This window comes from Aeribacillus sp. FSL M8-0254 (assembly GCF_038008845.1).
GTDB classification, from domain to species: Bacteria; Bacillota; Bacilli; order Bacillales; family Aeribacillaceae; genus Aeribacillus; species Aeribacillus composti.
The window spans coordinates 3,423,529-3,481,199 of record NZ_JBBOZY010000001.1 but is presented as its reverse complement, the minus strand read 5'-3'; the positions used below and the strand labels follow the sequence as shown (position 1 = coordinate 3,481,199).

At 40.1% G+C, this 57,671-nt stretch carries 50 protein-coding genes, 2 pseudogenes and 3 riboswitches (2 of these 55 only partly in view); of the genes and pseudogenes, 42 read left to right on the top strand and 10 right to left on the bottom strand.

Annotation, left to right across the window (positions count from 1 at the left end; genetic code table 11):
• The 5 genes from NSQ44_RS16830 to NSQ44_RS16810 form a co-directional block, all read left to right on the top strand.
• Positions 1 to 1,078, top strand: partial view of a hypothetical protein gene (locus NSQ44_RS16830; RefSeq protein ID WP_340857746.1) — the 3' portion only. Its footprint begins 176 nt before the window's first position; only the last 1,078 of its 1,254 coding nucleotides appear in the window; its start codon lies off the left edge, out of view; it ends in the stop codon at positions 1,076 to 1,078.
• Positions 1,079 to 1,089: 11 nt separating this feature from the next.
• Complete coding sequence (locus NSQ44_RS16825) at positions 1,090 to 2,223, top strand: hypothetical protein (protein ID WP_340857745.1); 1,134 nt, start codon at positions 1,090 to 1,092, stop codon at positions 2,221 to 2,223.
• Between the two features lie 871 nt (positions 2,224 to 3,094).
• Complete coding sequence (locus NSQ44_RS16820; RefSeq protein ID WP_340857744.1) at positions 3,095 to 4,003, top strand: Rpn family recombination-promoting nuclease/putative transposase; 909 nt, start codon at positions 3,095 to 3,097, stop codon at positions 4,001 to 4,003.
• A 117-nt stretch (positions 4,004 to 4,120) separates the two neighbouring features.
• The gene (locus NSQ44_RS16815; RefSeq protein ID WP_340857743.1) at positions 4,121 to 4,429 is read left to right on the top strand and encodes a hypothetical protein; all 309 of its coding nucleotides are present in this window, start codon (positions 4,121 to 4,123) and stop codon (positions 4,427 to 4,429) included.
• A gap of 116 nt (positions 4,430 to 4,545) precedes the next feature.
• Entirely contained in the window at positions 4,546 to 4,860 is a 315-nt protein-coding gene (locus NSQ44_RS16810; protein ID WP_340857742.1) for a hypothetical protein, read from the top strand.
• 389 nt (positions 4,861 to 5,249) lie between these two features.
• On the opposite strand, the gene NSQ44_RS16805 is transcribed toward NSQ44_RS16810, so the two are convergent.
• From NSQ44_RS16805 to NSQ44_RS16780, 6 genes are read right to left on the bottom strand one after another with little or no spacing between them, the layout of a single operon-like run.
• Positions 5,250 to 5,816 carry a PepSY-associated TM helix domain-containing protein gene (locus tag NSQ44_RS16805; protein ID WP_340857741.1) on the bottom strand — a complete coding sequence of 189 codons (567 nt, stop codon included), beginning with the start codon at positions 5,814 to 5,816 and terminating at the stop codon, positions 5,250 to 5,252.
• A gap of 7 nt (positions 5,817 to 5,823) precedes the next feature.
• On the bottom strand, positions 5,824 to 6,615 hold the full coding sequence (locus NSQ44_RS16800; RefSeq protein ID WP_340857740.1) for a PepSY-associated TM helix domain-containing protein: 792 nt from the start codon (positions 6,613 to 6,615) through the stop codon (positions 5,824 to 5,826).
• Between the two features lie 35 nt (positions 6,616 to 6,650).
• Entirely contained in the window at positions 6,651 to 7,352 is a 702-nt protein-coding gene (locus tag NSQ44_RS16795) for an ABC transporter ATP-binding protein (protein ID WP_339197808.1), read from the bottom strand.
• Positions 7,349 to 8,161 carry an ABC transporter permease gene (locus tag NSQ44_RS16790; RefSeq protein ID WP_340857739.1) on the bottom strand — a complete coding sequence of 271 codons (813 nt, stop codon included), beginning with the start codon at positions 8,159 to 8,161 and terminating at the stop codon, positions 7,349 to 7,351. Before NSQ44_RS16790 ends, NSQ44_RS16795 begins: the two co-directional genes overlap by 4 nt.
• Positions 8,162 to 8,204: 43 nt before the next feature.
• Positions 8,205 to 8,750 carry a nitrous oxide reductase accessory protein NosL gene (locus NSQ44_RS16785; protein WP_327848122.1) on the bottom strand — a complete coding sequence of 182 codons (546 nt, stop codon included), beginning with the start codon at positions 8,748 to 8,750 and terminating at the stop codon, positions 8,205 to 8,207.
• Entirely contained in the window at positions 8,743 to 10,020 is a 1,278-nt protein-coding gene (locus NSQ44_RS16780; RefSeq protein WP_340857738.1) for a right-handed parallel beta-helix repeat-containing protein, read from the bottom strand. The genes NSQ44_RS16785 and NSQ44_RS16780 overlap by 8 nt, the downstream gene beginning before the upstream one ends.
• A gap of 334 nt (positions 10,021 to 10,354) precedes the next feature.
• On the opposite strand from NSQ44_RS16780, the gene NSQ44_RS16775 reads away from it, so the two are divergent.
• The 5 genes from NSQ44_RS16775 to NSQ44_RS16755 all read left to right on the top strand — a co-directional run bounded on the left by NSQ44_RS16775 (position 10,355) and on the right by NSQ44_RS16755 (position 15,878).
• Complete coding sequence (locus NSQ44_RS16775) at positions 10,355 to 11,038, top strand: response regulator transcription factor (RefSeq protein ID WP_340857737.1); 684 nt, start codon at positions 10,355 to 10,357, stop codon at positions 11,036 to 11,038.
• Positions 11,035 to 12,438: a sensor histidine kinase gene (locus NSQ44_RS16770; protein WP_340857736.1), complete on the top strand. Its 1,404-nt coding sequence runs from the start codon at positions 11,035 to 11,037 to the stop codon at positions 12,436 to 12,438. Before NSQ44_RS16775 ends, NSQ44_RS16770 begins: the two co-directional genes overlap by 4 nt.
• 248 nt (positions 12,439 to 12,686) lie before the next feature.
• Positions 12,687 to 13,238 (top strand): glutathione peroxidase, encoded by a 552-nt coding sequence (locus tag NSQ44_RS16765; RefSeq protein ID WP_340857735.1) that lies wholly within the window; start codon positions 12,687 to 12,689, stop codon positions 13,236 to 13,238.
• Positions 13,239 to 13,815: 577 nt separating this feature from the next.
• Complete coding sequence (locus tag NSQ44_RS16760) at positions 13,816 to 14,787, top strand: MBL fold metallo-hydrolase (RefSeq protein WP_340857734.1); 972 nt, start codon at positions 13,816 to 13,818, stop codon at positions 14,785 to 14,787.
• Positions 14,788 to 14,903: 116 nt separating this feature from the next.
• Positions 14,904 to 15,878, top strand: a complete 975-nt coding sequence (locus tag NSQ44_RS16755) for an endonuclease I family protein (protein WP_340857733.1) — start codon at positions 14,904 to 14,906, stop codon at positions 15,876 to 15,878.
• A 364-nt stretch (positions 15,879 to 16,242) separates the two neighbouring features.
• Here the strand turns inward: NSQ44_RS16755 and NSQ44_RS16750 are convergent, their stop codons facing one another.
• Entirely contained in the window at positions 16,243 to 16,410 is a 168-nt protein-coding gene (locus NSQ44_RS16750) for a hypothetical protein (RefSeq protein ID WP_157727840.1), read from the bottom strand.
• A 2-nt stretch (positions 16,411 to 16,412) separates the two neighbouring features.
• Positions 16,413 to 17,549 (bottom strand): annotated as a pseudogene (locus tag NSQ44_RS16745) (carbon-nitrogen hydrolase family protein).
• A 715-nt stretch (positions 17,550 to 18,264) separates the two neighbouring features.
• Between NSQ44_RS16745 and NSQ44_RS16740 the strand changes: the two are divergent.
• The 9 genes from NSQ44_RS16740 (at position 18,265) to NSQ44_RS16700 (ending at position 28,234) form a co-directional block, all read left to right on the top strand.
• Positions 18,265 to 20,316 (top strand): BglG family transcription antiterminator, encoded by a 2,052-nt coding sequence (locus tag NSQ44_RS16740; protein ID WP_340857732.1) that lies wholly within the window; start codon positions 18,265 to 18,267, stop codon positions 20,314 to 20,316.
• Between the two features lie 34 nt (positions 20,317 to 20,350).
• Positions 20,351 to 20,830, top strand: coding sequence for a PTS sugar transporter subunit IIA (locus NSQ44_RS16735; RefSeq protein ID WP_082829602.1), 480 nt, complete (start codon positions 20,351 to 20,353; stop codon positions 20,828 to 20,830).
• A gap of 1 nt (position 20,831) precedes the next feature.
• Positions 20,832 to 21,116: a PTS sugar transporter subunit IIB gene (locus tag NSQ44_RS16730; RefSeq protein WP_063388867.1), complete on the top strand. Its 285-nt coding sequence runs from the start codon at positions 20,832 to 20,834 to the stop codon at positions 21,114 to 21,116.
• A 45-nt stretch (positions 21,117 to 21,161) separates the two neighbouring features.
• Entirely contained in the window at positions 21,162 to 22,424 is a 1,263-nt protein-coding gene (locus NSQ44_RS16725; RefSeq protein ID WP_340857731.1) for a PTS galactitol transporter subunit IIC, read from the top strand.
• Between the two features lie 38 nt (positions 22,425 to 22,462).
• Positions 22,463 to 23,497 (top strand): zinc-binding dehydrogenase, encoded by a 1,035-nt coding sequence (locus NSQ44_RS16720; RefSeq protein WP_063388865.1) that lies wholly within the window; start codon positions 22,463 to 22,465, stop codon positions 23,495 to 23,497.
• Between the two features lie 107 nt (positions 23,498 to 23,604).
• The gene (locus NSQ44_RS16715) at positions 23,605 to 23,787 is read left to right on the top strand and encodes a hypothetical protein (RefSeq protein ID WP_066251194.1); all 183 of its coding nucleotides are present in this window, start codon (positions 23,605 to 23,607) and stop codon (positions 23,785 to 23,787) included.
• Between the two features lie 24 nt (positions 23,788 to 23,811).
• Positions 23,812 to 24,867, top strand: coding sequence for a galactitol-1-phosphate 5-dehydrogenase (locus NSQ44_RS16710; RefSeq protein ID WP_340857730.1), 1,056 nt, complete (start codon positions 23,812 to 23,814; stop codon positions 24,865 to 24,867).
• A gap of 1,110 nt (positions 24,868 to 25,977) precedes the next feature.
• Complete coding sequence (locus tag NSQ44_RS16705) at positions 25,978 to 27,051, top strand: BtaManbiosPhlase (RefSeq protein ID WP_340857729.1); 1,074 nt, start codon at positions 25,978 to 25,980, stop codon at positions 27,049 to 27,051.
• Positions 27,052 to 27,292: 241 nt separating this feature from the next.
• Complete coding sequence (locus tag NSQ44_RS16700; RefSeq protein ID WP_063388861.1) at positions 27,293 to 28,234, top strand: MTP-1 family protein; 942 nt, start codon at positions 27,293 to 27,295, stop codon at positions 28,232 to 28,234.
• 403 nt (positions 28,235 to 28,637) lie between these two features.
• Here the strand turns inward: NSQ44_RS16700 and NSQ44_RS16695 are convergent, their stop codons facing one another.
• Positions 28,638 to 29,930, bottom strand: coding sequence for an MFS transporter (locus tag NSQ44_RS16695; protein ID WP_340857728.1), 1,293 nt, complete (start codon positions 29,928 to 29,930; stop codon positions 28,638 to 28,640).
• Positions 29,931 to 30,539: 609 nt separating this feature from the next.
• Positions 30,540 to 30,902 (bottom strand): annotated as a pseudogene (locus tag NSQ44_RS16690) (NAD(P)-dependent oxidoreductase); the annotation flags it as partial.
• A gap of 89 nt (positions 30,903 to 30,991) precedes the next feature.
• Between NSQ44_RS16690 and NSQ44_RS16685 the strand changes: the two are divergent.
• From NSQ44_RS16685 to purD, 23 genes are all read left to right on the top strand, one after another.
• Positions 30,992 to 31,540, top strand: a complete 549-nt coding sequence (locus NSQ44_RS16685) for a V4R domain-containing protein (protein ID WP_340857727.1) — start codon at positions 30,992 to 30,994, stop codon at positions 31,538 to 31,540.
• 146 nt (positions 31,541 to 31,686) lie between these two features.
• Positions 31,687 to 31,923: a hypothetical protein gene (locus NSQ44_RS16680; protein ID WP_340857726.1), complete on the top strand. Its 237-nt coding sequence runs from the start codon at positions 31,687 to 31,689 to the stop codon at positions 31,921 to 31,923.
• A gap of 26 nt (positions 31,924 to 31,949) precedes the next feature.
• Positions 31,950 to 32,840 carry a PucR family transcriptional regulator gene (locus tag NSQ44_RS16675; RefSeq protein ID WP_340857725.1) on the top strand — a complete coding sequence of 297 codons (891 nt, stop codon included), beginning with the start codon at positions 31,950 to 31,952 and terminating at the stop codon, positions 32,838 to 32,840.
• Between the two features lie 339 nt (positions 32,841 to 33,179).
• A complete protein-coding gene (locus tag NSQ44_RS16670) occupies positions 33,180 to 34,511 on the top strand; it encodes an IS4 family transposase (protein WP_044899035.1) in 1,332 nt (443 codons plus the stop codon).
• Positions 34,512 to 34,776: 265 nt separating this feature from the next.
• Positions 34,777 to 34,944: an aspartyl-phosphate phosphatase Spo0E family protein gene (locus NSQ44_RS16665; protein WP_340857722.1), complete on the top strand. Its 168-nt coding sequence runs from the start codon at positions 34,777 to 34,779 to the stop codon at positions 34,942 to 34,944.
• Between the two features lie 278 nt (positions 34,945 to 35,222).
• Positions 35,223 to 35,939 (top strand): 5-formyltetrahydrofolate cyclo-ligase, encoded by a 717-nt coding sequence (locus NSQ44_RS16660; protein WP_340857721.1) that lies wholly within the window; start codon positions 35,223 to 35,225, stop codon positions 35,937 to 35,939.
• A 229-nt stretch (positions 35,940 to 36,168) separates the two neighbouring features.
• Positions 36,169 to 37,122, top strand: coding sequence for an AAA family ATPase (locus NSQ44_RS16655; protein WP_340857720.1), 954 nt, complete (start codon positions 36,169 to 36,171; stop codon positions 37,120 to 37,122).
• 5 nt (positions 37,123 to 37,127) lie between these two features.
• Positions 37,128 to 38,330, top strand: a complete 1,203-nt coding sequence (locus NSQ44_RS16650) for a DUF58 domain-containing protein (RefSeq protein ID WP_340858291.1) — start codon at positions 37,128 to 37,130, stop codon at positions 38,328 to 38,330.
• Positions 38,330 to 40,495 (top strand): DUF4129 domain-containing transglutaminase family protein, encoded by a 2,166-nt coding sequence (locus NSQ44_RS16645; protein WP_340857718.1) that lies wholly within the window; start codon positions 38,330 to 38,332, stop codon positions 40,493 to 40,495. The genes NSQ44_RS16650 and NSQ44_RS16645 overlap by 1 nt, the downstream gene beginning before the upstream one ends.
• A 33-nt stretch (positions 40,496 to 40,528) precedes the next feature.
• Positions 40,529 to 40,630, top strand: a riboswitch (purine riboswitch).
• A gap of 115 nt (positions 40,631 to 40,745) precedes the next feature.
• The gene (gene guaA / locus NSQ44_RS16640; protein WP_340858290.1) at positions 40,746 to 42,266 is read left to right on the top strand and encodes a glutamine-hydrolyzing GMP synthase; all 1,521 of its coding nucleotides are present in this window, start codon (positions 40,746 to 40,748) and stop codon (positions 42,264 to 42,266) included.
• Between the two features lie 38 nt (positions 42,267 to 42,304).
• Positions 42,305 to 42,406, top strand: a riboswitch (purine riboswitch).
• 137 nt (positions 42,407 to 42,543) lie between these two features.
• Positions 42,544 to 43,869 carry an NCS2 family permease gene (locus NSQ44_RS16635; RefSeq protein WP_340857717.1) on the top strand — a complete coding sequence of 442 codons (1,326 nt, stop codon included), beginning with the start codon at positions 42,544 to 42,546 and terminating at the stop codon, positions 43,867 to 43,869.
• A gap of 826 nt (positions 43,870 to 44,695) precedes the next feature.
• Positions 44,696 to 44,797, top strand: a riboswitch (purine riboswitch).
• Positions 44,798 to 44,961: 164 nt separating this feature from the next.
• Positions 44,962 to 45,450, top strand: a complete 489-nt coding sequence (purE, locus tag NSQ44_RS16630; RefSeq protein WP_340857714.1) for a 5-(carboxyamino)imidazole ribonucleotide mutase — start codon at positions 44,962 to 44,964, stop codon at positions 45,448 to 45,450.
• Positions 45,443 to 46,564 (top strand): 5-(carboxyamino)imidazole ribonucleotide synthase, encoded by a 1,122-nt coding sequence (gene purK / locus NSQ44_RS16625; protein WP_186439341.1) that lies wholly within the window; start codon positions 45,443 to 45,445, stop codon positions 46,562 to 46,564. Before purE ends, purK begins: the two co-directional genes overlap by 8 nt.
• A gap of 47 nt (positions 46,565 to 46,611) precedes the next feature.
• Positions 46,612 to 47,910: an adenylosuccinate lyase gene (purB, locus tag NSQ44_RS16620; RefSeq protein ID WP_063388828.1), complete on the top strand. Its 1,299-nt coding sequence runs from the start codon at positions 46,612 to 46,614 to the stop codon at positions 47,908 to 47,910.
• A 90-nt stretch (positions 47,911 to 48,000) separates the two neighbouring features.
• Positions 48,001 to 48,732 (top strand): phosphoribosylaminoimidazolesuccinocarboxamide synthase, encoded by a 732-nt coding sequence (purC, locus tag NSQ44_RS16615; RefSeq protein WP_094244364.1) that lies wholly within the window; start codon positions 48,001 to 48,003, stop codon positions 48,730 to 48,732.
• On the top strand, positions 48,720 to 48,974 hold the full coding sequence (purS, locus tag NSQ44_RS16610; protein ID WP_063388826.1) for a phosphoribosylformylglycinamidine synthase subunit PurS: 255 nt from the start codon (positions 48,720 to 48,722) through the stop codon (positions 48,972 to 48,974). Before purC ends, purS begins: the two co-directional genes overlap by 13 nt.
• Positions 48,971 to 49,654, top strand: a complete 684-nt coding sequence (purQ, locus tag NSQ44_RS16605; protein WP_063388825.1) for a phosphoribosylformylglycinamidine synthase subunit PurQ — start codon at positions 48,971 to 48,973, stop codon at positions 49,652 to 49,654. The genes purS and purQ overlap by 4 nt, the downstream gene beginning before the upstream one ends.
• Entirely contained in the window at positions 49,638 to 51,854 is a 2,217-nt protein-coding gene (purL, locus tag NSQ44_RS16600; protein WP_339193457.1) for a phosphoribosylformylglycinamidine synthase subunit PurL, read from the top strand. The genes purQ and purL overlap by 17 nt, the downstream gene beginning before the upstream one ends.
• Positions 51,839 to 53,248, top strand: a complete 1,410-nt coding sequence (gene purF / locus NSQ44_RS16595; RefSeq protein WP_063388823.1) for an amidophosphoribosyltransferase — start codon at positions 51,839 to 51,841, stop codon at positions 53,246 to 53,248. Before purL ends, purF begins: the two co-directional genes overlap by 16 nt.
• A 26-nt stretch (positions 53,249 to 53,274) precedes the next feature.
• Entirely contained in the window at positions 53,275 to 54,315 is a 1,041-nt protein-coding gene (gene purM / locus NSQ44_RS16590; RefSeq protein ID WP_340857713.1) for a phosphoribosylformylglycinamidine cyclo-ligase, read from the top strand.
• Entirely contained in the window at positions 54,312 to 54,893 is a 582-nt protein-coding gene (gene purN / locus NSQ44_RS16585) for a phosphoribosylglycinamide formyltransferase (protein WP_066252087.1), read from the top strand. The genes purM and purN overlap by 4 nt, the downstream gene beginning before the upstream one ends.
• Complete coding sequence (gene purH, locus NSQ44_RS16580) at positions 54,890 to 56,428, top strand: bifunctional phosphoribosylaminoimidazolecarboxamide formyltransferase/IMP cyclohydrolase (protein WP_117017203.1); 1,539 nt, start codon at positions 54,890 to 54,892, stop codon at positions 56,426 to 56,428. The genes purN and purH overlap by 4 nt, the downstream gene beginning before the upstream one ends.
• Positions 56,429 to 56,446: 18 nt before the next feature.
• Positions 56,447 to 57,671: the 5' portion of a phosphoribosylamine--glycine ligase gene (gene purD / locus NSQ44_RS16575; protein WP_340858289.1), read on the top strand. 26 nt of this gene lie beyond the right edge of the window; the window shows 1,225 of its 1,251 coding nt (coding positions 1-1,225); the start codon lies at positions 56,447 to 56,449; the stop codon falls past the right edge of the window.

Below are 57,671 nucleotides of genomic sequence, written 5' to 3'. Positions count from 1 at the left end.
GGCAGGTATGAAAAAAGAAATCGATCATGAAATGGTATGGGTGAATGAGCTGAATCCAAAAAGCGAGAAGCAGTATCAGTTTCCATATGAGTTTATAAAAGGCCATGAAGCGTTTCTGTACCAACATCTTACGGATCGTGAATTAAACAGGCTATTCAATCTCAACTTGTTCACTCAATATTATGAAACCGCTAAAAGCGTCGATGATATTTACAGCGAGTTGGATGCGACAGAGTTTGCCCGGCAACAAATCAAGAAATACGGATTAAGCGGGGAGGCAGAAGAAACGGTGCTGAACCAAGCCAATCTTTTAGAAAAGCGGCTGCAGCAGCTAGTGAAAAACGGTGAACATCGCCATTTCTTTTATTTAGGATCAGTCTATGAAATGCACTCCTTGCTATTTAAAAAGCTTGGCCGGGCGATCGCTTTTGAAGGAATGATCCTCGTCGTTTTAATCACAGCATTGCTAACTAATTATGAATTTGAACACCGTACATTCTTTGTTGCATTTACGAGTAAACGCGGGAGAAATTTGCTATGGGACAAGCTTGCTGCAAGTGTAATCGCTAATGTGTGTGCTGTTATGTTGTTAATCGCAGCGACATTGATCATTTACTTTTCTGTCTATGATTATTCTAATCTTCTGTTTGTGCCGATTAGCAGCTATTTTAATAGCGAAACGCCTTTTCCTTACATATCGTGGTGGAATCTATCATTCTTGCAGTATGTTTGTTTATTTGTCGGCTGTTTACTATTAAGCCAGCTGCTGTACATGCTGCTCACCTTCAGCTTATCTATATGGCTGAAAAACAGCTATCTTGTTTTCTTTACATTTGCTCTGTTTGCTGGTGTTAGTTTATGGCTTCCAAGCGTTGTTTCACTGAATAGTAACTTTATCTTGATCATGCATGTGAATCCTTTTTATTTAATTATGAATCCGCATGTATGGTTTATGGGAAACAACATTTTTACGATGTTTCCATATTTTGAAGCTGTAACGATAGCAGCGTGGGCGGTCATATTTATTCTATTAGGATTCTTCAGCATGTACAAATTTAAACGGCAACCATTAAATTAGGGGGAAGAATATTGAGAGTTTTTTTATACGAATTAAGAAAATTGTTCAATTGGAAAGTGCTGCTGCTTATTTTGTTCATCAGTTTTCTGTTTTACAAGCTGTTTTTAAGCTTTTATTTTGAAAATTTCCCTAATGGACGGCCTGCAAAAGATGAGTTTATGATTACGAAAGAAATGATCAATAAATATGGGCATGAAATGGACGAAAAAGAGTTTCAACATTTTAAAAACTGGTATAAGCAAAAAAAAGACGAGGCCAATGCCTATTTAAAATCACAACAAGATGCGGAAAAACTAGGCATTACAACATATGAACAGTTTCGACAATTGGATTTAACAAATAAACAGTATGCAGATTTTCATGAAAAAGTCGTGTTTGTTGATCAAGCAGATGTTTTTTGGGAGCTGCAAGCATTCGAAAATATCATTGAACAATATGAATCGAAAGGGAGGGATATTGAATCTTATACCGATGAAGATCAGCAAGAACGTGTAAAACAAATCATGGCAAACAATGATGTCAATTCTGTTTTTCCATATCTTGTCTATGAAAATTACAATGAGCTCACCCGCTTTTGGACGGTTTTGATTATTATAAGCGTTGTCATGGTAACATGCCGCGTTCATATTACAGACAGACTAAACAATGCGATCAGTCTGCAATACACGACGAAAACCGGTCGGAATTTGTTTTCTTTAAAACTTCTTGCTGCTTTAGCAGCCACAGCATTGATCACAACTGCGCAGATCGTCATTTTTTGGTTTTTCTATCTTGGGAATGGTACGCAAGCTTTTTTTCCGCTTTCCATCAATTCGTTCTATAATTTTTACTATTTTTGGTTTGACTTTACATTTGAAGGCTATATCATCACAACGGTGATTGCTACTTATATTGTTGCCATTGTTGCGGCGCTCTTTTCAGTATTTTTCTCACGGATCGCACAAAACTACATCACATTGATCGGCTCGCTTGTCCCGATCGTTGTGCTGCTAAGCTATTGTACTTTAAAATACCTTGTTGGTGAACTGTTTGCGATTCTTCATCCGCTTATGCTTACAATCGGCACCTTTCTTGTATTGATCGCGATCAGTACGATATTCATCATTTACAGAATGAAGCAGGAAAAGCTTGTTGATCTTATATAAGCCAAGCAATAGCGGACAAAGCACGATCTTGCTGATAGCGGGCTGGAGATCGATGAAGCAGGAATTCACGGGGTTGCTTCCTTCTTCTGATTTTCCTTCCTCCAGCCTTGATAAAATAACAGACAGTCTGATACGATTTACATTCATTTTTTAGAGCTTCGGCAAGCAATCAGAAACATCATGCTGCTATACCTTCTGATTTTTATCTGCCTATTTTTTGGCTGATTTCTATAAATCCCTACCATTTTGAAATTTGATTGATCGAGAGGGGCTCGAAACTCTAAGACAATCAATCTTATTAGAACAATTTTAGTATCGGCTATTCAATTTATGGGATTCGAAAACTTTAAGACGATGAATCTTAGACTTTGCCAGCATTTTTTTCTACCTACGCTATATGGTTTAAGGTGGACATTTCAGGAGGCTGGCAAGGTCTTTTTTATTGAAGTGCATTACTTTTGGACACCTGTATCAAGCGAGACGATGAAGGTTTCCGTCATTTCTGTTTTTTTCTTCATCTAAATGTTTTTCCTCTTTTATATTCATTATGTTATATGATGAAGTGAGGCTTTAACGGCATTACTTGAGCGTTTGTAGTAAAACTAGAAAAAAGTTCCTGTCTCTGCTGTTTGGAATTGTAGCGGGCTGGAAACGTTCAAAAATCTAGTAAAAAACTTCATTATTTAAATCCCTATTAATAAGTTTGAAATTTTAGATTGACATTTCTTATAGTTAGTTTTATATTAGAAACAGAACGTATGTTCTTTTGATAGAGATATTAAAATCTGTCCCTAGTTATTACGATTTTTAATCTTTCCCCTTCCTATGTTTTCTCTCATTTTTATTCTCCCTCGAAAGGACGATCTTCACTATGAAAGAATACCTCGATTTGAAGATGGATTTCATGTTTAAGCAGCTGTTCGGCAACCCGAACCGCAAGTCGCTTACCATTGCTTTTTTGAATGCGATTTTACATCGGAGCGAAGCAGATCGCATTGTCGATGTTCAGTTTGAAAGCACGGAACTGACGAAAGAGACAGAAGAAGGAAAAATGAACCGGCTTGATGTACTGGTGCTGACGGATCGAGGCGAGCGCATCAATGTGGAAATTCAAATCGTTAATCAGCATGATTTACCGGAACGAATTTTGTATTACTGGGCGAGGGTTTTCTCCCGGTCATTAGCAAAAGGACAGCCGTACAGCATGCTTCCCCCTACCTTTATGATTACCATCCTTAATTACCGGCTTTTTCCCCATGAAACGGAGCGATTTCATACGGTTTTCCATATACGAGAAGATGAAGAACATTTTCTTTGGGGTCCGCACCTTGAATTTCACGTCATTGATTTACAGCAGTTTATGGTAAAATGGAAGAAATATAACAGAGAAATAAAGCGATTGCCAGAGTATCCGTGGCTGATGATGCTGTCAGCAGTAGACGCCAAAAAGGGGAAAATCGATGAGTTTATGCTCAGTGAACTGGAGGTGTTTGCGATGAATGAGCAGGAAATTCGTGAAGCGTTGGAAGAATGGGAAAGCTTAAGCGTCAACCCGGCAAACCGTTATGAATATGAAATGCGTTTGAAATGGCTGCGGGACCAATTGTCAAACCTTCAAGGCGAACGGCGGGCAGGATGGGAGGAAGGGTTGAAGCAGGGAGTTCGACAGGTAGCCATAGAAATGCTTCGTTCCGGATTAGAACAGGAAGTTATTATGTCGGTTACAAAATTAACTGAAGAAGAGCTCGATGAGCTGAAGAAGAAACTATTGGATGAATGACTTTTTTGACCATGAGTAGAATAGTTCATTTTACGTGAAAAGAGGTATGAACTAAAATTTTTTTCATGTCTCCAGTGGATGGCGAAAAGTGAAAAATCGAAACTGGAGGTGTTTGCGATGAATGAGCAGGAAATTCGTGAAGCGTTGGAAGAATGGGAAAGCTTAAGCGTCAACCCGGCAAACCGTTATGAATATGAAATGCGTTTGAAATGGCTGCGGGACCAATTGTCAAACCTTCAAGGCGAACGGCGGGCAGGATGGGAGGAAGGGTTGAAAAAAGGGTTGAAGCAGGGCCGGGAAGAAGGAGTTCGACAGGTAGCCATAGAAATGCTTCGTTCCGGATTAGAACAGGAAGTTATTATGTCGGTTACAAAAATAACTGAAGAAGAGCTCGATGAGCTGAAAAAGAAACTATTGGATGAATGACTTTTTTGACCATGAGTAGAATAGTTCATTTTATGTGAAAAGAGGTATGAACTAAATTTTTTTCATGTCTCCAGTGGATGGCGAAAAGTGAAAAATCGAAACTGGAGGTGTTTGCGATGAATGAGCAGGAAATTCGTGAAGCGTTGGAAGAATGGGAAAGCTTAAGCGTCAACCCGGTAAACCGTTATGAATATGAAATGCGTTTGAAATGGCTGCGGGACCAATTGTCAAACCTTCAAGGCGAACGGCGGGCAGGATGGGAGGAAGGGTTGAAAAAAGGGTTGAAGCAGGGCCGGGAAGAAGGAGTTCGACAGGTAGCCATAGAAATGCTTCGTTCAGGGCTAGAAGAGGAAGTTATTATGTCAGTTACAAAAATAACTGAAGAAGAGCTAGATGAACTGAAAAAGAAACTATCGCCTCACTCCTTTTAAGCGGGAAGGAACGAGACTCCCATTACATGATCAATTATTGCCTGCTGTTCAAGTCAATTCTGTTAAAAAGGAAGTCACCTGAATTTCGTGAAAGATAGAAGAGCTATACTTGTTATTCCAGTAAAAATGGGAGTGCTGCAAAGCGTGCTGCCGACATAGAAGACGCCTGCCAGCGCGCACGTACTTGAAAACTTTCCTCCCTTGACGGGGATTCACGGAATCAGACGTATGCAATCGATGAGCTGACAGGCGAAATGATTTATTGGCTCTGGTGCCAGTAAATGGTTGATAACAATTTATTCATTATTCGTGTGATACTCCCATTTAGCTTTCTACCCGATCTACTGTTTCGCAATGGGAATTCTTTTAATGACGAAATAATCCAAAACTCACACTATCAATAGTGACGCGCCTACTAATGGGAAGAAAAGACCTAGAACAATGACAATGACGGCTACTCCCTTTAACATCTTAAAGTTTTCTGGCAAAGCCGGAGCACCCAATTTGCCTTTCGGTTTTCGCTTCCACCACATTATAACGCTACTTACAACTATCATTATAATGCCAATAGTTAATGCAAGCATGAACAGCTGGCTAATGAATCCAAATTCTCCTTGATGAAATGCAATGCCTAGTGAAATTAATTTTCCCAATGCACCATAGTCGTTCCATCCGAATTTAGCTAAAACTTTTCCGCTGTATTGATCTATATGCAGCGTTTGTTGCGCCCAAGGCAGTGGGCGGTTAGGATAGACGTCAGCAGGATCTAGAAAGATCGTATATACACCGGTTTCTCCATCAGGAAATGCAATTCTATATCCCGGTTGGACGTTGTTTTTTTCTGCAATTTGCATAACTTTATCAACAGAAATTGTTTTCATTCCTTTGGGACTTGATTCGGGAACAGGTAAGTTTTCAGCTGCCCAAGGAACATCTGCTATTTCTTTTGTTGGCATTGTTGATTTAGGAAATGCATATTTTTCCTATGGTTGATCTCCTTCCGGGTTTCCGGAAATGGGATCGACGATACGATGTGCCATGCTTCCCCAAACACCGGACCATATGAGTCCAGAAAACAATTGTACTTACGATAAAAAGAGAAAGCCAGATTGCTGTAACGGCATGCATATCGCGCCAAAACGTGCGGTTTCTTTTACTCAGGTTTATTCGCGGAATCAATGTCCCAAAAAGAGATTTTCTATTTCGTGGCCACCATAAGTAAACACTAGTAATAATTAGGATAATGAACCAGCAAGCGGAGAGCTCTACTAACCAGTTTCCAATGGTGCCGCCCCATAATTCACCGTTATGCAAATCTTTCACCCATGCCATGAAGCGTGCATTCTCATTTAACTTTCCAATAATGTCGCCGTTGTATGGATTGACAAACACAGATATACTTTCTCCGTTCACCATTATTTCAACCTCAGATGATCTGTCCGGCGCAAAGGAAGGTGTAAAACCTGTAATTTTTGCATGTGGATAATTCTTTTTCACTTCATGAATCTGTTCTGTAGATGAAATTTTTTGCTGACCTTGTTGGACGTAATAAAGATCATGGTACATGTAATTTTCAATTTGCGGTTTAAACAGGTAAATTCCTCCGGTAATAGACAAAAAAATAATCAGCGGTGCGAAAAAAATCCCTGCGTAAAAATGCCATCTCCAGACTGTTTTATATAAAGAAGCTTTCGGTTGTTTATCAGCGAATGCTTTTGAATCCTTTGCTACTGCATCTATTCTTTCAAATTCCATTTTTTTCACCCTTTTTTTAAGCAATGACAAAACTTTTATAGATCATGTCGATATAACCTCAACAATTGCAATGCGGTTTTTTCCTTATGAATTGTATTTTTCATATGGTCAATAATAGAGCCTTCCTTTATAAACAGAATTTGATCGCCTGCTTCTGCGGCAACATCCATCATATGAGTGGAAAAAATGATGATCGTGCCTTTCATCTTTTGTTCTTTTATCAAATTGACAAACTGATCAATCCAAAATGGGTCTAAACCATTTGTTGGTTCATCTAACAAGAGCAGTTTTGGATTTCCTAACAATGCTTGTCCTAATAATAGTCTTTGCCTCATTCCTTTTGATACATTTTTCACTAGTTCTCTTTTAAATTCTTCCAAACCTATTTTTTTTAAAATGTCTTTTACAGATGATTGATCTTTTTTCCGCAGTTTGGCATAAAATGATAAAAATTCTTGAAGGGTCATGAATTGCTGAGCATGAAAATCATCGGGCATGTAGCCTATCTGCTCGATATAGTTTTTTCTGTTTTTAATTAGACTGATATTGTTTAAAACAATGTCCCCGGAGGACGGTTTTGAAATACCCGCCAAAATGCGAAGAAGCGTGCTTTTTCCGGCTCCGTTTCCGCCGCATAATACGATGCATTCCCCTTTTTTTGCTTCCAGTGACATGGAAGAAAGCACAACTTTTGTTTTATATTTTTTTGAAACGTCGGAGACTTGTAATGTTGTCATTGTCTTTTCTTCCTTTCAAGCTTCCAGACGGAAAATGCAAGCATGACGCTTGAAAAGATGAACATATAACCGACGAGCAGCACCCATAACGCTTTTGTTTGCATAAAAGAAATGAGCTCGTCGTATGATTGTCCAAAAACAGCTCCGCCGTCAAGCTGAACAACAAATACTATACGGAGCAATTCCGCCGGATTACAGAATAAAGATACCTTTAAAAGCGGAGCTATCATCGGATAAGGGACAAAGCTCAAAACGGAAATGACTGCAGTCGGCCATATCATGATAAGAAAGAACCACACGCCGACCGAAAGTATGAGAGCTTGCCATCTCGTTTCTGAAAACGAGCCAATGGTCAAGCCGATGACGAGAAAAAAACATACTAGCGAGATAGAAAAAATATATAAAATGAGCACCCATTTCAAAGATAATGAACTTCCCAATAAAGTGCCGACCAAAAGGCTCAAACTGAAGCTTAAGCTGAAGATGGCAGATTGTGCGGTCAATTGCCCGCAAAGCTTCCCAACCCAATAGGCAATAGTCGGCAACGGATACGTGCATAAAAGACTCCACTGGCCATTTTCCATTTCATTCGCGATGGAAAACGATCCAGCCACCAGCATAAACAGAGGTACGATGTACAGCACAATGTTGGCGATTGTGCCTGTCATGTTTGTATAGCCTGTGAGAGCAGGGTTATTCCGCTCTAACAAAAATAGTAATGATAAAACGAAAATCCATAGAAACACAAACGTGTAAGAAGAACGCTGCCTGATTGTCAAACGCCATTCGGCTTTCCATATGTTCCGCATAACTCCTCCCGCTGTAAAAAAAGGGCACTTATAAATTTGCCCTTCATTCATGTGAATGATCATTGCCCTCATCCATGTGGCTGTGGTCGCCATTCATATCCGTATGACCATCCTGCATATTCTTTTCCATCATTTCTTTATTCATTTTCCATTTATGATCTTGCAATTGATCGAAGTTTAATATTTTTCCGCTATTTTTTGAAATGAAGGCTTCAGCATCTTTTTTATCTTGGAAAGAAATGACGTTGTAGGCCATTGGCGTCCGTATCGATTGATCATACACGTAGGTTGCTTTATCAGATTCAACCCATTCTTTCGAATGATAATCTCTGACGAATTCCGCTTCGATGTTTTCATTTTTATTTTCGCTTTTCCATTTATACATACATCCGATATCATCAAAAACTAATGTTTTGCCATTTTTTAAAATAAGCTGTGTTGCAAACTGATTATCCATTACAGCCATGTTACATTGAGCGCATTTATCGTTTTTTTCATCAATGGCTCTTGGCGACACTTCCTTTTTTCCGCACGCAGCAGTGATAATCAGTAGAGCGCATAACATGAAAATGAAATACATTTTACGCATCCTCTTTTTTCCTCCCTATCCTCCATAAAGTAATGCTTCCTAAAAACAAGAGAAGACTGAAAACAATGATCACTCCAGAAGATGACTTTGATTCATCTTGTATTTGAGCTGTCATAAGCGGCGAGTCATCCGTCATCGCTTCATTGTCTGGACTTTTCCATAATTTTTGCAATACAACCATGCCTGGTGAATGGAAAAACAGCTGGTATTCTGGAATATCCTGCGTCAAACTTAAAAAGAACGGATTCGTTTTATAAGGTATGTCGCTATAACCGGATCCATCGGCATCAAGCTTTAGAGAGGCGTCCCAATAATTCCTTTTCACTTCATTGTCCGAACTGCTCAAAGCTTGAGCTTCATTTACATTGCTAATAAACGTATTGTTTGAAACGATGTTTCCGTTCGCCTCTTTGAATTGAATGCCAATCAAATTCCCACGCATTTCATTGGATAAAATAAGGTTATTGGAGGCGCTTTCGGCAAAAATACCAACTCGATTATAAGAAATATTATTGCGAACCACCTTTGTCTCTGTCGCATCAAATAAAAGAATCCCCTGAGCATGAACATTGCGGTTGTTAAAAATGAATTCATTATTTTCGATTTTTCCACCCTTTGTTTCCATGACCATCGCTCCTGCCACGTTATTTTTGGAAATGTTTTTTTGAATTGTTATGTGGTCAGAATACATAATGTGTATGCCGTAATTTGATTGCTGGATGAGGTTTTGGACGGCCGTTGTATAATCGCTTTGCTCCATATAAATCCCATCTCTCACTTTTTCGATTCTGACTTTTTCGATGACATTTTGTTCTGACTTCCATAAATCAATCCCGTTATGTTGTTTTTCACCTTTTATCGAGCTTTGTGTGATGACGGTGTGATAGGCGTGTTCAAGCTTTAACCCGATCCCCTTTGTACGAATATGAACGTGTTCAATTCGGTGATGATTTCCTGATACTTGTATAGCGGCAGCGTTTTTCTCTTGGCTGCATTGAATGACCGTTACGTTTTTTACTGAAACGCGTTGACCTTTGATGGAGATGACGGGTTCTTTACGGCAGGATTGAATGGTTACTTGTCCATTTCCTTGTAACGTAACAGGTTTTGAGAGCACAATCGATTCATGATAAACGCCTCTCGGTATTCTCACGATTGAGTGCTCTGGAGCTTGATTAATCAGATATTGCAATGTGCTTTCGGCATGGATGCTGGATGGATGTGTCCAAAAAAGCATCAAAAAAACGATTAAATACCATAATTTTTTCATGACGGAATCCTTTTTTCAGTGTCATTGTTCTAATTGAAGGTTAGCGTATAATTGTGTGAAAACTATGAAGCCTATTTGGATATTTTTTTACATTTGTTTCCTTTCTTACATTCATTTACTGGCCTTTGCTTTTAAAATTGGCAATTTGTCAAATCCAATCGCAGGAGGTCTAAACATGATGGACAGTCATGTGAAACATTTGCTTGCCTTTCTATTGCTCGGAGCTTACTAGGACAAATTTATGAAAAACTTCAAACAAATTTCATAATTTCTGGTTATAATTAATAAATTAGAAAATTCATTTAATAAGTTGAGAGAAGGTGTCAAGTGGCTGATGTCTTTAAAGGTGTTAATCGTTGATGATGAAGAAAAGATGCGAAAGCTGATTAGAACGTATTTGACAAGAGAAGGATATATATGTCTGGAAGCAAAAGACGGGTTTGAGGCACTTGAAAGATTAAAAAAGGAAAACCCGGATATGCTGATCGTTGATGTCATGATGCCTTACATTGATGGTTTTACTTTAGTCGAGGAAATGCGCCAATATCTTCAAATTGATTCTCCAGTCATTTTTTTAACGGCAAAAGGGAATGAGGAAGATAAGGTGAAAGGTTTAAAAATTGGGGGAGATGACTATATAGTAAAACCTTTTCATCCTTCAGAGCTTTTGGCGCGTATGGAAGTGATTTTTCGCAGAACACATCGAATTGCAAGCGATGTAAAAATAGCAGCTATTGGACCGTTGCAATTTGATCTTCAAGGCCGGATTGGCACTGTTGAAGGCCGCAGGCTTGCGCTCACACAAAAAGAATTTGATCTATTATTCCTTTTAGCCAAAAATAAAGGAAAAGTATTTACGCGTGGTCAATTGCTTGACCAAATATGGGATTCCGATTATGCAGGAAGTGAACGAACCGTTGATACTCATATTAAAACGATTCGTCTAAAATTAAAGGAGCACAGCCATCTAATTCAAACCGTTTGGGGAATCGGATACAAGTTTGAGGTGCCGTCTTGAAAAAAATAAAACATTTTTCAGTTAGTCAGAAAGTATTGCTGCTCTTTTTTGTCAGCATCATTTTTTCCATCTTGTTTTCTTTTCTGTTCATTCACTTCCTATATAAAGAGCTTTACATTCGCAGTGTGAAAGAGCGGCTTATTTTTGAGGGAAAGCAGACAGCTGCTCACTTTCATTACGGCTCGCTAAGTCAAGATATTAAAGAAAAAATTGAATGGTATAATCTCATTTCACCTTATGAAGTAATAGCTGTTGATCAATTAGATGAGCTTCATCAACATTTTCCGTATCAAATTGATTACAAACATCTGATCAGTCAAGAAGATGAGAAAAAGCTCTCATCCGGGCAATACGTAGTTAAAGAGGGCTATGTTCATGAATTGGATCGAAAGATTGTCGGAGCAATATTCCCGCTAACCCACGAACAGAACTTAATAGGTTTTATATATATTTATATTCCTTTAGCCGAAATACCAGAGGTTTTTAGTAAAGGCATTCCGATTTTAATCTTGTTCGGTTTAATCTTTTTCGTATTGATCTATTTTGTTATCACGTACTCAATTCATTCGATCTTTCGTTCGCTGCGAACTATTCAAACGATTGCAAAAGAGATCAGCCGCGGAAATTTTTCTAAAAGAGTTCCTATCCAAACGTCAGATGATATAGGAGAATTGGCGAGCGCCTTCAACAAAATGACGGAATCTCTTGAAAAACAAGACGAGCGCAAGAAAGAATTTTTATCCAACGTGGCTCATGAATTAAGAACCCCTCTCACATATATTGGAGGATACACGCAAATCTTGCTGGATGAAGCTTATTCATCAAAAGAAGAGGCGAAAAATCATCTTCTGCTCATCAATAAAGAAACAACGCGAATGCAGAAGCTCATAAACGACTTATTACAATTAAATGAGCTGGAAAACAAAGATATGGCTCTTGAAGCAGAGCCGATCGCCTTTTCCCAATTGATTCTTGATTCATTAGAACTGTTTGCGCCTGCGCTGAAGAAAAGGAATATATCCATCAAAACAGATTTAGATGATGAAATCATCATTATGGGAGATATGAACCGGCTACATCAAGTTTTTTGTAATGTGATTGACAATGCCATTAAGTATTCCTTCGAAAACGGGATGATCAACATTGCGTTGTATCAGAAAGAGAAGCGGGCTGTTGTGATCGTTCGGGATAATGGAATAGGCATACCGAAAAAAGAGTTGGATCGTATAGGGGAACGTTTTTACCGGACAGATAAATCGCGTTCAAGAGAAACAGGGGGAACAGGCCTCGGGCTTTCCATCGTCAAACAAATTGTTGCTTTACATAACGGGACGATGAAAATTGAAAGTGAAGAAGGGCAAGGAACATCGGTTATTTTGTCATTTCCGATAGTAGAGTAGATGTTTAAAAAGGCTATACGAAATGTGGCCTTCAGGCAGTACGATAAAAGTTTCCTCTGGTCTGCAAATGCTTTTGATCAATCTTTTTTTGAGGTTTCGCATTTTTTAACCTACTGACGAATATTTCAAGAAATTTTTTAGCTAAACGTCGTTGAGACCAAATTTGTAACTGAGAGCAATTTTTTTGCGTGATAATATTTTTATATTATAATAATTATAACTTAATAATAGATAAAGAGGTGTTTCCCATGTCTATTTATCAATTTGAAGTAGAAAAAGCAAACGGCGAAAAAGTTTCTTTAGCAGAGTTTAAAGGAAAAGTGCTCTTAGTGGTGAACACCGCTAGTAAATGTCGATTTACATACCAGTTTGAAGAATTGCAAAAGCTATATAAAAAATTTCATGATCAAGGTTTTGAAATACTAGGATTTCCATGCAACCAGTTTGATCAACAGGAGCCGGGAACAAGCGATGAAGCAGCTTCTTTTTGCCAATTAAATTATGGCGTCACATTCCCGATGTTTGCAAAAATCGACGTGAACGGAAAAAACGCTCATCCATTATTCGAATATTTGAAAAATGAGGCGCCGTTCCGCGGATTTGATGAATCGAATACGGCAGAAAAGCTATTAAAAATCAAACTAACAAATGAATACCCTGAATGGCTGGTTGGCAACGATATTAAATGGAATTTTACAAAATATTTAATTGATGGAAACGGTCAAGTCGTGAATAGATATGAACCATGGGACGAACCGATTGATTTTGAGCAAGATATTCAGAAATTATTGAAAAACTAACTTCCGGTTGAATTGTTTTTTCATTCGACCGGTTTTATTTTTATGTATAAGGATGCTAGCAAGAAGCTGCTAGTTCTTTTGCCTGTTTCGTACTTAGATCAACATGTAAAAAAGAATTTATGAATTTTAATGTTCAAGCAGATTTCCCCTTTTCCATTGAAAATAAGGAAGGGGGTTATTTATTTTTCAGTAAAGAGCTTTGGTATTTAATATGAAGCGCGTCAATTTACAGTACCTTGTCAGCCGGCTGGCGATGGGGATTTTTGATGTAAAATTAGCGTGAAATCAGCGGCCGTACTACCGGATCTATATTTGTTATTGCCTTACATGTTACAAATGGAAAATAAATTGGCAGCCCCTCTTTTACAAACCTTTTTAAAAAAACATATAATATGTTTATACAGTTCTAAATTTTCCAAAGGGTATGGCAAAAATGGGGATTTGGTTACAGTAAGCGTCTGCACTGCAAAGACTGAAACAAATCACATAACTCTTTTTTTTCGTTTTGTATCAAAATTTAAAGTCCGAGGTTTTAAGCGGTTTATTTGGTTCGTCAAAACAAAGGGGGAGTAAAAATATGGAGCTTCGCAAGCAAAATTATGAAATCATCCCGATTATCGTCGATGTTCCGTCTAATTTAAGAACGATCAACTTTTTTTTAGTGAAAGCAAAAGAATCCCTTGCTTTAATAGATGCTGGTTTGGATCATGAGGCTTGTTGGAATGCATTGTTGGAAACGCTGCAAAAAAACGGGTTGGCTTTGCATGACTTAACCGAAATCATTTTAACTCACAACCATATAGATCATGTCGGATTAGTGAATCGAATCATTGCGGATCACCCCATTCAAGTTTATGCCCACAAAAATGCGATCCCGCGCTTAAAGAGAGACCGCCAATTTCTTGAGATGAGGGTGGAGTTTTTTTCTAAATTATATGAGGAAATGGGATGTCATGAAGCAGGGAGAAAGCAGGTCGATTATTTAAAAGAATCGATTGTGAAAAACAGAAAACTTGCTATCCGAGCAGAGATCATTCCAGTCGAGAGCAGCCATTTGGATTTTCAAATTATCGAGGTGCCCGGACATGCTCCGGATCAAATTGCGCTGTATGATCCAAAGCATCGTTGGATGATCTCGGGTGATTTGCTGATTCAGCATATATCCAGCAACGCACTTGTCGAACCCGATTCTTTTGGACGGCGGATGCCGACTTTACTCCAGCATAAACATTCTTTAGAGAAAGTTTCGGATTTGCCTCTCGATCTCGTATTTCCGGGACACGGCGTATTCATTCAAGACCCGAAAGATTTAATAAATAAAAGATTAAAAGGGATTGAGAAAAAAGCAGAAAAAATTATGAATCTCATTTTAAACGGGGTAACAACCGCGAGCGGTCTAGCCCAAGCCTATTATGGAAATAAGTATTCGGAGCAGTTTTCGCTTGTGATGTCTGAAATTATAGGACATCTAGATTATTTAGAATTCAACGGAAAAATTAGAAAGGAGATGGAAAAAGGAGTTTGGCATTATTCCATTAATAAAGAATAATAGAAGGTTTTTGATTGGCTGTTGACGATGAAAATTTTTTCTTGTATTTCGCAAGCTGCAAAAGTAACAAAGTTTCATTGTTTGCAAGCATGATACTAATTATTGAGGTATGAGGAATGATGGGAAGAAAAAGGAGAAAAGATGCACCTTTAATTAAAAATATTGCAGAGCACAAGGAGTGGCAGAAAAAAGATCGTACTCGGACATCTCTTACTCTTTTGCAGAATCAGGAAAAAATCCGCCAAAACACGAAGTTTTATTATGATCCAGAAAAAGATAAAAAAGATATAGAGCATTATTACAAAAATGTCATCGGAAAAGAAATCAAGGGGCTGAACCTATTTTACCATTATCATAAACTAGTGAAAAAAACACATAAAAATCAGCTGCCGTATTTTATATGCAAAGATCATTATTTGTATACGTGGGTCGATTTGCAGCCGGATGGAACAGTGAAAAGCATCTATTCTGGCGAAAAAAGCGATCCTAGCCGAATCATACAAGAAGATTTCGAAATAATTCAAAAAAGATATGAGCAATTTCAAGCTCTTTTAGAAATAGTCAGCAAAAAGGACGTTTCTTTATTGAAAAAGATGAAAAGCATTGACTTGCGTTTAAAATATAATACAGAACATATTGTTCCGCAGTCTTGGTTTCATGCACGGGAACCGATGAAAAGCGATTTGCATCATTTATTTGTTTGTCATCCGGAGTGCAATGTCAAACGATCCAATTATCCTTTTCATGATTTTTCTTTTTATCAGCCGGAATCGCCAAAAGAAAAAATCCGCAATCGCTGCGGAGTTGTCAAAGACGGCCGATTCGAACCGGAACATGGCAAAGGTGCTGTTGCGAGAGCAATGATGTATTTTTTATTGCGATACCCGAATGAAATAAAAAAAAGCAGCCTTAAACAAATTAATCTTTCTTTACTGATTCACTGGCATGAATCGTTTCCCGTTTCTATTTATGAAAAGCATCGGAACCAATCGATTTATTATATACAGGGAAACCGCAATCCTTTTATAGACTTTCAAGAGTTAGCGTATAAAATAAAGTTTCCGTTTCGTATTGGATCATGTGGCGTCTAGGAATCGTGAAATCATAGACTATAGGAACATACTTAGAGCACCTCGTTTTGCAAAATAATCACAAGAAGAGCCGTTCTTTCGAAATGTCGATTGTAAAGTTCCTGATTTTTTTACTTAACTCTGAGCTAAAATTTCAAGAAGCTCTTTCCATACAAGATGACGGTCAATGGCAGCTTGCGGTCAGAAGCATTTCGGATTTTGGTTGTCCCTGTTTTTTTGCAACCTGCTGATCCATAATGGTTGCTGGTCGGCGATTTATAATGAAGAACAGCCGAATGTTCGTTCGTTTGAAAAATTGGCTATATTTCTGTCATTCAGAACTCCCTAGTTTCGAGAAAAACAAGGGAGTTTTTGTTGCATATGCTTATAATGATTGACTTTTTCCCTTAGGCAACGCTTCACTATCTGCTTGCTCTTGTTTGTTCGTAACTAAAGTACGATCATTGATATTATATTTGAAATACGTTACTTTTGATTTTGTCACATCATAAGTGTGAACACCAGAATTCGGACCGAAAGAACAAAGACACATGGTTAATTCCCCCTTGTAAATGCATGAACGGCTTCGCGCTGAATTTCTGATAATCTTCTGCTGAGCTCATCTGATTCACTGCTTCGAAGATTTTGTTCTAATTGCTTTAACAAGTTCATTATTTGATCAACAGATTGTTGATCATGACCACTTCCATTCTTCGGATTACTAATGTTATTGGCATTGTTCATATCTCGGAGCACTTTATAAGGCTCGCGGTTTAACAGAAGACTAGTCACATCAGGTCGTGAATAATGTCCGATGGCATCGTGCCAATGTGCCATATCAGCAATTAATTTCATATCAACTTCAGCGTACAAAATACCTTCCTTTCCTTTTAAAGGACCGGATAATATGGAACCACCGGGTGCGATAATCGCCGTCCAGCCCCCTCCAGGCTTTATCCACTCTTTTTGATAATCAGTCTGTGTTAACTTTTCCACATTGTCCTTGTCGACTGTACTTTGACAATTGATAACAAAACATCCGCCTACTTGAGCATGATAACGCGCAGATAGTTCAGTAGACATATCAAATAATGTATCCCAACCCGTTATACTTGAAAATCCTACCCATACGGCACAATGCAGCTGGGAGCGTTGTGCGATAAGGGAATGACGTACCAAATCCATAGTATGCTCCCAGCAGACCAGCCCGCTCATTCGTCCCAGCTCTGTGTCATAAACATTTAGATAACTTCCATCTCCCATGCCCCAATGAACACGCTCAACATGAGTCGGCATCAATTTCCTGTGTTTGCCAAAAATTTTCCCTTTATTATCAATAAATAAAATTGTGTTATAGCATGTTTTTCCGTCGCGCTCTGAAATACCAATAACGACATGTATATTATGTTTTCATGCAGCTTCACATAAAGCATCAGTTGTTTTACTAGGTACTTCTACAGAATTGAGAAACCATTCCTTAAATAGTTCATGATACCACATTGGTGTTCCTAACCAGATGTGATACGGATAGCCAGGAATATAAGATTCAGGCAATACAACTAATTGAGCCCCTTGTTTCGCCGATTCTTCAATTAACGAAATTGCTTTTTCCAAGCATTTTTCCCTGGCATATAAAATCGAAGAGGCTTGTACGGCAGCAACCGTAAATTTCTCATTTAAAAAATCGCTCATCAGCTAATCCCACCCCATAGAATTTTTAATTATAAGAATAATTAGAATATAAAGTAAATTTTATTTGAGTTCAATAAAAAAATTACGTTTTTTATACGAATGAATAATAAGAATTTGTATTATGATTTCATACATCTTTCCTTAATTTGTGATAAAATATGGATTTTCTATAATTATATTTTAAAATTTAGATAAAATTTTAAATATTTTTCATTATGTTTCTTTTATGAAATTATAAATAACATTATGTAATTGTGTTAGTATATTAGCTGATTCCTAACAAGACGGTTAAGAAGAGCTCGTACATCCAAGGACATTCGATTTTACAGTAAGTGTCAAACGAATCCCGTCTTATCTTTTCCGGATGGACAGGTTTTTCGTCGCTATTGATTACAAGCGACTGGGCAAGATCTTTGACCTTGTACTTCTTTATATTCTAAATCCTTGTTGGGAAGTCTATAGATAAATTAAATAAGTAATTGGATTTGAATCCATTTACTTGATGCAGCATCGATTTCGGAACGCCTTAATGCCTGAAAATGGATTTATCAGAAGGGAGGATGTCATTCGTTCAGAAGGTGTCTTTAATATTTGATAATAACGAGAACAGATCCGTTCATCCCAAAATTGTAAAGCGAAAATTCAAAAAAAGGAATGAAAGCGTAATCAATTTTAGGAAAAGTGGCCTAAAATTGTGCTTAGAAAGGAGGTACAAATGCTACTAGACATTCGAAGCAATTGTCTTTTGAAAGAAGTAATCAAAAATCCAAACATTAGTAGCAATGAACTTGCTCAAAAATTCAACTTGAGCAAGAGACAGATCAATTATAGTTTTTCCAAGATCAATGATTGGCTTTATGAACAAAATTTCCCTCAGATTGAAAGGACAAATCACGGCTATTTTGTTGTAGATCCGAGTTTACTAAAAGTATTGAGTGAAAAGGAAAATACTCAATCAGTCGATTTTTATGATTTATCGAAACTGCAGCGCGTCCATTTCATTATATTGATGATTTTAACAAGAATGGATGCCTTATCGTTGGCTCATTTCACATCTGAACTAAAAGTGAGCAAGAATACCGTTATTGACGATTTGAAAAAAGTAAAGGATATTGTCGAACAACACGGCCTTGAATACAAGTATTCAAGAAAATATGGATACGTCATTGAGGGAGACGAATTTCAATGCCGGAAACTGTTAATCTCTATCACGAACAGCATCTGGACAGCAGATCAAGGAAAAGAAAAGATCATTCAGATTTCGCAATTATCTGTAGATGAGTTAGAGGAATTTAAAAATCGCCTCGAAAAAGTGGAGGCATCGTTAAATCTGAAATTTACAGACGAAAAACTTGAGTTAATGCCTTATATTTTAATTTTTATTTTAAGAAGAATACGGAAAGGCCATCATATCGGTTCTTTTAACCTTAATTATAATGAGATTTCCGGCACAAAAGAATACTTGGCAACGGAAGAACTTTTGCATGATTTTCCAAATGTTTCAGAGGAAGAACGGCTCTTTATTACTCTGAACTTGCTGACAACGAATGTTTATTGGTCTAAAGAGGAGATTGATAAAGAAATTCCTGAATTAAAAAGCGCGCTAAGTCAAGTGATCGACAACTTTGAAAAAAATACGTTCATTTTTTTGAAGGATAAAGAGCAGCTTCTTCAAAAGCTCGTCCTTCATATGAAGCCCGCCTATTTTCGAATTAAATACAATTTAACTGATACAAATGATGTTCTTGATGATATCAATAAAAATTTCAAGGAATTGCATCATCTTGTTAAAAAATCAGTTAAACCGCTGGAAGATTTAATCGGTTCAGCTATTCCGGAAAGTGAGATTGCTTATTTAACAATTTTAATCGGCGGGTGGCTTTCCAGGCAGGGCGACAATATTAGCCAAAGAATGAAAGCCATAGTTGTCTGCCCAAAAGGAATATCAGTTTCCAGATTGATGTATGGGACGCTAAGAGAACTGTTTCCTGAATTTATTTTTCTTGATTCATTGTCTGTGCGCGAATTCCAACAATATGAAATGGATTATGACATTGTCTTTTCTCCAGTTTATTTGAAAACAAATAAAAAGTTCTTCCTTGTAGATCATTTTATTGGTGCTGAAGAAAAAAGACGATTGCGAAAAGAAGTGATGTCTGACTTATATGGGTTTGTACCTGAAGTAATAAATGTTGAAGAATTAATGGGAATTATTGAAAAGCATGCTGTCATTAAAAATAAAAAAGAGCTTTACAATGCGATTCAAAGCTATATTCACCAAGGCTCTAACAACAAGTTAGAAAATCATTCTATTAAAAATCCGAATTTATGCGATTTAATTACTCCTTCAACGATGATATTCCGCCATTCGGTTCGTAGTTGGGAAGAAGCGATTAAACTGGCGGCACAGCCTTTGCTTAAGGATAAAAGCATTAAAGAACAATATGTTGAAGCAATGATCAGACATTGCCAATCAGATCCTTATTTTGTCATCAGTGAACATGTAGCTATTCCACATGCTTCACCTGATGAAGGAGTAAATCGTTTATCGATGAGCTTATTGAAATTGCGAAAAGGAGTAGCCTTTGAAAACTATCAGTCCATTAAGTTAATCATTGTGATTGCAGCTTTAGATAAAGATCAACATTTAAAAGCATTCATGCAATTAATGAATTTAGTGAGAAATGAACAGGATTTGAATAAAGTATTGAACGTACAAAGCATGAAAGACTTACATGAAGTTCTGAAATTATATGCACAAGAATAAAAGCTCTTTTATTAATGGAGTAGGTGATATACCAGTGATTGATTTGCATTTTGATGAATCTTTGATTTTTTGCGACTTAAAAGCGAAGGATCAGGAAGAAGTTTTGAAAGTAATGGGAAACCATCTTTACGAAAAAAACTTTGTAAAAGAGAGTTTTATAGATGCAATTATTGAGAGGGAAAAAACCTTTCCGACCGGTCTCCCAACTTCCAGTAATATATCTGTCGCCATTCCCCATACGGATTCCGTTCATGTCAATAAAAAGGCGATCAGCTTGGCGATACTAAAAGACGCTGTTGAGTTTGGAATCATGGGGGAGCAGGAGGCAAAAACTCCGGTAAAAATTGTGTTTTTATTAGCGATCGACAAGCAAAATTCTCATTTGAAAATTTTGCAAAAACTGATAAGCATCTTTCAAAACGAGGATGTCATCAAGTTTTTAACAACAGAAAAAAATAAAACATTAATCAAAACAAAAATTATAGAATGTTTAGATTTAAAGGAGATGAATTGAAATGAAGAAAAAACAAGTATTAGTCGCATGTGGTGCTGGAATTGCTACTTCAACTATTGTCAATGATGCGGTGCAACAGCTTTGCAAAGAACATAACATTGAATGTGAAATTATTCAAATAAAAATTACAGAAGTTGGTTCTTATGTGGACACGGCTGACTTATTAATTAGTACAACAATTGTACAGCAGGAGTACCCGTTCCCGGTTATTAATGCACGCGCTTTCTTAACAGGCATTGGACTGGATGAAGTGAAAAAAGAAATTTTGGAAGCGCTGAAAAATTAAACAAACGTTTGATTATTTTGGTAGGGGTTTAAGGAGGGGAAAAATATGCAAGGTTTTGTTGATGCGATACGAGCATTTTTAGATTTAGGTGCAACAGTTATTTTGCCCGTGGCGATTTTTATACTAGGGTTAATTTTCGGACAAAAACCCGGAAAAGCCTTTCGGGCCGGTTTGACGATTGGTGTTGCATTCGTAGGGATTTTCTTAGTAGTTGATCTTTTAGTCAATAATCTAGGGCCGGCAGCTCAAGGAATGGTTGATCGATTTGGAATCGAACTGAATGTTATTGATGTAGGTTGGCCGGCTGCTGCATCGATTTCTTGGGCCTCCCCAATCGCAGCCTTTATCATTCCTCTCGGATTGTTAGTAAATGTTTTGATGCTTGTGACAAAAACGACAAAAACAATGAATGTAGATATTTGGAATTTTTGGCATTACACTTTTACCGGTGCAATTGTATATACGTTATCAGGCAGTATTATTCAAGGCTTAATTGCCGCGGTATTATTCCAAATTGCTTGCTTGAAAATTGCAGATTGGACAGCTCCGATGCTTGATAAATATTTCGGGCTTCCGGGAATTTCTGTTGCAACGGGAAGCACAGTTTCATACGCAGTTCTTGGTATCCCATTGATCCAATTGATTCAAAAAATACCAGGTCTTAAAAATTTAAATGCTGATCCGGAAACGATTCAAAAAAGATTTGGGATCTTTGGTGAACCGATCTTTATGGGGCTAATTTTAGGTGTCGCATTAGGATTATTGGCTGGATATTCTGTCGGAGATACGATCGAAATCGGGATGTCTATGGCAGCAGTTATGGTGTTAATGCCGAGAATGGTGAAAATTTTAATGGAAGGTTTAATGCCGATTTCTGAATCAGCTAGAGAACTGCTTCAAAAGAAATTCGGCGCACAAAATATTTATATCGGGCTAGATGCTGCCGTTGCAATTGGTCACCCGTCCGTAATTTCAACAGCTCTTATTTTAGTACCGATCACAGTAGCAATCGCCATTATTTTACCTGGAAATAACGTTCTTCCGTTTGGGGACTTAGCTACCATTCCTTTCATTGTTGCATTTATTGTCGGTGCTGCAAGAGGAAACATTGTTCATTCGGTAATCGTTGGTACGTTGTTAATCGCCCTGTCACTGTATATGGCGACAGATTTGGCGGTGCTCCATACTGAGATGGCTGTAGAATCTAAATTTAACATGCCTGAAGGAGCGAGCAAAATCTCTAGTATCGACCAAGGTGGAAATATGATCAATTACGTCATCTATAGAATTTTTGCGCTATTCAATTAATAGTCTCCAATATTGCAGCTTGCTGGAGGGATAAAGAAATGAAAGCTTTAGTAAAAAAAGAACTAGGATTTGGGAACTTGGAAATAGTAGATGTGGAAGAACCGAAAGTCGGACCGGATCAAGTCAAAATTTTAGTGAAATACAGCGGAATATGCGGTACGGACATTCATACGTATGAAGGACATTACAAAGTGAAAGCCCCCGTTACGTTAGGCCATGAATTTTCCGGTGTAGTAGCGGAAGTCGGGGAGAATGTAACTGAATTTCAGGTAGGAGATCGGGTAACCTCTGAAACTACTTATTATATATGCGGAACATGTAAATACTGTCAGTCCGGTGATTACAATTTATGCAGCAACAGAAAAGGGCTGGGCACGCAGCAAGATGGAAGCTTTGCAACCTATTTGATTGCACGTAAAGAAAGTGTTCATAAGCTTCCTGAAAATGTAGATTTTCTATCTGCAGCGATGACGGAGCCGCTTGCATGTGCACATCATGCAGTTAAGAAAGCTACGATTCATCAAGGTGATGTCGTTTTAGTACTCGGCCCCGGTCCGATTGGTTTATTAGTCGCTCAAGTCGTAAAAGATTTAGGAGCTAAAGTTATCATAACCGGATTAAGCAATGACAAGCTGCGGCTGGAAAAGGCAAAAGAGCTTGGACTGGATTATGCCGTAAACATTCAAGAAGAAGACGTCAAACAATTAGTCAATGAATTGACGGATGGCTACGGTGTAGACGCAGTATTTGAATGTACCGGTGCTGTACCTGCTTTGAACATGGGGCTCGATTTATTGAAAAAGAAAGGCCAATTTGTACAGGTTGGCATTTATGCAAAATCTGAAATCCCTATTGATATGGAAAAAATTATTCAAAAAGAAATTGTATTTACCGGATCTCGCAGTCAAAAACCAAGCGATTGGGAGCCGTCTTTAGCCTTGATGAATGAAAATAGAGTAAATACTAAAACACTTGTAACACATCAATTCAACATTTCTGAATGGGATAAAGCATACGAAGCAATTAAAAGCGGCGATGCAATTAAAGTTATTTTAACTCCTGTTCATGAATAATCAGTTGTTCCCCACCGCATTTAGCAGGTGGGGATATGTCTAATGTAAGTCTTGGCAAAGGGGAAGAAGTAAAGTATTGACAAACATGTCAATAAGAAGGTGAAAAAATGATTGAGAGCATCATAGATTTTATTCTTGGACCGTATGGGAGAATGGTCAGCGACTTTTATATTGAACATCAATTTATCATAAATTCAATCGTGTTGGCAGTTGCATTTTACAAGCTTTTCAAAAATAAATCTAAAGGTGTTCGTTCGGAGCAAGATATGAAGGTTCATAACGAAAATTAAACCATGTGGGAAAGGGAATAGGAAATGAAAGCGCTAAAACTTTACGGAAAACGAGATCTGCGGTTCGAGGATGCTAGTGAACCAAGGATAGAAAATGAGAACGACGTGATCATTAAAGTAAAAGCAACAGGCATATGCGGTTCAGACATTTCAAGATATGCAAAACTGGGACCTTACGTACAAGGAATGATTTGGGGACATGAATTTTCCGGTGAAGTGGTAGAAGTTGGTCCTTCTGTCTCTCATGTAAAAGCAGGAGACAGGGTTGTCGGCTGTCCTGCTTTATATTGCGGTAAATGTGAAAGCTGCAAAAAAGGGATTTTGTCCCAATGTGAAAGCTTGCATGTTATTGGAGCCTTACAGCCGGGATCCTTTGCCGAATATGTGAAATTGCCTGGTGAAAATGTGCTTTTCATACCGGACGAGATAAGCTATGACTCCGCTGCTTTGATTGAGCCGTCATCCGTTGTCGTACACGGGCTTTACCGGACATCGTTGCAGCCGGGTGACAGCGTTGCTGTCATGGGATGCGGAACTATCGGGCTTCTCGCAGTCCAATGGGCAAAAATTTTTGGAGCAAGTGAAATTTTTGCGATTGATATCGATGATCAGAAATTAAATATTGCCAAAGAAATGGGAGCGGATTTTACGATCAACCCTCTTGAAAAATCGGCATATGATCAAATCATGGAGCTGACGAATGGAAAAGGAGTAGACATTGCTGTAGAATCAGCGGGATCCTCTGTAACATCCGCCCAAGTTTTTTCATTAGCGAAAAAGAGAGGGCAGGTTGTATTTATGGGAATTCCATACGGAGACGTCCTAGTCGAAAGATTTTACTTTGAAAAAATCGTCCGAAACGAATTAACCGTATTAGGATCTTGGAATTCCATATCGTCTCCGTTTCCAGGAAAAGAATGGAAAACGACAATCGATTGTATGAGAACCGGAAAAATAAACGCTGAGGCGCTGATCACACATCGCATCACGTTAGAGGAAGGACCGAAAATGTTTGAAAAAATTTTAGAAAAAAAAGAGTTTATCGGCAAAGTATTGTTTTATCCGGAAATTAGGCTTTAATTTTCAGCCGCTGTTTGAGCTATGTGGAAAGCTTATTCTTGCCATTTGAACTATTGTTGAATGCTTGGAGCTTCGTTTGCAAAATATACAAATGAATAAAAACAGCTGAACAAAGTCTAGCCTTCCTTATTTGGGAGGCATTCAGACTGTCGGCGAATGCTTTCATCCAGCGTCACTGGCCTCGTCCGCTCATGAACTTTTTTGGTTCGATTCGCATCTTCTCTAAAGATCAGTTCCTTGTCTGCCAAGCGTTTTTAAGACAGACTAAGGTGGAAAAAATCGAAATGAATAGACGCTTAAAATGATGGTAGGGCTGTCCAAAAAGTCAGGGTTAACTGACTTTTTGGAGCCATTCATTTGGTACAGTCAAAATATTCCGTTGGAGAGGTGTCCAAGTTAACAGACTTTTTAGAGCCCATTCATTTTAGGGATTTATCGGACAGACCATTTTTTCCTATTCTGTTTAATCCTTCAGAAGTCTTATGAAGGATTTTTCTTATGTTCTCTTTCTGAATTACGTTCTTCAAAAGTTTTATGATGGACATTCAGCACATACAATTGCTTCTTGTTGGACTTCATCGACTCTATGAAGGACATTTACAAATTTTATTCGATTATTTTTGTCCTTCACAGTAGTATTTCTCCCCAATCCTTCATTTTAGGAACCCATCAGACTGTCATTTTTATATAGAGAATTTTGTTTGAATTTGCTCTGTACGCCCCTTGATAACCATCCCTGTCATTATGCAGTATGTCAATCTTTCATTTGTTTTGTCACCATAAAAATAATGGCTCCTTTCAATACATAAGTGCTGCGTTTTGCCTTGCCAATCCATTCAAGAGGTGTTTTTTTGAACAGCTGGATTTCGTGCTTTAACTCTTACCTTTGATTGAAAATTGCCATATCAACCTTGATTTTTATTCTGAATATTTATATTAGCGACGCGGTATAAATGAGATGTTCTTTGGATAGATAATTCAAACGTTGATCATGGATTGTTTAACATTCGATCACAATTGGTAACAGGAATTGAAAAGGGGACATTGAAGAAAAATAACATGGCAATTCAAAAAACTTCCTAGATTTTTTTAAAACAGGAGGCATTGGTTGTGAAAGTTTTTCGTTTTCCAGAAAATCCACTGATTGCTCCAAGCGATGTAAAACCTTTTCACCGTGGACATGAAGTAATAGGAGTTTTTAATGCTGGTGTTGCCCAGTTGAACGGCGAAGTGCTTTTATTGCTGCGCGTTGCTGAGCGTCCTGTCTGTACTGATCCAAATGTCGTGAAAATTTCTTATATCGATTTTTCTTCAGGAAAAGGAAAGCTGAATGAGATGGAATTGCAAAAAAATGACAAAAGATATGATTTTTCTGACCCAAGAATGATTTTTTACAGTGATTCCATGCATAGAGCTGCCTATGTCACATCTTTATCTTATTTTCGGCTTGCCCGCAGCAAAGACGGACGGAATTTCACCATTGATGATAAACCTTTCATGTATCCGGAAACTGAACGTGAAGCATGGGGAATTGAAGACCCAAGAATTACTAAGATTGGTGCATCTTTTTACATTCAGTACAGCGCAGTGTCGCCTGAAGGCATTGGAGTGGGGCTTGCCTCAACAACTGATTTTAAAACATGCAGGCGGCTAGGGTTAATTTTTCATCCTGAAAACAAAGATGTGGCCATTTTTCCTGAAAAAATTAATGGCAAGTACTATGCGCTGCATCGACCTGTACCGAAAGGAATCGGCAGACCGGAAATATGGATTGCTGAATCGGACAATCTTTTATATTGGGGAAATCATCGGCATTTGCTTAGCCTCAGCGAAAAAGGATGGGACAGCTGCCGCATTGGCGGGGGAGCAGTTCCGTTTAAAACCGATAGAGGCTGGTTGGCTATTTATCATGGCGCTGATCAAAACGACTGCTATTCTTTAGGTGCTCTGCTTCTAGACTTGAATGATCCTGGGAGAATGTTAGCTAAGACGGAGGAACCCATTTTAAAGCCTGAAGCGGATTATGAAATGAACGGATTCTTCGGTCAAGTTGTATTTACATGCGGAGCTTTGACGGAAAATGGTACAGTTCGGATTTATTATGGTGCATCGGATCAATCGGTTGCAGGTGCGGAAATTCCTCTTGAAGAAATAATGGAAAAACTTCGCAAACGTTTCATTTGAAATAAGGCATGGCATATAAATAATTTGCTGATCTTTGTAAATGATATAATTGACGAAATACTTTTGTTATGTAAAATAATTAAAAGAATTCTTTTGAAAAGGTAAATAATATGATGAATCCATTTGTAAAATATTTTTCCCCCGTTACACATCATTGTCAAGCATCATTGGAATTGAATATGATAAAACATCAGAAAGTCTTTGCTAGAAACAGAAATGCAAAAGTGTGGAGGGAGCTTTTGTGCGGTTGGAGAAAACGGGCATTAAGTCAAGCGCTAAGCTGCTAAAAGAATTTGAAAATGCTCCTCAGCCGATCAATCCACAAAAGTTAATTTTCAAAGGTGTAGGAAATAGGGACGTATATAATATCTCGGCGCCGTTTTTAGATGATGGGGAACTTGTCATAGCAGGTAGAGTAGAGCCTCGAAACAGCGAGCATTCAGAAGTATATTTCTTTGTAAATCGGGATGGAAAGTGGATTCCGAAAGAAGGAGCGCCGAAATTTCAGCTGCAGGATCCGTTCGTGACGAGAATTGGCGGAGATTTAGTTTTTGGCGGAGTTGAAATTTTTCCGCATCCCACTTTTAAAAGCTCACTTTGGTGGAGAACGCTTTTTTATAAAGGGAAAAATATTGCAGATTTAGAAAAATTCGCTAAAGGTCCTGAAGGCATGAAGGATATCAGAGTGATTGAATTAAAAGACGGATCAATTGGAGTGTTGACAAGGCCTCAAGGCGAGAAAGGCGGTCTCGGCAAAATTGGGTTTATCCGAATACCGACTCTTGATGATCTTAATCCCGAAAATCTCGAAAAAGCCACGCTTTTAGAGGGCCAATTTACGGATGAAGAATGGGGAGGAGCAAACGAACTGCATTTGCTTTCTAACGGTCTGATTGGTGTGCTCGGACATATAGCAAGCAAAGATGAACAAGGGAACCGCCATTATTATCCGATGGTGTTTGTATTAGATCCTGATACAATGAAATTTTCTGATATGGAACTCATTGCAACGAGATCCCATTTTTTGAAAGGCGCTGCCAAGCGGCCTGACCTTGTCAATGTAGTTTTCAGCGGCGGTTTAATCAGAAAAGGGGATGGAACAGCTGATCTATATGTAGGCACCAGCGATGCAGAAGCGCAAAAAATTACCATTGCTGATCCGTTTGTGAAGTATGAAAAATAAGGAAGATTGCAAAATAAGGGGTGACAAATTTCCTTCCCGTTTCTAGGCGGATACGAAAGAAAAGATGTTCGTTGTTTCGGTATCCATCCCCCCTTTTTGATGAGTTTTATTTTATTTTTTCCAAAAGCAAATGGGACAAAGAATGCATGGAAGTGCTGCTTGGGTTGGAAAAACAGCAGGCACTTCATCAGAAGGCATAGAAAAACCATAAAAAAGATGGTAATGGCAGAATAGATTTGAAAAATTAGTTTGTCTAGTCAACAATTACGATACTAGAGTTTTCGCTTTTTTATACCTATTAATGGAAAAATTATTCATTTTTATATTAACAACCCCAAGTATGGTGTGAAATAAAACCCAGATTATCCACACGGAATGGAATAATCTGGGTTTTGCGATTTTCTTAAGCCTTTATTTGTACTTTATCATTCAGCTCTCTATTCGCTCCATCTTTTACAGACCAAATAGCTATGAAGCTGATCAATGCAGCGAAAATAATATAAATGGCAACAGGAATGTAGGAATTGTTAAATTCCACTAATAAAGCGGTTGCAATTAACGGTGCGGTCCCTCCGGCAACTGCAGCCCCAAGCTGATAGCCTAGAGATATTCCCGTATATCGAACTTTGGCCGTAAAAATTTCTGAAATCATTGTGCCGAGAACTGCATTCACAGATCCCCAAATAACGCCTAGGCCGATCACCGTTGCTAAAATTAATAAAAACACCGAATTTTGTTGAAGCATCCAAAAATATGGGAACGCATATAAAATAGTGAGTATAATTCCGCTAATATAAATCGTTTTTCGTCCGATTCGATCTGATAAGCTTCCGACGAGCGGAATGACGATTGTAGCTACGATAGAGCCTATCAGTACAGCATTTAATGCATCTGTATTATCAAAATTCAAAGTTGAAGTGGCATACGATACAATAAACGTACCAAATATATAAAACGGTGCAGTTTCCACGACTTTTGCACCCATCGCAATTAAAACCTCTTTCCAATGGTAGCGAAGAGTGTCTACCAATGGAATTTTAGCAACCTCTCCTTCTTGTTGAGCTTTTTTAAAGGCAGGCGTCTCATCAATTCCTTTTCTAATCCACAGCCCGAAAATTACAAGCAATGCACTTAACAGAAATGGGACACGCCAGCCCCATGACATAAATTGATCATGCGGCAAAAGTGACATAATTGAAAGGGCAAGGGTGCCTAAAATCAATCCTAAAGAAATTCCCATTTGAGGTACACTTCCAAAAAAACCTCTATTATTTTTTGAAGCATATTCAACAGCTAGTAAAACAGAGCCTCCCCATTCTCCGCCAAGAGCTAAACCTTGTATGAAACGCAACAGAGTCAAAAAGATAGGAGCCCAAATTCCGATCACTTGATACGTAGGCATTACCCCCATGCCAAATGTGGCAATTCCCATTAAGCTAAGGGTTAAAACCAATGTTTTCTTTCTTCCTAACCTGTCGCCAATATGGCTGAAAATAATTCCGCCAACAGGTCTGAGGAAAAACGCTAAAGCAAAAGAAGTATAGGCAATTAATAATCCGACTGTAGGGTCTTCATTAACAAAAAACAATTGGTTAAAAACTAATGATGCAACTGTTCCATAAAGAAAGTAGTCAAACCATTCAATCGCACTTCCTACTAAACTGGCAATCAATATTTTCCATTTACCCTTGACCATGGCTTTCTCCCCTTCTTTAAATTTTTCGTTATAAAATCGAATTGTTTAAACGCTTTCATTTTCACGAAGCTTTCAGTTCATTTAGAGCTTTGTCCGCTCCTTTCATTTTATTAAATTTTCTGACAACAGATAAACGGGTCATCTGATGACCGGAAAATAGAAATATCTTTTTTTATATTAACATAAATGACATTTTTGTAAAAAGTATCTTTTTAAAAAAATTCCATTTCACGAATTATTTAACTAAATACGTAAATAAAGCAGATCATCCAACGTCCGATCTGCAAATAAAAACTAGCATCCATGACTGCTGAGTGCTTTAAGAAAACGATTTGATTATTTCAGCACAATCATCAGCAGCGAATGAAATATAACAGAAAAAGCAGTTCATTGCAAAAAGAGTGCGAGCCTCCTCAGCCCGGAGCTAAAGGCTGACCTTAGAACGGCTTGAATGAATCATTATTTATCCAGGTTTCAGCAAGCAGCAGTTTAAGGACTCACATTTTATGTTTTCAAAGAAAAAAAGCGCCTCCGTGGAGAGCGCTTTTTATTTTGAAAAGATTTTTTGGAAAGGAGTGTTTCCGATGGTCAATGTTTGAAATTAGCAATTCACTTTCGCATCACTTCTTGATTTATTAAATTGGGCGGACATAATCCTTTCAGCCCCTTTATTAAATTTTCCGCCGCCAGTTTTGCCATTGCATACCGCGTTTCATAAGTTGCTGAGCCGATATGCGGTAATGTGACGACATTATTCATTTTTAACAGAGGGTGATCTTTCGGGACAGGTTCTTGTTCAAATACATCAAGCCCGGCACCTAAAATGAGTTTGTTTTGGAGCGCGTAAATAAGGTCTTTTTCGTTGACGGTCTGGCCCCTTGAACCGTTGATGAAAATGGCGCTTCGTTTCATCAATTGAAATTGTTTTAGCCCGATTAAATGCTTTGTTTCTGATGTTAACGGCGTCATTAAAATGCCCTACAAATTATATTACAAAATTTATTAAATATTATGATAATTTTGATAAAAAATGCTAATAGTTTGTGGTGAGGGGGACGGAAATGGGGGAAGTTTTAGACTCCAACGAAATGATGAAATTTTTGCCTGAATCTGGGCAAATCTTAAATACTTTGCGAAATCATTTAATTTCAGCTTTAGGTCTCGACAGAGCTAAAGGTTTTTTATTACGGTATGGCTGGGATTGCGGCAATAATTTTTCAAATTCTTTAAGAAGGAAAGATGCTTATCATACGCTGATATTGAAAGAACTGTTTATCGCTTGTTCGCATATGCACGGCATAACGGCTGATTTAGGCATTTCAGTTAAAGAGCTGTATATCGACCCTGTAACAAAAGATTATTATTCAGAAGACTATTGGAAGCATTCACAAGAAGCTGAACACCATATTGCCACCTTTGGATTATCTTCTGATCCAGTATGTTTTACACTAATAGGATTAGCAGGCGGATATGTGAGCAATCAGTTGGGTAGAAAAGTAATTTTTAAAGAAGTTGAGTGTGAAGGAAAGGGTGATCCGCATTGTCATTGGATTGCCAAACCGGTTTTAGGATTGGGGAGAAGAAATCGAAAAAGAGCTGCCTTATTATGAAGAGGAAAATTTAGGACAAGAGCTAGACAAAGCTTTTATAAGGATAGAAAAGCAGAAAGAAATGTTTAAGAAAGCTCTTATGATTAATGAAAAGTTGACAAATTCGCTATTAAACGGGTGTGGACTAAAGGGGATATTGAGTTGAGATGAATTGTGCTCTTCTGCTGGAAAACTCTCACCGTCAGTTGATTGCAGCGAGCGATTCGCTTCGAAAAATTTATTTAAACAGCGCTGATTATGTGAGGGAGAAAGTGGAAACAGTAGATATAAAAGAAAAATGTAATACGAATCGGATAAAAGTTTCTTCAGCAAAAGGCTATACATTTGAAAAATTAATATCTCCTGTTTTTGTAAGAAACAATATTTTGGTTATGTTTCACTAATTCGTGAATCAGAAGGCTTTTCGGAATTGGGCTATATCGTCATTAAAAAGGCGGCATCCATTTGTGCTATGCAAATAATAAATGAAACTTCTGCGTTTGAAAACGAACAACGAATTAAAAGAGAATTGCTGAACGCCGTTTTTAGGGGGGAATTTTCAGAAGAGGAGCTTACTTACCGATTAAAATTAATGGGATACAATCTTAATCAACCGCAATATGTGTTTTTGTTTCATCTGGACAGCAGCCAAGAGTTTAATCGAAAAGAGCTTGAAGATTCGCTTAATCATGATAAAACTGCAGCAGCTGAAAGCTTAAATAAATTGATCAAGCAGCAAGGTTTAGCATGTATAATGACAACAAAAGTCAATCAGCTGATTGCTGTTATCCGTCAATTTTCATCTGAAGTTTCATGCGGGCAATGGCTAATTGATCAGATTTTCTCCGAGATTAAACCTTTTGAAATGAAATTGGGGATCAGCAGTTTATGTCAGCAAGCATCAGATTTGAAAAAAGGATTAAAAGAAGCAGAAAAAACAATTAAGATTATGAAGTTTTCTAAAAGCAATGCGAAAGTCAAAGCATTTAAGGAGCTTTTAGCGGTTGTGAAGTTAATATGCTCTGAAAATTTACCAGAAATGGAAGCCTTTGCACATACAATGCTTCAAAAAATAAAAAACTACGATGACAAGCATGGCTCAGATTTATTAGAAACGCTTTATTGGTATGTTGAAAATAACGGACATCTATATAAAACAGCCGAAAGAATGCATGTTTCATTAGGGTCTGTACGTTACCGACTGAAGAGGATCCAAGAAATAGGCGGGTTTGATTTATCGTCAAGCCAAGGCTTCTTTGATGTTTATGCTGCGGTCAATATGTATCTTTTCTTAGGGCTCATTGAAGTCAAAATGAAATAAAGCGCAAGTTTTATAATCATGACAATTTGTCCAATAAACTCTACTCCCTCTTGCACGCTCAGGCTGCTTCAGAGGATTTTCATCAGAAAATACAATCCATTCAGGAAATTTGCAAAAATAATTATCCGATTTTTTAAGTGAACGCTATTTTAAAAATTTTACAATGGGTTTATGGTGCTAGGAACGTTTTTTCTACACGGTGGAGAAAATAAACCCCAATACTTTTTAAATGGGGGAATTTACCCCATAGCCATCAAGTTAAGAATTTGATCTTTTTTCAGCGCCAAAAACATGGTATCCTTTCTAACGAAAATCATCGTTGGAAAGGATTATTTTTTGATGGCAAAAAAGATGAAGGCATGGATAAAAACGATTCGTCAACTCTTCTCCTCTGAAGAACTGACCCGTCTGGCACGGAAAGTCGGATTCATTCAGCGGCAGCGTTCATTAACAGCGGAAGCCTTTCTGACGCTATGTGCTTGGGGAGACGGATCGCTCGCCTGTCAGTCGCTTCAGCGGTTGTGTGCCGATTTGGCGCTCTGGCATGATTGCTCTCTCTCGAATGAAGGACTGAATCAGCGGTTTACGCCTCGTGCCGTGGCGTTTTTAAAAGAGGTCTTTTTTACTCTCCTGATGCATCAACGTCCGGCACTCTCTTCCATCACCGAGACGTATCGCGCTTGTTTCACCCGTCTGCGGATCTTAGACTCTACCAGTTTTTTACTTCCGGCCGACTATGGTGAGGACTATCAAGGTTCGGTTTCATCTGGCGCCAAAATCCAATTTGAGTATGAGCTGTTATCGGGAACCTGTCTTCAGCTGTGCGTCCAACAGGCCAATGATTCCGATGCCCGTTTTGCTTATCATACCCAGCACACGATTTTACCGAATGACCTTTGCATTCGGGATCTGGGGTTTTTTTCACTCGCCACGCTGGCGGAGATCGATGCTCGAGGTGCTTATTATATTACCCGGTTGCGTTCCGATATCAAAGTCTATATCAAACAGGACGGGGAGTGGCACGAATGGGATTGGGAATCGATAGGAAATCGATTGGGCGAGGGGGAAGCCGTGGAAGTGGAACACGTGTATATCGGACACCAACGCCTGTATGTTCCGCGTCTGATTTTTCGCCGTCTCACGGCGGAAGAATGGGAAAAACGGCTGACGTATGTGCGGAAAAAGGAAAAAAAGAAAGGGAAGGCGCTGTCACGCCAAACCCTTGAACAAAAGAAATATCACATCTTACTGACCAATTTACCACAAGAATCGTTTGATGCGCAACAAGTTTATGAGCTGTATTCGCTGCGCTGGCAAGTGGAGCTGTTATTTAAGGGCTGGAAATCCTTATTTGATCTTGACCGTGTCAAAAAGATGAAGAAGGAACGATTCGAATGCCACTTATATGGGACATTGATTGCCATTTTAGTCACGCAGACTCTTCTGTTCCAAGCCCGAAGGTATTGGCATCAACGGGAGGGAATCGAGATCAGTGAATGGAAAGCGCTTAATATCCTCCAATCGTATTGGCATCGGTTTCTTTTGCATCCCCAAGCGATGGAAACCGCCCTTCCATCTCTCCTATCTCTGTTAAGGAAACACGCGAGGAAAGACCGAAGGAAAGGAGAGGAAACGGTATCGGATCTTTTAAAGAAATTGGGGATATGGTAGTGTGGGTCATGGATATAAATGCCAAATAACCCTCTTCTTGAGGGTTATTTGGCATGCCCAGCATTTGGTTTTCTCTTCATCCTTTGATTGATTTTTCGAACATGCGTATCATCCTAAAAAATTTTATACCGCTAACTTGACGGGTATGGGAATTTACCCCCTTCTTCCGCAAATTTCTTCAATAAATTACAAATCTTTACATTATTCGTAAGAGTATGGTACTATTAATACTACTAAAACTCGTAAAAAATGGGGTTACTGAAAAATGAATAAAATGAATATTCTATCTATTAAAATAGAAAATGAACGAGCATATATGATTTCATTGGCTGAGAAATATGGATATACATCTGAGGTTGTGTTAAAAATCAGCCAGGAACTTGATAAGCTGATTCATCAATACCAAAACGAGCTCTTAAAAAAAACGAAGTGAACTTGGCAGTATATTGATAAAATTATCTCCCAGCTTGAATCAAAATGGTATCTACCTTTCAGCTTTCAAATTGGGCAATCGTAAGAATGGCAGCTCTTTTGATTTTCCGACATATATTTTAGATTCCCGGAGTATACCGCTGTTCTTGTTCTATGAGCCCCAAGATAGAATATGAAAACATCATCTTTTCGTTTGTCAATTGGCTGTTTTTACAAAGTTTCACCACTGCTTTTTTATTTGTAAAGGTTAAATCACGGCGCAGGAAGAAGGTTTAGAAGATGGATAAACAGGCCGTCAGGGAAAAAATATGGACTCAGCTTGAAAAAGAGAAGCTTGGACGCTTTCCGTTTCCGCTGAAAAATAGAATTCCAAATTTCAAAGGAGCTGAACAAGCTGCAAAAATTGTTGCTTCGATGCCTGAATATAAATCGGCAAACGTCGTAAAGGTGAACCCTGATGCTCCGCAGCTTCCAATTCGGACGAAAGTGCTAATTGATGGAAAGACTCTTCTTATGCCAACTCCAAGATTAAAATCCGGTTTTATCATGGTGAAGCCTGAATGGGTGCCAAAAGGAGAAGAGAGAAAAGCAGCCAGCTTGAAACATATGAATACGTTCGGAAAGGAAATCTCTCTCGATCAGCTGCCAACTATTGATTTCATTGTGGTTGGATCGGTTGCAGTCCATAGGGACGGGCGCAGAATTGGAAAAGGCGAAGGATATGCTGATCGCGAATATGCCATTATTCGGGAGCTTGGGCAGCCTTCTGTTCCTGTCGTCACGACTGTTCATAGCATTCAGCTGGTAGAAGACGATTTTCCTATTGATCCGTATGATTTGACGGTTGATTGGATTGCTACAGAAAAAGAATTGATCAAAACGAACACTCCTTATTCAAAGCCGGAAGGAATCATTTGGGAACAAGTAAGTGAAGAAGAGAAAGAACAAATGTCTGTTTTAAAAGAAATTTGGGCAATGCTATACAAGCGTTCTTAACGATCATTCCCTTGCATTTTACTTTATTTAGCATGACGTCATCCCATTCATTTAGAAGTATAAAATTTGTGAAAATTCTCAATTTTCTACCCCTTATTCTTTTCTCAGAAGAAAACGGAACAATGTACAATAAATTTTAAACAGTTTGAAAACGAATCGTTTTTTTCTGCTATTAGGCAATTGTATAATAGAGTTAGAAGTGCAGATATGATGATTGGGAGGCCTATAAATGCAAGGGGAGACGATGCATCCAAAATTAGAAAAAATTGTCGAAAATGTTGAAAAAGTTATTGTAGGAAAGAGTGAACTGGTCATTTTAAGTTTGTCGGCATTGCTTGCTGGAGGGCATGTGCTTCTCGAAGATGTACCCGGAGTTGGAAAAACGATGATGGTGAAGGCATTGGCAAAGTCTGTTGGGGCTGATTTTAAAAGAATTCAGTTTACACCTGATTTACTGCCTTCAGACGTTACTGGAGTATCGATATATAATCCGAAAACGATTGAATTTGAATACCGACCAGGACCGATTATGGCTAATATTATTTTGGCCGATGAAATAAATCGAAGCTCACCAAAGACCCAATCCGCCTTGCTTGAAGGCATGGAGGAAGGGAGTGTCACCATTGATGGCGTGACAATGCCGCTTGAAAAACCTTTTTTCGTTATGGCGACACAAAATCCGGTTGAGTATGAAGGAACTTATCCGTTGCCGGAGGCTCAATTGGATCGATTTTTGCTAAAACTGAAAATGGGCTATCCTTCCGTTACAGAAGAAGTAGAAGTGTTGACAAGAGCCGAAAAAGGACAGCCGCTTGATGAACTAACGTCAGTCATCACCAAAGACGAACTAACGGCACTTCAGGAAGAAATCAAACAAGTATATGTAGATGATACGATTAAACATTATATTGTAGACATCGTAAATAAGACGCGGAACCATGATTCCGTCTATTTAGGAGTCAGTCCCCGTGGTTCTGTTGCACTTATGAAGGCATCTCAGGCGTATGCGTTTATTCATGCCCGAGATTATGTGATCCCCGATGATGTTCAATATTTATCCGTGCATGTCCTGCCCCATCGCATTATTTTGACATCTGAAGCGCGTTATGAAGGGAGAACAGCTGAACAAATCATTGAAGAAATTCTTGCCGAAATCCCTGTGCCTGTAGTGAGGTCGCTGTGAAATCAATGAAAGGCTTGCTAAAAGGCACACGGCTGGCGTGGAACCTTGCTTTTTTAATATTGCTCGTGGCGGCTTCCTTTGCATATGCCATGTTTCAAGGAGGATTTGTCAGCTGGTTTTTATTGTATTCATTGCTGCCGTTTGTTGTTTATTCTGTTGCGTTGGCTCTTTATCCGCTGAAGAAGCTGCGAGTTCGGCGCAAATTAAATAAAACGGAATTTCAAGCAGGCGAACCGCTTGTTTGTACTATCGAAATTGAACAGCCGTTTCCCTTCCCTTTTTTCTTTGGAATCGTTGAGGATGTCCTTCCTGAAAAGCTGAAAAATTCGGGATCAGCGAAGATTGTATTGTTTCCCTGGTGGAAAAAACGTTTTTCATTCCAATATTCGTTATCTAATCTTCCGAGGGGATCCCATCATTTTGAAACAGTGCGATTTAAAACAGGAGATTTGTTTGGAATCATTGAAAGAGAAGGCATTTATTCGGCAAAAAATCACATTGTGGTCTATCCGCCATTTTTTAAGTTTCAGTACCGTCCCCAACAACTTTCACTTGAAAAGGATGCAGGTTTTGCTAGAACACGATATATAAAAGATGTTTCGATTGTTGCTGGGGTAAGGGAATATGAACCAGGAGACAAATTATCTTGGATAGACTGGAAGGCGACAGCGAGACGCCATTCGATCATGACAAAGGAATTTGAGCAGCTGAATAGCCAACAAATTGTTTGTTTCATCGATCGAACAAAGTCATCGTCATTTGAAGAGCTTATCTCATTTACAGCTTCGTTCTCTAAAGCAGTGCTCAAAAACGGTTCCAAGCTCGGGGTAGTTTCGGTTGGGAAAACGAAGAAAGTTTTTCCTATATCAAATCATGAGCATCATTGGAAGCATATCCTGTATCATTTAGCAGTAGCGGATTGCGATGGTGAGGACGAGTTTATCAACCAGCTTTTAGAGGAATTGAACAAATGGGGACAGCATTCATCTATCATGATTATGACAAGTCATTTACACCCTTCCTTGATTGACAAGCTTCTAGCGTTTCCGAAGCCGCGTCATGTCACCATTTGGCATGTGACAAAAGCGGTTGAAAAGCCGAGAAGAGATCAAGAACTAATAGATAAATTGCGGCGGCATTCGATAACTGTCCGCACTGTTGACGCCGGCATGTTCCGAGATGCAGCGCAAAGGGTGGGAAGCCGATAATGAAACAGCAAATCGTTAACTTTTGTTTATATTTGCTATCGTTTATTTTGCTGTGGGAATGGCTGCGGCCGCTTGAATATTCGACTGATTCTATCTATACCGTTATTTTCGTTATATTTATCGGAATTTCTCTCTTTTTTACATTTATGCAGCTAAAATGGTATATCTCGTATCCGGTTAAATTATGTTATATTTTCTTTTTTATTCATCAGCTGTTTTACAACGGCTCTGTTTTTGAAATAGGATGGATATTAGAATTTATTCATGATCTTCGCTATAACTTAAACTTGATCACCGAAAGGTATTTCGGCGGAATGACTCCTCCATTCCGGACGTTTCTTTTCTTTGTATTATTGTGGCTGCTTGTCTATTTATTAAACTATTGGATTATTCAGAGAAAAAGAATTTTATTATTTTTAATTTTAACTATTACGTATGTGGCAGTATTAGATACGTTTTCGCCATATGATGCAACTTATGCGATTATACGGTTAGCGGTGGTTGGATTTTTCCTTTTAGGTCTTCTGTATTTTGAAAGGATGATTTTTTCGGAGAAAATTCCGTTTAGGTCTATTTTGTATTGGAAATGGATTGTGCCGCTTTTGGCAATGATTGTCGTTTCCGCTGCGATCGGGTGGCTCGCTCCGAAAGCGGCCCCCCAATGGCCAGACCCTTTACCGTATTTTTCGAAGTATAAACAGGACGGAGAAGGGGAGTATTTGTCAAATTCGGTTGTCAAAAAAATCGGTTATGGTACCAATGATGAGCAATTGGGCGGTCCGTTCATTCCAAACGATGCACCTGCTTTTCGGGCGTATGTAGAAAGACAGCATTATTGGCGAGTTGAAACAAAAGATGTTTATACAGGAAAAGGCTGGGTTACAAGCGACAGACAATTTTCCATTGCAAATGGATTTATCGGTCCGTATTTAAACTTGACGAGTAGTCAGGTTCAAACGGAACAGCTTGTTTCGACTGTAGAAATTGAGCGCGAATATCCATATCAGCATATTATTTATCCGCTTGGATTGCAGGAAATTTCCAGTGATGCTGATCAATACCGCATCGATCATGTTACGGAGAATATATTCCCAATGTTTAATGAATCGGGGGAACGGCTTTCCAGCTATTCTTTGAAATATTCTTATCCCTTGTTTGAAATTGAAAAATTGCAGGCTGTTCACTCGAATGAAGGTGCTCCAAAAGAATTGGTTGAACGATATACGCAGCTTCCTGCAAGCCTTCCGGAACGCGTGAAAAATCTCGCTGTGGAGATTACAAAAGATAAAAACAACTTTTATGATAAAGCCAAGGCGGTTGAACAGTATTTTTTGAAAGAACCGTTTGTATATGAAACGAATGATGTGGCTGTCCCGGAATTGGATGAAGATTATGTCGATCAGTTTTTATTTGAAACGAAGAAAGGATATTGCGACAATTTTTCAACATCTATGGTTGTTCTTCTTCGGTCTGTCGGAATTCCGGCGCGCTGGGTAAAGGGATATACCCCTGGGCAGTTTGTAGAAACGACAAGCGAAGGATTGGAAGTGTATGAAATAACTAGCAACAATGCCCATTCGTGGGTAGAGGTTTATTTTTCTGGAATTGGCTGGGTCCCTTTTGAACCGACGATCGGTTTTTCCAATCCGCAGGAATTTGCACATCAATCAAATGAAAATCAACAAGATTCATCCGCTGCCGAACAAGAACAAAGTCAGCCGCTTGAGGAAGAAAGTCAAGAACAAATCGATACGGATGATACTAAGCAGCCAAAGGAATTCCCTTTTTCGCTATCACCAGCTGTTATTGTCTCCATCGGTTTCATCTTGTTTATAGCGGCAAGTGTGTTAATACTTTTCAAAACGAGAAATAAATGGATGACCAGTTGGATGACTAGCTTCTATAAACGGAATCATGATGAGAAAGATTTTTTGAAAGCATACAGACTTTTGCTTAAATCTCTGGAAAGATGTGGCTACAAACGGGAAAACGGGCAAACGTTAAGAGAATATGCAAAACAGATTGATCAAATGTTTGGAACAAATAGTATGTCGCAATTAACTTACATTTATGAGCGGGCGCTGTATCGGGGCGATGATCCAAGCAAGGAATGGGAGCAATCGAAAGAATTATGGGAAGATTTAATCAAAAAAACAACTTCTTGACCGAGTCTTGATCACTTGGTATGATAAGAAAAAATTCATAGCGGGAAGCTCCTTCGTATATCCTCGATAATATGGTTCGAGAGTCTCTACCGGGTTACCGTAAATAACCCGACTATGAAGGCAGAAGTTAGTAGATGTACTAGAATTCTGCCTTTTTTTCGGTAGAATTCTATTTTTTTGAAGTCAGATGTGAAACAATATATTGATCCATCAAAATAATGAGGTGAACACGTTGGAGAACATCCAAGACATGATCTTAGTGTTAGATTTCGGCAGCCAATACAATCAATTAATTACGCGCAGAATTCGCGAATTTGGTGTTTACAGCGAGCTTCATCCGCATACGCTGTCGATAGAAGATATCAAAAAAATGAATCCGAAAGGAATTATTTTGTCAGGGGGTCCAAACAGCGTATATGACGAAAAGTCTTTTCGCTGCGACGAGCGGATTTTTGAACTCGGGGTTCCAGTGCTCGGAATTTGCTATGGCATGCAATTAATGACCTATTTGCTCGGGGGAAAAGTGGAAAAGGCGAAGCACCGGGAATATGGGAAAGCAGCTTTACAAGTAAAGGAAAAATCGCCGTTGTTTGAAGGCTTGCCTGATGATCAAATCGTTTGGATGAGTCACGGGGATCTTGTGGCCGATATTCCGAACGGCTTTAAAGTAGACGCCACTAGCCCATCATGTCCATTTGCCGCAATCAGCAATGATGAGCGGAACATGTACGGGGTTCAATTTCATCCCGAAGTGCGTCATACAGAATTCGGAAACGGCCTATTGAAAAATTTCGTTTTCCGCATTTGTGGGTGCACAAATTCGTGGACGATGGAAAACTTTATTGAAATGCAAATAGAGAACATCCGCAAAACTGTCGGAAATAAGAAAGTGCTGTGCGCGCTAAGCGGCGGGGTGGACTCATCTGTTGTAGCCGTTTTAATCCATAAAGCGATCGGCAATCAATTAACGTGCATTTTTGTTGACCACGGACTCCTTCGCAAAGGGGAAGCAGAAAGCGTCATGAAGACGTTTAGCGAAGGGTTTAACATGAATGTCATTAAAGTAGATGCAAAAGACCGCTTTTTAGAAAAATTGAAGGGTGTTACTGACCCGGAAAAGAAAAGAAAAATCATCGGCAACGAGTTTATCTATGTTTTTGATGATGAAGCGGCAAAATTGGAGGGCATTGAGTTTCTTGCTCAAGGAACACTTTATACAGACATTATTGAAAGTGGTACACAGACAGCGCAAACGATCAAATCGCATCACAATGTCGGCGGACTTCCGGAGGATATGAAATTTCAACTGATTGAACCATTGAATACACTCTTTAAAGACGAAGTTCGCGCACTTGGAACAGAGCTTGGTATTCCAGATGAAATCGTTTGGCGGCAGCCGTTCCCGGGACCAGGATTAGCCATTCGGGTTTTAGGAGAAGTAACGGAAGAAAAGCTAGAGATTGTTCGGGAATCCGATGCTATTTTACGAGAAGAAATTAAAAAAGCCGGATTAGAGCGGGACATTTGGCAATATTTCACCGTTTTGCCTAACATCCGCAGCGTAGGTGTGATGGGCGATGCCCGCACGTACGATCATACAATTGGAATCCGTGCTGTCACTTCAATTGACGGCATGACTTCAGATTGGGCTCGTATTCCGTGGGAAGTGCTGGAAGTGATCTCTACGCGGATTGTCAATGAAGTGCCGCACGTGAACCGAGTTGTCTACGATATTACAAGCAAGCCGCCGGCAACAATTGAATGGGAATAAATCTGACCAACTTGTATAAATCGGAATTATCATTTTTATATAATAAATATAAACATTCTCGTATAATTTCGGGAATATGGCCCGAAAGTTTCTACCAAGCTACCGTAAATAGCTTGACTACGAGGTGTTGACGGTTCGATGGCTGAAGGAGGAGAGATCCTTTTCCTTTCTCACATTGGGCTTTCAGCAACCTCATGGTCAAGCGCATCCTTGGAATGGAGCGCTTATTTTTTTTGCTTAAAGTTTTTTATACAGCCAATGGTAGGAGGACTTTATAATGAAAAAATATTTTCAATTTGATGAGCTTGGCACTAATTACCGCAGGGAAATTATTGGCGGAATTACAACTTTTCTTTCAATGGCCTATATTTTGTTTGTCAATCCAGCAACGCTTTCATTAAGCTCTGTCGCTGATTTTCCCAATGAATTGAGAATGGATCAAGGAGCTGTCTTCACTGCGACCGCGTTGGCTGCAGCCATCGGGACGCTCATCATGGGTATTGTGGCACGGTATCCGGTTGCTCTTGCTCCCGGTATGGGATTGAACGCGTTCTTTGCTTTTACTGTTGTTTTGACGTACGGCATCCCTTGGCAAACAGCCCTTTCAGGTGTTCTTGTTTCAGGTCTCTTTCTTGTCTTGCTGACGCTTAGCGGATTGCGGGAAAAAATTATTGATTCCATTCCGCCGGAGCTGAAGCATGCAGTCGGTGCGGGAATCGGATTGTTTATCACATTTATCGGTTTTCAAAATGCAGGCATAATTGTTAATGATGACGCTGTTCTTGTCGGATTGGGAGACTTGCGGAATGGAAATACTCTTCTATCTATTTTTGGATTAACTATTACGATTATTTTAATGGTTCGGCAAGTGAAAGGCGGCGTGTTTTACGGCATGGTGATTACAGCCGTTGTCGGAATGATTTTTGGCCTTGTTCCAAAACCGGATAAAATTATTGGGGAAATTCCGAGCTTGGCTCCGACGTTTGGAGTAGCTTTAGGACATTTAGGAGATATTTTTTCTTTACAAATGCTTGTCGTAATCTTAACGTTTATGTTTGTTGACTTTTTTGATACGGCAGGAACGCTGGTTGCGGTTGCCAATCAAGCAGGGTTATTGAAAAACAATAAACTTCCGCGAATCGGCAGAGCTTTAGTATCTGATTCAATGGGAACAGTTGTCGGAGCGATTTTAGGAACATCTTCAACCACTTCTTATGTAGAATCATCAGCGGGGGTTGCGGCAGGCGCGCGAACAGGTTTTGCTTCCATTATAACGGCAGGATGTTTCCTATTAGCTTTATTTTTCTCGCCGCTATTGAGCGTTATTACATCTTCTGTTACAGCTCCAGCGCTCATTATTGTCGGAGTTTTAATGGTATCGTCTTTAGGGCAAATACAATGGGAACGGTTTGAAATTGCTGTTCCGGCGTTTTTAATCTTGATTACAATGCCATTAACGTACAGCATCGCAACCGGTATTGCTATCGGCTTTATTTTCTACCCGATCACGATGATTCTAAAAGGAAGAGGAAAAGAGATTCATCCGATTTTGTATGGTTTATCGATTGTATTTCTGCTTTATTTCATCTTTCTTGTCAATTAATAAGAAGTCGAAGGATCAGACTGAAATGCTGTCTGATCCTTTTCTTGTGCGCCCGGCATGGGTGTAATCTATAGGGTGAAAGTCCCGAGCTGCGAAGGCAGAAGTAGCAGTTAGCTTAACGCAAGGGTGTCCGTGGTGACGCGGAATCTGAAGGAAGCGAGCGGCAAACTTTAAGGTCTCTCGGAACACGAACTTCATATGAGGCTAGGTATCACTGGGTGAGTTTGCAAGACAAAACAAAGCCCTTTCTGCCGAAGGTGATACAGAGTAAATGAAGCAGATGGATGGAAGGAAAGATTACACTCTTACCCGGGGAGGTCTGGCTGGCACGCCAAGTAACCTTGGTAACCTATCTAGTGATAGATAGCTGAACAGTCAGAAGTCAGCAGAGGTCATAGTATTAGTTGGTCTAGAACAACTAAGAAGGACCGAACAATTAAGAGAGAATAGCCCTTGGCATTCAGTGAGTCATGATGAACACAGAAAACGTAGTACCTCACTTGAGGGAGGAAGCGGTGAATCCCGTGGGAGATCTCTTGGAGGGTGGAGTGACCACTGGCATAAAGAGAACAGCTATTCACGGAAGTTATAAAGACTTGCGTCAATTATCTTAATGGAACCGCCGTATACGGAACCGTACGTACGGTGGTGTGAGAGGACGGGAGTTAATCGCTCCCTCCTACTCGATTTGTTTCAAAAGGCAGCAAAACGGCACAGATCATGATCAAGGTTCGTCAAAATCCGAACATTCGGTGTTTAAAGAAAAATAATGTTCGATTTTATCGTTGACATAATGATTTTTCATTGTTAAGATGGAGTCGAAAACAGCATATGAAAACTAAAACCTCATATAATCTTGGGAATATGGCCCAAAAGTTTCTACCCAACAACCGTAAATTGTTGGACTATGAGGGAAAGTAATCGGCAAGATTTTTCAACTGAGCATACATATTGCTTATGCCCGGTTTGTGTTACTTTCCCTTATTGATAGGGAAAATGCAGAAGCGGGCTTTTTTTATGCCTTTCAATTATTGTCAAGATTTTTAACGAAGATGGCAACCTATAATTAAAAATAAAGAGGGGAGCATCGCCATGAATCCTGTCGTTGGAGTGATAATGGGAAGCACTTCAGATTGGGAAACGATGAAGCATGCCTGTGAAATATTAGATGAGCTGAATATTCCTTATGAAAAAAAGGTTGTTTCTGCCCATCGCACACCTGATTGGATGTTTCAATATGCAAGCACTGCCAGGGATCGCGGAATTCAAGTGATCATTGCAGGCGCAGGCGGAGCAGCACACTTGCCGGGAATGGTTGCAGCGAAAACAACTCTCCCTGTCATCGGAGTTCCGGTTAAAACAAACGCGTTAAACGGACTGGATTCGCTGCTCTCGATCGTGCAAATGCCCGGCGGCGTGCCTGTTGCAACAGTGGCGATAGGAAAAGCGGGCGCGGTGAACGCTGGTCTGTTAGCGGCGCAAATGTTGTCAATCAATGATGCTGATGTTCAGCAAAAGCTTGAACAACGGCGAGAATATATAAGAAAAAACGTCATGGAAAGCAGTGATCAGCTTGTATAAAAAACTTTTGCCTCAAAGTACAATTGGAATCATTGGAGGCGGTCAACTAGGCAAATTTATGGCTATCGCTGCCAAAAATATGGGATATCGTGTGGCGGTGCTTGATCCAACACCGAATTCTCCATGCGGACAAGTGAGCGACATGGAAATCACAGCCCGTTACGATGATTTGGATGCAATCAAAGAGCTTGCGAAGGTGAGCGATTGTATAACGTATGAATTTGAAAATATTGATTACGAGGCGTTAACTTGGCTTGAGCAAAACGCCTACTTGCCTCAAGGAAGCAGACTGCTCGCCATTACACAAGATCGCCAGACGGAAAAGGAAGCTGTGGCGAACGCTGGTGTGAAAGTTGCGCCGTATGAAGTCGTTGAATCAGAAGATGATTTTTATCAAGCCGTATCCAACATAGGCATCCCGAGTGTTTTAAAGACATGCCGCGGAGGATATGATGGGAAAGGCCAATTTGTACTAAAGCAAGAAGAAGATATAGAAGAAGCAAAAGCTTTGTTGAAGAACGGACGCTGTGTATTGGAAAAATGGATCGCGTTCGACAAAGAAATTTCGGTTATTGTCACTAGAAGCGTGACAGGTGAAGTCAGCACATTGCCTGTTGCCGAAAACATTCATGTTAACAATATTTTGCACGAAAGCATTGTACCTGCAAGAATTTCTGATTCGTTGAAGGAACAGGCGGAGGAAACAGCAAAAACATTGGCGGCGAAGCTTGGGCTGATTGGAACGCTGGCAGTTGAAATGTTTGTGGCAAACGATGAAATTTATATAAATGAGCTCGCCCCCCGGCCTCATAATTCAGGTCATTATTCATTAAATTTATGTGAAACATCGCAGTTTGAACAGCATATTCGCGCGATTTGCGGATTGCCTCTCGGAAACACGAAGCTCATTCATCAAGGAATTATGGTGAATATACTGGGCCAGCATCTAGAGCCTGTGTTGAAAAACGAAGAGCTGCTGAAAAAAGGGAAATTATTTTTATATGGAAAAGCGGAGGCAAAAATCAACAGAAAAATGGGACATATTACGTTCTTCAGTGATGAAATTGAGGAACTATTGACATATATCGAATCGACTCAAATTTGGAATGTTTGACAAGCTATTCATAAACAAGACGGAGAGATCAATAGGAGGTTGCAGGAATGATTGAACGATACACACGTCCTGAAATGGGCGCGATTTGGACGGAAGAAAACCGCTTTAAAGCTTGGCTTGAAGTGGAGATTTTAGCATGTGAAGCGTGGGCGGAGCTTGGTGTGATCCCGAAGGAAGATGTAAAAAAACTGCGTGAACGTGCTTCATTTGATGTGAACCGAATTAAGCAAATTGAAGAGGAAACAAGGCACGACGTAGTGGCGTTTACCCGTGCTGTATCAGAAACGCTTGGCGACGAACGAAAATGGGTGCATTACGGATTGACCTCCACTGATGTCGTGGATACCGCTTTATCTTATTTGCTAAAGCAAGCGAACGAAATTTTACAAAAAGACTTGGAAAATTTCATCGCTATTTTAAGAGATAAAGCGTTGGAGCATAAATACACCGTCATGATGGGGCGTACGCACGGGGTGCATGCAGAACCGACAACGTTTGGTTTGAAATTGGCGCTATGGTATGAAGAAATGAAGCGAAATCTAGAGCGGTTTAAACGCGCAAGAGAAGAGATTGAAGTCGGCAAAATTTCCGGAGCAGTCGGCACTTATGCCAACATTGATCCGTTTGTGGAGCAGTATGTGTGTGAAAAACTCGGTTTAAAGCCGGCGCCGATTTCGACGCAAACATTGCAGCGTGATCGACATGCCGAGTACATGGCTACGCTTGCTTTAATTGCTACATCGATTGAAAAGTTTGCAGTTGAGATTCGCGGCTTGCAAAAGAGCGAAACTCGCGAGGTGGAGGAGTTTTTTGCCAAAGGACAGAAAGGTTCATCTGCAATGCCGCATAAGCGCAATCCGATCGGATCGGAAAACATGACAGGAATGGCAAGGGTCATTCGCGGAATGATGCTGACGGCTTACGAAAATGTTCCATTGTGGCATGAGCGCGACATATCTCATTCTTCGGCAGAGCGCATCATTTTGCCAGATGCTACGATCGCGTTGAACTACATGTTAAATCGATTTGGCAATATTGTGAAAAACTTGACGGTCTTCCCGGAAAATATGAAGCGCAATATGGAGAAAACGCTGGGATTGATTTACTCACAGCGGGTTTTGCTTGCGCTGATCAATAAAGGTATGACACGTGAAGAAGCATACGATTTAGTTCAGCCGAAAGCGATGGAAGCGTGGGAGCGCCAAGTTCCGTTTAGAGAGCTGATCGAAGCGGAAAAACAAATTACAACAAAGCTTTCGAAAGAAGAAATCGATGACTGCTTCGATTACAATTACCATTTGAAAAATGTGGATTACATTTTTAAACGCTGTGGATTAGAACAGTAGATGTCCAAATGGGGCTCGGCAAATCGCAAAAACTGCCCTGCCCCTTGACATAAAATGGAAGTCCAATATTCCGCATTAGGAGGCATGATCATGACCGTTCAAAAGCGCTCATTGCTGTACGAAGGAAAAGCGAAAAAAATTTATGAAACAGACGATCCCAATATTTTTCTTGTTTATTATAAAGATTCCGCTACCGCGTTTAATGGGGAGAAAAAAGCTGAGATTGTAGGCAAAGGACAGCTAAACAATGAAATTTCAAGTTTGCTGTTTGAAAAGTTAAATGAACACGGCATTCCGACCCACTTTGTTCAAAAAATTTCGTCAAATGAACAGCTTGTCAAACGGGTGACAATCATTCCGATTGAAGTAGTTGTACGAAATATTGTGGCAGGAAGCTTGTCCAAAAGATTGGGCATTGCTGAAGGAACTGAGATTAAAAAGCCGATCATTGAGTTCTACTATAAAAATGATGACCTGGGAGACCCTTTAATTAACAGTTTCCATATTGAACTACTAGAGCTTGCGGATAAAGAGCAGCTGGATGAAATAAAAACATTAGCTTTCAAAGTAAACGATATTTTATTGAAGCATTTTCATGAAAGAAACGTGAGACTAGTAGATTTTAAGCTTGAATTTGGCTTGCTAAACGACGGAACGCTTGTTGTTGCAGATGAAATTTCCCCTGATACGTGCCGACTTTGGGACAAACATACAAATGAAAAGCTTGATAAAGATGTGTTCCGCCGGGATATCGGCAATTTGACGGATGCTTATAAAGAAATTTTAAAACGTTTAGGAGGTACAGTTCCATGTACAGAGTAAAAGTATATGTTACATTGCGTGAAAGTGTGCTTGATCCTCAAGGAAATGCGGTGAAAAATGCCCTGCATTCAATGAATTTCAACGAAGTGGAAGATGTTCGGATCGGGAAGTACATGGAGCTAGCAATCGGAAAAACGGATCGAAATGTCGAAGAGATTGTAGACGAAATGTGTAAAAAGCTTTTAGCAAATCCTGTGATTGAAGACTACCGTTATGAAATAGAGGAGGTAGCCGTCAAGTGAAATTTGCCGTGATCGTTTTTCCGGGTTCCAATTGTGACGTTGACATGTACCATGCCATTAAAGACGAACTGGGAGAGGAAGTCGAATACGTTTGGCATGACGCTCAAGATTTAAGTGGCTTCGATGGCATTCTCCTTCCCGGCGGCTTCTCATACGGCGATTATTTGCGCAGCGGAGCCATTGCCCGTTTTGCCAATGTCATGAAGGAAGTTGTGAAAGCTGCAGATGAAGGGAAGCCTGTACTTGGTGTTTGCAACGGGTTTCAGATTTTGCTTGAGGCTGGTCTTCTTCCGGGTGCCATGAGACGGAACGAGAAGCTGAAATTTATTTGCCGCCCTGTGAAATTAAAGGTGGAAAACAACGAAACGATGTTTTCGAACAAATATGATAAAGGCGAAATTATCACCATTCCGATCGCACATGGGGAAGGAAATTATTATTGTGATGAAAAAACTCTTGAAGAGTTAATCGCAAACAAGCAAATTGTTTTTACGTATCAAGATAATCCGAACGGAAGCTTAAATAACATTGCAGGCATCGTAAATAAACGCGGCAATGTTCTTGGAATGATGCCGCATCCGGAACGGGCAGTCAGCGAACTTTTAGGAAACACAGACGGGTTGAAATTGTTTCAATCGATTGTAAGAAGTTGGAGGGAAGCTCATGTCACAAATTCTTGAACCAAGTCCAGAAATGATAAAAAACGACAAAATTTATAAGCAAATGGGAGTTAGTGATGAGGAGTTTGCCCTCATTGAAAAAATATTAGGACGATTGCCGAATTACACGGAAATTGGAATTTTTTCTGTTATGTGGTCAGAGCATTGCAGCTACAAAAATTCAAAACCAGTATTAAAAAAGTTTCCAACAAAAGGAGAACGTGTGCTGCAAGGACCTGGTGAAGGAGCAGGGATTGTTGATATCGGCGACAATCAAGCCGTCGTCTTTAAAATAGAAAGCCATAACCACCCTTCTGCAATTGAACCGTATCAAGGTGCAGCAACAGGAGTCGGAGGCATTATTCGCGATGTTTTCTCGATGGGAGCCAGACCAATCGCTCTCCTTAACTCTCTTCGCTTTGGGGAACTTACAAGCCCGCGTGTCAAATATTTGTTTGAAGAAGTTGTCGCTGGCATTGCCGGATACGGTAACTGTATCGGAATTCCAACCGTTGGAGGAGAAGTGCAGTTTGACGCTTCCTATGAAGGAAATCCGCTGGTCAATGCGATGTGTGTCGGACTCATAAACCATGAAGATATCAAAAAAGGGCAAGCAACTGGTGTCGGCAATACAGTGATGTACGTCGGAGCCAAAACCGGAAGAGACGGCATTCACGGTGCTACATTTGCTTCCGAAGAATTGTCGGAAGCTTCCGAAGAAAAGCGTCCGGCTGTTCAAGTTGGAGATCCTTTCATGGAAAAACTGCTTTTGGAAGCTTGCCTTGAAGTAATCAAATCTGATGCACTTGTCGGCATTCAAGATATGGGAGCAGCGGGGCTTACAAGCTCATCGGCAGAAATGGCGAGCAAGGCGGGCTCAGGAATTGAAATGAACTTGGATCTTGTTCCTCAGCGGGAAGCAGGAATGACTCCTTATGAGATGATGTTATCCGAATCGCAAGAAAGAATGCTTCTCGTAATTAAAAAAGGGCGGGAGCAGGAAATCATTGATCTGTTTAAAAAATATGATCTGGAGGCTGCACCGATTGGTAAAGTTACAGATGACAAGATGCTGCGCCTTATTCATAAAGGAGAAATCGTTGCGGAAATTCCTGTTGATGCGCTTGCGGAAGATGCGCCTGTTTACTATAAACCGTCTAAAGAACCTGAATATTATCGCCAGTTTCAAAGCATGCCGCCCTATGTTCCAAAAGTTGACGATTACAAAGAAACGCTTCTTGCATTGCTGAAACAGCCAACGATAGCCAGCAAGGAGTGGGTATATGACCAATACGATTATATGGTGCGGACGAACACTGTTGTAGCGCCCGGTTCTGATGCGGCTGTCCTAAGAATCAGAGGGACGAAAAAAGCTTTGGCGATGACAACCGATTGCAACTCACGCTATTTATATTTAGATCCAGAAGTCGGCGGAAAAATTGCAGTTAGTGAAGCAGCAAGAAACATCGTATGTTCAGGAGCGGTGCCGCTCGCTATTACAGACTGTTTAAACTTCGGCAGCCCGGAGAAACCGGAGATTTTTTGGCAGCTTGAAAAAGCGGTGGACGGCATGAGCGAAGCGTGCTTAGCTTTAAATACACCTGTCATTGGCGGAAATGTTTCCTTGTACAATGAAACGAACGGAACAGCTATTTATCCAACTCCGGTTGTCGGGATGGTCGGACTTATTGAAGATACAGATCATATTACAACGCAATCATTTAAAGAGACGGGCAGCATCGTTTATTTGCTCGGTGAGACGAAACCGGAATTTTCCGGAAGTGAATTGCAAAAAATGCTTGAAGGCAAGATCTTTGGCAAAGCGCCGGAAATTGACCTGGAAGAAGAGAAGCAACGTTTAGATCAGCTGTTAGCTGCCATTCGCGAAGGGCTTGTCCAGTCGGCTCATGACGTTGCCGAAGGAGGCCTGGCCGTTGCGCTAAGTGAATGCTTAATCGGAACGGGCCTTGGAGCGGAAATAACGATCAACGGTGATGCATTGGCAGGGCTGTTCAGCGAATCCCAGTCCCGCATCGTCGTTTCCGTAAAACCGGAAAACAAAGAGGCGTTTGAAAAGATTGTTCAAGCTGAAGCTATCGGAACGGTCACAAACAGCGGAATTCTTAAAATTGTCAACGGCAATGGAGAAACATTGATTCAAGCATCAGTGGAAGAGTTAGAACAAGCTTGGAAAGGAGCTATCCCATGCTTGCTGAAATAAAGGGGCTAAATGAAGAATGCGGTGTATTCGGCATATGGGGTCATAAGGACGCTGCTCAAATCACTTATTACGGTCTGCACAGCCTTCAGCATCGCGGACAAGAGGGGGCAGGGATTGTCGTAACAGACGGCGAAAAACTGACAGGGTTTAAAGGGGAAGGACTTGTCACAGAAGTGTTTGCCAATGGGGTAGACAATTTAAAAGGAACAGGAGCTATTGGCCATGTTCGCTATGCGACGGCTGGAGGAGGCGGCTATGAAAACGTCCAGCCGTTCCTTTTTCGATCGGAGCAAGGCGGTCTCGCATTAGCTCACAACGGAAATTTAGTGAATGCTTCCGGATTGAAGCATCAGCTTGAAAATCAAGGAAGCATCTTTCAAACAACGTCAGATACAGAAGTTCTTGCTCATTTAATTAAAAGAAGCGGCTATTTAGAGCTAAAAGATAAAGTGAAAAACGCGCTTACGATGATTAAAGGGGCATACGCCTTTTTAATCATGACGGAAACAGAGCTGATGATTGCCCTTGATCCGAACGGACTCCGTCCTTTATCTATCGGACGTCTCGGTGATGCATATGTTGTCGCTTCGGAAACCTGCGCTTTTGATGCTGTTGGAGCTCAGCTCGAAAGGGACGTTGAGCCTGGCGAGCTTATCATCATCAATGGTGAAGGACTGAAAAGCGAACGTTTTTCCAAAACGATTAACCGTGCGATTTGTACGATGGAATACGTTTATTTTTCACGCCCTGACAGCAATGTGGAAGGAATAAATGTTCATACTGCAAGAAAAAATCTCGGCAAACGGCTTGCGATAGAAGCGCCTGTAGAGGCGGACGTAGTGACTGGAGTTCCGGATTCCAGCATATCTGCGGCGATCGGCTATGCCGAGGCATCCGGTATACCGTACGAGCTCGGTTTAATTAAAAACCGATATGTCGGCCGTACGTTTATTCAGCCGTCCCAATCATTGCGGGAGCAAGGAGTGAAAATGAAGCTTTCCCCTGTCCGTGGGGTAGTGGAAGGCAAACGGGTTGTCATGGTGGATGACTCAATCGTAAGAGGAACGACATCGAAGCGTATTGTCAAGATGCTGCGGGAAGCAGGGGCAACGGAAGTGCATGTCCGCATCAGTTCACCGCCGATTGCCAACCCTTGCTATTACGGTATTGACACCTCCACTCATGAGGAGCTGATCGCTTCTTCTCATACTGTAGAAGAAATTCGCAGCATCATTGGCGCCGATAGTCTTGCTTTCTTAAGCACAGAAGGGATGCTGGATGCGATCGGAAGGAAATATGAAGGTGAATTTCGCGGGCAATGTATGGCATGTTTTACAGGAAAATATCCGACAGACATTTATGAAGATACGATTCTTCCTCATGAGAAAGGCTAATATGACAGACCGAAGGAGGATAATTCATGTCCAAAGCGTATAGAGAAGCAGGTGTGGACATTCATGCGGGCTATGAAGCAGTTCGCCGCATGAAAAAGCATGTGGAAAAAACGAAGCGTCCCGGTGTTTTAGGAGGGATCGGCAGTTTTGGCGGAATGTTTGATCTGGCAAGCTTAGGATATAAAGAGCCGGTGCTTGTTTCCGGAACAGACGGAGTGGGAACGAAGCTGAAGCTTGCCTTTATGGCGGATAAACACGATACGATTGGAATAGACGCTGTGGCTATGTGTGTAAACGACATTTTGGCACAAGGTGCGGAGCCGCTTTTTTTCCTGGACTATTTGGGGCTCGGGAAAGCAGACCCTGAAAAAATTGAAAAAATTGTTAAAGGTGTTGCCGATGGCTGCCTGCAGGCGGGTTGTGCGCTCATCGGTGGAGAAACAGCGGAAATGCCCGGCGTATATGATGAAGATGAATACGACATTGCCGGCTTTGCTGTCGGTGTTGTCGAGAAAGAAAACATTGTCACAGGCGAACGGATCAAGCCTGGGCACTTTCTCATCGGCCTTTCATCAAACGGCATCCATTCAAACGGTTATTCACTCGTTCGCAAAGTGCTTTTGGAAGAAAATAAGCTTGATTTACATGAAATATACGAGCCTCTAACCGAAACGCTCGGAGAAGAATTGCTAAAGCCGACAAAAATTTATGTTTCTTCCGTCCTGCCGCTTGTGAAAGCATATAAAGTTGACGGCATGGCCCATATTACCGGAGGAGGGTTTATTGAAAACATCCCGAGAATGCTTCCGGAAGGGCTTGGAGCAGAAATCGATTTCGGTTCATGGCCGATTTATCCGATTTTTACCTTTATTCAACAGCAAGGAAATATCGATTTGTCTGAAATGTTTGAAGTGTTCAATATGGGAATCGGCTTTGTTCTGGCGGTCGAAGAAGATGTTGTTCAGCAGTGCCTCAATGAGCTTGAAAAGCTGGGAGAAAAGGCTTTTCTCATCGGCCGGGTAAAAGAAGGAAGCGGAATTCGGTTGAAAGGAGGGCCTTTTTCATGAAGCGGATCGCGGTGTTTGCATCCGGGAGCGGCTCTAATTTCCAAGCGATTGTAGACCATGTAAAGAGCGGGAAGCTAAAAGCAAATGTGATGCTTTTAGTCTGTGATAAACCCGGTGCTAAAGTAGTGGAGCGGGCAGAAAAAGAGCAGATTCCTGCTTTTGTTTTTGATCCGAAGCAATATGAGTCGAAGGAACAGTTTGAAGAAGATATTTTACAGCAATTGAGGCACTATCAAGTGGACTTTATCGTGCTGGCCGGCTACATGCGTTTAATCGGCCACACTCTTCTTGACGCTTTTGCGGGGAGAATTGTGAATATACATCCTTCCTTGCTTCCTGCATTTCCGGGAAAACATGCAATTGAACAAGCGCTCCGTGCCGGCGTAAAAATTACGGGTGTCACCATCCATTATGTTGATGAAGGAATGGATACAGGTCCGATCATCGCTCAGCGTGCGGTTGAAATCAGCGAAGATGATGATGCTAATACACTTGCAGAGAAAATCCATAAAATCGAGCATTCATTTTATCCTGAAACAATAGGAAAAATTTTAGAAAAATTAGAGGTGAAAGCATGACAATCAGACGGGCAATTGTCAGTGTATCTAATAAAGCAAACATCATTCCGTTTGTGCAAGAGCTTGTCAATCTTGGGATCGAAGTAATCTCCACTGGCGGAACGAAAAAGCTTCTTGAGGAAAATGGAATAGATGTCATTGGAATTCAGGAAGTAACCGGTTTTCCGGAAATTATGGACGGAAGAGTTAAAACGCTGCATCCTGCTATTCACGGGGGGCTGCTTGCGGTTCGCAGCAATGATAACCATATGAAGCAGATGGAGGAAAACGGTATTCAACCGATTGACTTAGTCGTTGTGAATTTATATCCGTTTAAAGAGACAATTGCCAAAGATGGCGTGACTTTTGAGGAAGCGATCGAGAACATTGACATCGGCGGGCCGACGATGCTTCGGGCTGCTGCAAAAAATCACCAAGATGTAGTAGTTGTCGTTGATCCTGAAGATTATCCCGTCATTTTAGCCGAACTGAAAGAGAACGGAGAAGTAAGCATAGAAACAAAACGGAAGCTGGCTGCCAAAGTATTCCGGCATACTGCTCAATACGATGCACTGATTGCGGAATATTTAACAGAGCAGGCAGGGGAAGAAGAGCCTGAATCGATTACTGTGACATTTGAAAGGAAGCAATCCCTTCGTTATGGGGAAAATCCTCACCAACAGGCAACGTTCTATAAAAAGCCGATCACGCCTCCATCATCTATTGCCGAAGCCGTTCAGCTCCATGGAAAGGAATTGTCGTATAACAACATTAAAGATGCGGATGCGGCACTTAGCATTGTCAAAGAATTTGATGGACCGGCAGCGGTCGCTGTTAAGCATATGAATCCGTGCGGCGTCGGCGCAGGTGAAACCATTTTTGAAGCTTATAATCGGGCATATGAGGCGGACCCGACTTCAATTTTCGGCGGCATTGTTGCACTGAATCGTGAAGTTGATCAGAAAACGGCTGAAAAAATGAGCGAAATTTTTTTGGAAATTATCATTGCCCCTTCGTTTAGCCAAGAAGCTCTTGAAATATTAACGAAAAAGAAAAATATTCGATTGTTAACGATCGACTTTTCGAAAAAATTCCAACCGGAGAAGCAGCTGACATCTGTTTACGGCGGCCTTCTTGTTCAAGATCAAGATATTTATACGCTCGATGACGCGAACATTTCAATCCCAACAAAAAGACAACCGACTGAACAAGAATGGAAGGACTTAAAGCTTGGCTGGAAAGTCGTGAAGCACGTCAAGTCAAATGCGATTGTTTTGGCAAAAGATGAAATGACCGTTGGTGTTGGTGCAGGCCAAATGAACCGGGTTGGTGCTGCCAAAATCGCGATTGCACAGGCTGGCGAGAAAGCGAAAGGCAGTGCACTTGCATCAGATGCGTTCTTCCCAATGCCTGACACCGTTGAAGAAGCAGCGAAAGCAGGAGTTACAGCAATCATACAACCAGGCGGATCCATTCGCGATGAAGATTCGATAAAAAAAGCGGATGAATACGGAATTGCAATGGTCTTTACTGGAGTCCGTCATTTCAAACATTAAGAAAGGGGATGACTGATGATGAAAGTACTTGTTATTGGAAAAGGGGGCCGTGAGCATGCGATCGCTTGGAAGGCGGCCAAAAGCCCTCTCGTTGAAAAAGTGTATGTCGCGCCTGGCAATGATGGTATGAAAGACGTTGCAATAAGAGTTCCGATTTCAGAAGAACAAACAGACGAATTGATCCAATTTGCCAAAACAAACAACATTGATTTAACCATTGTCGGTCCTGAAATTCCTTTAATGAACGGTATTGTCAACGAATTTGAAGACGCTGGATTAACTGTATTCGGACCGAGGAAAGAAGCGGCAATTATTGAAGGAAGCAAATCATTTGCAAAAAATTTAATGAAAAAATATAACATTCCGACTGCCAATTATGAAACGTTCTCTGATTTTGCCAAAGCGAAGCAATATGTAGAAGAAAAAGGCGCCCCGATTGTGATTAAAGCGGATGGGCTTGCGGCGGGAAAAGGTGTCGTTGTTGCGACGACAAATGAAGAAGCAATTGACACGCTGTCCGGCTATTTAAAGGAAAATAAGCTGGGAGAAGCAGGAAAATCCGTTGTAATTGAAGAATTTTTGACAGGTGAAGAGTTTTCCCTTATGGCTTTCGTAAACGGGGAAAACATTTACCCGATGGTGATTGCGCAGGATCATAAGCGGGCCTTTGACGGAGACAAAGGACCGAATACAGGTGGAATGGGGGCTTATTCTCCTGTCCCGCAAATTTCTGATGATGTTGTTCAAGAGTCTGTAGAGAAAATTTTAAAGCCGGTAGCGAAAGCTTTGAAAAATGAAGGAGCGGCATTTACCGGTATTCTTTATGCCGGCCTCATGCTGACAAAAGACGGCCCGAAGGTGATTGAATTCAATGCGCGTTTTGGAGATCCAGAAACACAGGTAGTTCTTCCTCGGCTAAAATCAGACCTTATCGATGTGATGTTGAAAGTGTTAAAAGGAGAACCGGTTGAACTTGAATGGACAGATCAAGCGGTGTTGGGAGTCGTTGTGGCGGCGGAAGGCTATCCGGGCAGCTATAAGAAAGGAACACCGATCGGTTTGTTAAAGGTTGGTGCGGATGCCCTTTTATTCCATGCCGGAACAAAAGAGGAAGGCGGCCAATTTGTAACAGACGGGGGTCGTGTATACCTTGTGGCGTCATTTGGAGATAATTTAAAAAATGCGCAAGAAAAAGTGTACAAGCAATTAAAAGAGCTTGAGACGGAAGGTTTGTTTTATCGTA

Bases quoted from the DNA above. Each gene is read 5' to 3' on its own strand.
- purE (WP_340857714.1), top strand. From the start codon at position 44,962: ATGAATCCTGTCGTTGGAGTGATAATGGGAAGCACTTCAGATTGGGAA.
- NSQ44_RS16710 (WP_340857730.1), top strand. From the start codon at position 23,812: ATGAAAGCGCTAAAACTTTACGGAAAACGAGATCTGCGGTTCGAGGAT.
- NSQ44_RS16805 (WP_340857741.1), bottom strand. From the start codon at position 5,816: ATGCCAACAAAAGAAATAGCAGATGTTCCTTGGGCAGCTGAAAACTTA.
- NSQ44_RS16785 (WP_327848122.1), bottom strand. From the start codon at position 8,750: ATGCGTAAAATGTATTTCATTTTCATGTTATGCGCTCTACTGATTATC.
- NSQ44_RS16720 (WP_063388865.1), top strand. From the start codon at position 22,463: ATGAAAGCTTTAGTAAAAAAAGAACTAGGATTTGGGAACTTGGAAATA.
- purM (WP_340857713.1), top strand. From the start codon at position 53,275: ATGTCCAAAGCGTATAGAGAAGCAGGTGTGGACATTCATGCGGGCTAT.
- NSQ44_RS16725 (WP_340857731.1), top strand. From the start codon at position 21,162: ATGCAAGGTTTTGTTGATGCGATACGAGCATTTTTAGATTTAGGTGCA.
- NSQ44_RS16780 (WP_340857738.1), bottom strand. From the start codon at position 10,020: ATGAAAAAATTATGGTATTTAATCGTTTTTTTGATGCTTTTTTGGACA.
- NSQ44_RS16650 (WP_340858291.1), top strand. From the start codon at position 37,128: ATGAAAGGCTTGCTAAAAGGCACACGGCTGGCGTGGAACCTTGCTTTT.
- NSQ44_RS16795 (WP_339197808.1), bottom strand. From the start codon at position 7,352: ATGACAACATTACAAGTCTCCGACGTTTCAAAAAAATATAAAACAAAA.
- NSQ44_RS16740 (WP_340857732.1), top strand. From the start codon at position 18,265: ATGCTACTAGACATTCGAAGCAATTGTCTTTTGAAAGAAGTAATCAAA.
- NSQ44_RS16685 (WP_340857727.1), top strand. From the start codon at position 30,992: ATGGGGGAAGTTTTAGACTCCAACGAAATGATGAAATTTTTGCCTGAA.
- NSQ44_RS16655 (WP_340857720.1), top strand. From the start codon at position 36,169: ATGCAAGGGGAGACGATGCATCCAAAATTAGAAAAAATTGTCGAAAAT.
- NSQ44_RS16800 (WP_340857740.1), bottom strand. From the start codon at position 6,615: ATGGAATTTGAAAGAATAGATGCAGTAGCAAAGGATTCAAAAGCATTC.
- NSQ44_RS16760 (WP_340857734.1), top strand. From the start codon at position 13,816: ATGGAGCTTCGCAAGCAAAATTATGAAATCATCCCGATTATCGTCGAT.
- NSQ44_RS16775 (WP_340857737.1), top strand. From the start codon at position 10,355: ATGTCTTTAAAGGTGTTAATCGTTGATGATGAAGAAAAGATGCGAAAG.
- NSQ44_RS16765 (WP_340857735.1), top strand. From the start codon at position 12,687: ATGTCTATTTATCAATTTGAAGTAGAAAAAGCAAACGGCGAAAAAGTT.
- purL (WP_339193457.1), top strand. From the start codon at position 49,638: ATGTCACAAATTCTTGAACCAAGTCCAGAAATGATAAAAAACGACAAA.
- purS (WP_063388826.1), top strand. From the start codon at position 48,720: ATGTACAGAGTAAAAGTATATGTTACATTGCGTGAAAGTGTGCTTGAT.
- purN (WP_066252087.1), top strand. From the start codon at position 54,312: ATGAAGCGGATCGCGGTGTTTGCATCCGGGAGCGGCTCTAATTTCCAA.
- NSQ44_RS16670 (WP_044899035.1), top strand. From the start codon at position 33,180: ATGGCAAAAAAGATGAAGGCATGGATAAAAACGATTCGTCAACTCTTC.
- NSQ44_RS16810 (WP_340857742.1), top strand. From the start codon at position 4,546: ATGAATGAGCAGGAAATTCGTGAAGCGTTGGAAGAATGGGAAAGCTTA.
- purF (WP_063388823.1), top strand. From the start codon at position 51,839: ATGCTTGCTGAAATAAAGGGGCTAAATGAAGAATGCGGTGTATTCGGC.
- NSQ44_RS16755 (WP_340857733.1), top strand. From the start codon at position 14,904: ATGATGGGAAGAAAAAGGAGAAAAGATGCACCTTTAATTAAAAATATT.
- NSQ44_RS16695 (WP_340857728.1), bottom strand. From the start codon at position 29,930: ATGGTCAAGGGTAAATGGAAAATATTGATTGCCAGTTTAGTAGGAAGT.
- NSQ44_RS16750 (WP_157727840.1), bottom strand. From the start codon at position 16,410: ATGTGTCTTTGTTCTTTCGGTCCGAATTCTGGTGTTCACACTTATGAT.
- NSQ44_RS16815 (WP_340857743.1), top strand. From the start codon at position 4,121: ATGAATGAGCAGGAAATTCGTGAAGCGTTGGAAGAATGGGAAAGCTTA.
- NSQ44_RS16715 (WP_066251194.1), top strand. From the start codon at position 23,605: ATGATTGAGAGCATCATAGATTTTATTCTTGGACCGTATGGGAGAATG.
- guaA (WP_340858290.1), top strand. From the start codon at position 40,746: ATGATCTTAGTGTTAGATTTCGGCAGCCAATACAATCAATTAATTACG.
- NSQ44_RS16660 (WP_340857721.1), top strand. From the start codon at position 35,223: ATGGATAAACAGGCCGTCAGGGAAAAAATATGGACTCAGCTTGAAAAA.
- purC (WP_094244364.1), top strand. From the start codon at position 48,001: ATGACCGTTCAAAAGCGCTCATTGCTGTACGAAGGAAAAGCGAAAAAA.
- purB (WP_063388828.1), top strand. From the start codon at position 46,612: ATGATTGAACGATACACACGTCCTGAAATGGGCGCGATTTGGACGGAA.
- NSQ44_RS16635 (WP_340857717.1), top strand. From the start codon at position 42,544: ATGAAAAAATATTTTCAATTTGATGAGCTTGGCACTAATTACCGCAGG.
- NSQ44_RS16645 (WP_340857718.1), top strand. From the start codon at position 38,330: ATGAAACAGCAAATCGTTAACTTTTGTTTATATTTGCTATCGTTTATT.
- NSQ44_RS16680 (WP_340857726.1), top strand. From the start codon at position 31,687: ATGAATTGTGCTCTTCTGCTGGAAAACTCTCACCGTCAGTTGATTGCA.
- NSQ44_RS16730 (WP_063388867.1), top strand. From the start codon at position 20,832: ATGAAGAAAAAACAAGTATTAGTCGCATGTGGTGCTGGAATTGCTACT.
- NSQ44_RS16820 (WP_340857744.1), top strand. From the start codon at position 3,095: ATGAAAGAATACCTCGATTTGAAGATGGATTTCATGTTTAAGCAGCTG.
- NSQ44_RS16665 (WP_340857722.1), top strand. From the start codon at position 34,777: ATGAATAAAATGAATATTCTATCTATTAAAATAGAAAATGAACGAGCA.
- NSQ44_RS16790 (WP_340857739.1), bottom strand. From the start codon at position 8,161: ATGCGGAACATATGGAAAGCCGAATGGCGTTTGACAATCAGGCAGCGT.
- purH (WP_117017203.1), top strand. From the start codon at position 54,890: ATGACAATCAGACGGGCAATTGTCAGTGTATCTAATAAAGCAAACATC.